The sequence below is a fragment of the Pseudomonas sp. TE12508 genome (assembly GCF_056279485.1).
The window spans coordinates 169,734-218,949 of sequence record NZ_JBWCCN010000013.1 but is presented as its reverse complement, the minus strand read 5'-3'; the positions used below and the strand labels follow the sequence as shown (position 1 = coordinate 218,949).

The 49,216-nt window shown below is 59.6% G+C and carries 45 protein-coding genes (1 of these 45 running past the window's edge); 27 read left to right on the top strand and 18 right to left on the bottom strand.

What is annotated here, in order from left to right; genetic code table 11:
- Window positions 1-112 precede the first annotated feature (112 nt).
- Entirely contained in the window at window positions 113-1,030 is a 918-nt protein-coding gene (locus ACZ9IM_RS19285; protein WP_008007763.1) for a LysR substrate-binding domain-containing protein, read from the bottom strand.
- Window positions 1,031-1,210: 180 nt separating this feature from the next.
- Between ACZ9IM_RS19285 and aspA the strand changes: the two genes are divergently transcribed.
- The 6 genes from aspA (at window position 1,211) to ACZ9IM_RS19255 (ending at window position 9,386) form a co-directional block, all read left to right on the top strand.
- Window positions 1,211-2,635: an aspartate ammonia-lyase gene (aspA, locus tag ACZ9IM_RS19280; RefSeq protein WP_095632848.1), complete on the top strand. Its 1,425-nt coding sequence runs from the start codon at window positions 1,211-1,213 to the stop codon at window positions 2,633-2,635.
- A gap of 538 nt (window positions 2,636-3,173) precedes the next feature.
- On the top strand, window positions 3,174-4,625 hold the full coding sequence (locus tag ACZ9IM_RS19275) for an alanine/glycine:cation symporter family protein (RefSeq protein ID WP_476224711.1): 1,452 nt from the start codon (window positions 3,174-3,176) through the stop codon (window positions 4,623-4,625).
- A 175-nt stretch (window positions 4,626-4,800) separates the two neighbouring features.
- Entirely contained in the window at window positions 4,801-5,805 is a 1,005-nt protein-coding gene (locus tag ACZ9IM_RS19270) for an asparaginase (RefSeq protein ID WP_476224710.1), read from the top strand.
- A gap of 173 nt (window positions 5,806-5,978) precedes the next feature.
- Entirely contained in the window at window positions 5,979-6,977 is a 999-nt protein-coding gene (locus ACZ9IM_RS19265) for an AraC family transcriptional regulator (protein ID WP_427627418.1), read from the top strand.
- A 263-nt stretch (window positions 6,978-7,240) separates the two neighbouring features.
- Entirely contained in the window at window positions 7,241-8,272 is a 1,032-nt protein-coding gene (locus tag ACZ9IM_RS19260; RefSeq protein ID WP_427627416.1) for a histone deacetylase family protein, read from the top strand.
- 13 nt (window positions 8,273-8,285) lie between these two features.
- Entirely contained in the window at window positions 8,286-9,386 is a 1,101-nt protein-coding gene (locus ACZ9IM_RS19255; protein ID WP_427627414.1) for a polyamine ABC transporter substrate-binding protein, read from the top strand.
- 15 nt (window positions 9,387-9,401) lie between these two features.
- Here ACZ9IM_RS19255 and pdxR read toward each other — a convergent pair whose 3' ends face one another.
- A complete protein-coding gene (gene pdxR / locus ACZ9IM_RS19250; RefSeq protein ID WP_476224709.1) occupies window positions 9,402-10,955 on the bottom strand; it encodes a MocR-like pyridoxine biosynthesis transcription factor PdxR in 1,554 nt (517 codons plus the stop codon).
- A gap of 90 nt (window positions 10,956-11,045) precedes the next feature.
- Here pdxR and ACZ9IM_RS19245 point away from each other — a divergent pair, with 90 nt between their 5' ends.
- Genes ACZ9IM_RS19245 through ACZ9IM_RS19235 form a run of 3 tightly spaced genes read left to right on the top strand, consistent with a single transcriptional unit; the run spans window position 11,046 to window position 12,814 of the window.
- Window positions 11,046-11,669, top strand: coding sequence for an FMN-binding negative transcriptional regulator (locus tag ACZ9IM_RS19245; protein ID WP_476224708.1), 624 nt, complete (start codon window positions 11,046-11,048; stop codon window positions 11,667-11,669).
- A gap of 9 nt (window positions 11,670-11,678) precedes the next feature.
- Entirely contained in the window at window positions 11,679-12,125 is a 447-nt protein-coding gene (locus ACZ9IM_RS19240; RefSeq protein WP_427627409.1) for a GNAT family N-acetyltransferase, read from the top strand.
- Window positions 12,126-12,142: 17 nt separating this feature from the next.
- On the top strand, window positions 12,143-12,814 hold the full coding sequence (locus tag ACZ9IM_RS19235) for a GNAT family N-acetyltransferase (protein ID WP_476224707.1): 672 nt from the start codon (window positions 12,143-12,145) through the stop codon (window positions 12,812-12,814).
- Between the two features lie 115 nt (window positions 12,815-12,929).
- On the opposite strand, the gene ACZ9IM_RS19230 is transcribed toward ACZ9IM_RS19235, so the two are convergent.
- Window positions 12,930-13,829: a homocysteine S-methyltransferase family protein gene (locus ACZ9IM_RS19230; protein ID WP_476224706.1), complete on the bottom strand. Its 900-nt coding sequence runs from the start codon at window positions 13,827-13,829 to the stop codon at window positions 12,930-12,932.
- Between the two features lie 111 nt (window positions 13,830-13,940).
- On the opposite strand from ACZ9IM_RS19230, the gene ACZ9IM_RS19225 reads away from it, so the two are divergent.
- The gene (locus tag ACZ9IM_RS19225) at window positions 13,941-14,762 is read left to right on the top strand and encodes an ABC transporter substrate-binding protein (protein ID WP_476224705.1); all 822 of its coding nucleotides are present in this window, start codon (window positions 13,941-13,943) and stop codon (window positions 14,760-14,762) included.
- Window positions 14,759-15,595 carry an amino acid ABC transporter permease gene (locus tag ACZ9IM_RS19220; protein WP_123495700.1) on the top strand — a complete coding sequence of 279 codons (837 nt, stop codon included), beginning with the start codon at window positions 14,759-14,761 and terminating at the stop codon, window positions 15,593-15,595. The genes ACZ9IM_RS19225 and ACZ9IM_RS19220 overlap by 4 nt, the downstream gene beginning before the upstream one ends.
- 271 nt (window positions 15,596-15,866) lie before the next feature.
- Here the strand turns inward: ACZ9IM_RS19220 and oadA are convergent, their stop codons facing one another.
- Window positions 15,867-17,675 carry a sodium-extruding oxaloacetate decarboxylase subunit alpha gene (oadA, locus tag ACZ9IM_RS19215; RefSeq protein ID WP_427627403.1) on the bottom strand — a complete coding sequence of 603 codons (1,809 nt, stop codon included), beginning with the start codon at window positions 17,673-17,675 and terminating at the stop codon, window positions 15,867-15,869.
- A gap of 11 nt (window positions 17,676-17,686) precedes the next feature.
- Window positions 17,687-19,102, bottom strand: a complete 1,416-nt coding sequence (locus tag ACZ9IM_RS19210) for an acetyl-CoA carboxylase biotin carboxylase subunit (RefSeq protein WP_007896523.1) — start codon at window positions 19,100-19,102, stop codon at window positions 17,687-17,689.
- 190 nt (window positions 19,103-19,292) lie between these two features.
- Between ACZ9IM_RS19210 and ACZ9IM_RS19205 the strand changes: the two genes are divergently transcribed.
- A complete protein-coding gene (locus ACZ9IM_RS19205; protein WP_008073561.1) occupies window positions 19,293-20,255 on the top strand; it encodes a LysR family transcriptional regulator in 963 nt (320 codons plus the stop codon).
- Here ACZ9IM_RS19205 and ACZ9IM_RS19200 read toward each other — a convergent pair.
- The 3 genes from ACZ9IM_RS19200 to ACZ9IM_RS19190 all read right to left on the bottom strand — a co-directional run bounded on the left by ACZ9IM_RS19200 (window position 20,197) and on the right by ACZ9IM_RS19190 (window position 24,570).
- The gene (locus ACZ9IM_RS19200; protein ID WP_454188278.1) at window positions 20,197-20,409 is read right to left on the bottom strand and encodes a PA3496 family putative envelope integrity protein; all 213 of its coding nucleotides are present in this window, start codon (window positions 20,407-20,409) and stop codon (window positions 20,197-20,199) included. The genes ACZ9IM_RS19205 and ACZ9IM_RS19200 overlap by 59 nt on opposite strands.
- A 251-nt stretch (window positions 20,410-20,660) precedes the next feature.
- Window positions 20,661-21,527, bottom strand: coding sequence for a transcriptional regulator HexR (hexR, locus tag ACZ9IM_RS19195; protein WP_007896526.1), 867 nt, complete (start codon window positions 21,525-21,527; stop codon window positions 20,661-20,663).
- A gap of 169 nt (window positions 21,528-21,696) precedes the next feature.
- Window positions 21,697-24,570, bottom strand: a complete 2,874-nt coding sequence (locus tag ACZ9IM_RS19190) for an EAL domain-containing protein (protein ID WP_476224704.1) — start codon at window positions 24,568-24,570, stop codon at window positions 21,697-21,699.
- 257 nt (window positions 24,571-24,827) lie between these two features.
- On the opposite strand from ACZ9IM_RS19190, the gene uvrD reads away from it, so the two are divergent.
- From uvrD to ACZ9IM_RS19175, 3 genes are all read left to right on the top strand, one after another.
- Entirely contained in the window at window positions 24,828-27,011 is a 2,184-nt protein-coding gene (gene uvrD / locus ACZ9IM_RS19185) for a DNA helicase II (protein WP_427626271.1), read from the top strand.
- 312 nt (window positions 27,012-27,323) lie between these two features.
- A complete protein-coding gene (locus tag ACZ9IM_RS19180) occupies window positions 27,324-28,199 on the top strand; it encodes a Tim44 domain-containing protein (RefSeq protein WP_427626272.1) in 876 nt (291 codons plus the stop codon).
- Between the two features lie 136 nt (window positions 28,200-28,335).
- Window positions 28,336-28,743, top strand: coding sequence for an SMI1/KNR4 family protein (locus ACZ9IM_RS19175; RefSeq protein WP_008073570.1), 408 nt, complete (start codon window positions 28,336-28,338; stop codon window positions 28,741-28,743).
- A 22-nt stretch (window positions 28,744-28,765) separates the two neighbouring features.
- Here ACZ9IM_RS19175 and ACZ9IM_RS19170 read toward each other — a convergent pair whose 3' ends face one another.
- Window positions 28,766-30,529, bottom strand: a complete 1,764-nt coding sequence (locus tag ACZ9IM_RS19170) for a cation:proton antiporter (RefSeq protein WP_476224702.1) — start codon at window positions 30,527-30,529, stop codon at window positions 28,766-28,768.
- Between the two features lie 196 nt (window positions 30,530-30,725).
- On the opposite strand from ACZ9IM_RS19170, the gene ACZ9IM_RS19165 reads away from it, so the two are divergent.
- Window positions 30,726-31,208 (top strand): acyl-CoA thioesterase, encoded by a 483-nt coding sequence (locus tag ACZ9IM_RS19165; protein WP_007896533.1) that lies wholly within the window; start codon window positions 30,726-30,728, stop codon window positions 31,206-31,208.
- A 112-nt stretch (window positions 31,209-31,320) separates the two neighbouring features.
- Here ACZ9IM_RS19165 and pdxY read toward each other — a convergent pair whose 3' ends face one another.
- The gene (gene pdxY, locus ACZ9IM_RS19160) at window positions 31,321-32,193 is read right to left on the bottom strand and encodes a pyridoxal kinase PdxY (protein WP_476224701.1); all 873 of its coding nucleotides are present in this window, start codon (window positions 32,191-32,193) and stop codon (window positions 31,321-31,323) included.
- Window positions 32,194-32,313: 120 nt separating this feature from the next.
- Between pdxY and ACZ9IM_RS19155 the strand changes: the two genes are divergently transcribed.
- Window positions 32,314-32,727 carry a DUF3301 domain-containing protein gene (locus ACZ9IM_RS19155; RefSeq protein WP_007896535.1) on the top strand — a complete coding sequence of 138 codons (414 nt, stop codon included), beginning with the start codon at window positions 32,314-32,316 and terminating at the stop codon, window positions 32,725-32,727.
- Window positions 32,728-32,874: 147 nt separating this feature from the next.
- Here ACZ9IM_RS19155 and ACZ9IM_RS19150 read toward each other — a convergent pair whose 3' ends face one another.
- Window positions 32,875-33,846, bottom strand: coding sequence for a CobW family GTP-binding protein (locus ACZ9IM_RS19150; RefSeq protein ID WP_476224700.1), 972 nt, complete (start codon window positions 33,844-33,846; stop codon window positions 32,875-32,877).
- A 27-nt stretch (window positions 33,847-33,873) separates the two neighbouring features.
- On the opposite strand from ACZ9IM_RS19150, the gene ACZ9IM_RS19145 reads away from it, so the two are divergent.
- On the top strand, window positions 33,874-34,230 hold the full coding sequence (locus ACZ9IM_RS19145) for a hypothetical protein (RefSeq protein WP_008073576.1): 357 nt from the start codon (window positions 33,874-33,876) through the stop codon (window positions 34,228-34,230).
- A 4-nt stretch (window positions 34,231-34,234) separates the two neighbouring features.
- On the opposite strand, the gene ACZ9IM_RS19140 is transcribed toward ACZ9IM_RS19145, so the two are convergent.
- The 3 genes from ACZ9IM_RS19140 to dksA are packed head-to-tail and all read right to left on the bottom strand — an operon-like array spanning window position 34,235 to window position 36,526.
- The gene (locus tag ACZ9IM_RS19140) at window positions 34,235-34,885 is read right to left on the bottom strand and encodes a DUF1826 domain-containing protein (RefSeq protein WP_476224714.1); all 651 of its coding nucleotides are present in this window, start codon (window positions 34,883-34,885) and stop codon (window positions 34,235-34,237) included.
- On the bottom strand, window positions 34,885-36,093 hold the full coding sequence (gene zigA / locus ACZ9IM_RS19135) for a zinc metallochaperone GTPase ZigA (RefSeq protein WP_476224699.1): 1,209 nt from the start codon (window positions 36,091-36,093) through the stop codon (window positions 34,885-34,887). The genes ACZ9IM_RS19140 and zigA overlap by 1 nt, the downstream gene beginning before the upstream one ends.
- A gap of 28 nt (window positions 36,094-36,121) precedes the next feature.
- Window positions 36,122-36,526 (bottom strand): RNA polymerase-binding protein DksA, encoded by a 405-nt coding sequence (dksA, locus tag ACZ9IM_RS19130; protein WP_427626284.1) that lies wholly within the window; start codon window positions 36,524-36,526, stop codon window positions 36,122-36,124.
- A 127-nt stretch (window positions 36,527-36,653) separates the two neighbouring features.
- Between dksA and ACZ9IM_RS19125 the strand changes: the two genes are divergently transcribed.
- A complete protein-coding gene (locus ACZ9IM_RS19125) occupies window positions 36,654-37,031 on the top strand; it encodes a hypothetical protein (RefSeq protein WP_063342061.1) in 378 nt (125 codons plus the stop codon).
- Here the strand turns inward: ACZ9IM_RS19125 and ACZ9IM_RS19120 are convergent.
- On the bottom strand, window positions 37,028-38,236 hold the full coding sequence (locus ACZ9IM_RS19120) for an N-acetylmuramoyl-L-alanine amidase (RefSeq protein ID WP_476224698.1): 1,209 nt from the start codon (window positions 38,234-38,236) through the stop codon (window positions 37,028-37,030). The genes ACZ9IM_RS19125 and ACZ9IM_RS19120 overlap by 4 nt on opposite strands.
- An 86-nt stretch (window positions 38,237-38,322) precedes the next feature.
- Here ACZ9IM_RS19120 and folE2 point away from each other — a divergent pair, with 86 nt between their 5' ends.
- The 7 genes from folE2 to ACZ9IM_RS19085 are packed head-to-tail and all read left to right on the top strand — an operon-like array spanning window position 38,323 to window position 44,470.
- Window positions 38,323-39,219: a GTP cyclohydrolase FolE2 gene (gene folE2 / locus ACZ9IM_RS19115; RefSeq protein ID WP_008073590.1), complete on the top strand. Its 897-nt coding sequence runs from the start codon at window positions 38,323-38,325 to the stop codon at window positions 39,217-39,219.
- Window positions 39,216-39,884: a metal ABC transporter ATP-binding protein gene (locus ACZ9IM_RS19110; RefSeq protein ID WP_427626288.1), complete on the top strand. Its 669-nt coding sequence runs from the start codon at window positions 39,216-39,218 to the stop codon at window positions 39,882-39,884. The genes folE2 and ACZ9IM_RS19110 overlap by 4 nt, the downstream gene beginning before the upstream one ends.
- Window positions 39,884-40,750 (top strand): metal ABC transporter permease, encoded by an 867-nt coding sequence (locus ACZ9IM_RS19105; RefSeq protein WP_476224697.1) that lies wholly within the window; start codon window positions 39,884-39,886, stop codon window positions 40,748-40,750. The genes ACZ9IM_RS19110 and ACZ9IM_RS19105 overlap by 1 nt, the downstream gene beginning before the upstream one ends.
- 11 nt (window positions 40,751-40,761) lie before the next feature.
- On the top strand, window positions 40,762-41,637 hold the full coding sequence (locus ACZ9IM_RS19100; RefSeq protein WP_476224696.1) for a metal ABC transporter substrate-binding protein: 876 nt from the start codon (window positions 40,762-40,764) through the stop codon (window positions 41,635-41,637).
- Entirely contained in the window at window positions 41,634-42,194 is a 561-nt protein-coding gene (locus tag ACZ9IM_RS19095; RefSeq protein WP_008007834.1) for a gamma carbonic anhydrase family protein, read from the top strand. The genes ACZ9IM_RS19100 and ACZ9IM_RS19095 overlap by 4 nt, the downstream gene beginning before the upstream one ends.
- A 2-nt stretch (window positions 42,195-42,196) precedes the next feature.
- Window positions 42,197-43,534: a dihydroorotase gene (locus tag ACZ9IM_RS19090; RefSeq protein WP_476224695.1), complete on the top strand. Its 1,338-nt coding sequence runs from the start codon at window positions 42,197-42,199 to the stop codon at window positions 43,532-43,534.
- 33 nt (window positions 43,535-43,567) lie between these two features.
- On the top strand, window positions 43,568-44,470 hold the full coding sequence (locus ACZ9IM_RS19085) for a His/Gly/Thr/Pro-type tRNA ligase C-terminal domain-containing protein (protein WP_427626296.1): 903 nt from the start codon (window positions 43,568-43,570) through the stop codon (window positions 44,468-44,470).
- A gap of 78 nt (window positions 44,471-44,548) precedes the next feature.
- Here ACZ9IM_RS19085 and ACZ9IM_RS19080 read toward each other — a convergent pair whose 3' ends face one another.
- Entirely contained in the window at window positions 44,549-45,070 is a 522-nt protein-coding gene (locus ACZ9IM_RS19080) for a DUF3617 domain-containing protein (RefSeq protein WP_008007839.1), read from the bottom strand.
- Between the two features lie 131 nt (window positions 45,071-45,201).
- On the opposite strand from ACZ9IM_RS19080, the gene cls reads away from it, so the two are divergent.
- Window positions 45,202-46,641, top strand: coding sequence for a cardiolipin synthase (gene cls, locus ACZ9IM_RS19075; RefSeq protein WP_476224694.1), 1,440 nt, complete (start codon window positions 45,202-45,204; stop codon window positions 46,639-46,641).
- On the opposite strand, the gene cfaB is transcribed toward cls, so the two are convergent.
- A complete protein-coding gene (gene cfaB / locus ACZ9IM_RS19070) occupies window positions 46,638-47,822 on the bottom strand; it encodes a C17 cyclopropane fatty acid synthase CfaB (RefSeq protein ID WP_427626300.1) in 1,185 nt (394 codons plus the stop codon). The genes cls and cfaB overlap by 4 nt on opposite strands.
- Window positions 47,823-48,021: 199 nt before the next feature.
- Window positions 48,022-49,216 carry the 3' portion of a heavy metal translocating P-type ATPase gene (locus ACZ9IM_RS19065; protein ID WP_476224693.1) on the bottom strand. It continues 716 nt past the right edge of the window, so 1,195 of the gene's 1,911 nt are visible here — the last part of the coding sequence; its start codon lies off the right edge, out of view; the stop codon is at window positions 48,022-48,024.

Here is a 49,216-nt window from a genome sequence, read left to right as displayed (position 1 = left end):
GCTTGCACGGGTCGTATTTGCACTGCTGAAAGGGCAGAGTGAATACCAAGCGAAAACGGGTTGAGGGCTTCCCCTCAACCATAGAATCTCCCACATTGGATCTTCATTGGTCTCAGATACCCGTCGTGCCTTGGGCTGCGCTGCCTTCAAGCTTGCGCCAGAGCAACCGCACATTCGCCTTGCGTACCAGCGCGCAGCGGTACAGACGAATCTCCAGTGGCACATGCCATTGCGGACCGCCGCAGACGACTAACTCACCGCGAGCCAGTTCAGCGCGCACGCTCAGTTGCGGTACCCAGGCGATGCCCAGGCCTTCCAGCGCCATGCTTTTCAGGCTGTCGGCCATGGCGGTTTCGTAAATAGTGGTGAATCGCAGCGCCCGCTGGCGCAACAGCATGTTCACCGAGCGTCCAAGAAACGCACCGGCGCTGTAGGCCAATAGCGGCACACTGGCCTCGCCTTCCAGGTCGAACAACGGTTTGCCATCGGCATCGGCGGCGCACACCGGGAGCATTTCGGTGTCTCCCAGGTGCAGCGACGGAAAAATCTCCGGATCCATTTGCATCGCTGCGTCCGGGTCATAAAACGCCAGCATCAAATCGCAGCCGCCTTCGCGCAATGCATGCACCGCATCGCCAACGTTAGTGGCCACCAGCCGCGTGGCGATGTTCAGCCCTTCGTTGCGCAATTGCGCAATCCAGCGCGGGAAGAAACCTAGCGCCAGGGAGTGAGCGGCGGCAACCTGCATCACCTCGCCCTGCCCGCCTTCCAGGTGATGAAGATGACGCAGCACTTCGCCCAGCTGTTCGACCACGGTTCGCGCGGTGACGAGAAACAACTGCCCCGCCGCCGTCAGCTCGACCGGCGTGCGGGAGCGATTGACCAAGGTTAGCCCCAGCGCAGCTTCGAGGCTGCGGATCCGCCGGCTGAATGCAGGCTGGGTCACGAAGCGGCGCTCGGCCGCCTGGGAGAAGCTGCGGGTAGCGGCCAGAGCACTGAAGTCCTCGAGCCATTTGCTTTCCAGATTCATCACGCCCTCCCGGACACGCACCAATTTAGGTCACACGTTCGCCGCGCACGCGGCGTCACATGGGCATTATGCCGAATGTGCATAGGCTAGTGTTTAACAGCATTGGCCCAAAATTCTTCACAAGCCTAGCATTTGCAGTGTTCCGGCACAGACCGGGTCCATATCGAGATGATTTCTATCATGTCCTCCGCTGCATCTTTCCGCACAGAAAAAGACCTGCTTGGCGTACTCGAAGTACCTGCTCAAGCGTATTACGGCATCCAGACCCTGCGAGCGGTGAACAACTTCCGCCTCTCTGGCGTTCCGATTTCGCATTACCCGAAACTGGTTGTCGGTCTGGCAATGGTCAAGCAGGCCGCCGCTGACGCCAACCGCGAGTTGGGTCACCTGAGCGAAGCCAAGCACGCTGCTATCAGCGAAGCTTGTGCCCGATTGATCCGCGGCGATTTCCACGAAGAATTCGTGGTGGACATGATTCAAGGCGGCGCTGGCACTTCGACCAACATGAATGCCAACGAAGTCATCGCCAACATCGCGCTGGAGGCCATGGGCCACAGCAAGGGCGAATACCAGTACCTGCACCCGAACAACGACGTCAACATGGCGCAGTCGACCAACGACGCCTACCCGACCGCGATCCGTCTGGGCCTGCTGCTGGGTCACGACGCGCTGCTGGCCAGCCTCGACAGCCTGATCCAGTCGTTCGCTGCCAAAGGTGAAGAATTCAGCCACGTTCTGAAGATGGGTCGTACCCAGCTGCAAGACGCCGTGCCGATGACCCTGGGCCAGGAATTCCGCGCCTTCGCCACCACATTGGGCGAAGACCTGGCACGCCTGAAGACTCTGGCGCCAGAGCTGCTGACCGAAGTGAACCTGGGCGGCACCGCGATCGGCACCGGCATCAACGCCGACCCGCGCTACCAGCACCTGGCCGTGCAACGCCTGGCGACCATCAGCGGTCACCCACTGGTGCCAGCCGCCGACCTGATCGAAGCTACCTCCGACATGGGCGCCTTCGTGCTGTTCTCCGGCATGCTCAAGCGCACCGCGGTCAAGCTGTCGAAGATCTGCAACGACCTGCGTCTGCTGTCCAGCGGCCCACGCACCGGCATCAACGAAATCAACCTGCCAGCGCGTCAGCCAGGCAGCTCGATCATGCCAGGCAAGGTCAACCCGGTAATCCCGGAAGCCGTGAACCAGGTGGCGTTCCAGATCATCGGCAACGATCTGGCCCTGACCATCGCGGCCGAAGGCGGCCAGCTGCAACTGAACGTGATGGAGCCGCTGATCGCTTTCAAGATCTTCGACTCGATCCGCCTGCTGCAGCGCGCCATGGACATGCTGCGCGAGCACTGCATCGTCGGCATCACCGCCAACGAAGAGCGCTGCCGTGAACTGGTCGAACACTCGATCGGCCTGGTTACAGCACTGAACCCGTACATCGGCTATGAAAACGCCACTCGCATTGCCCGTATCGCGCTTGAAAGCGGCCGCGGCGTGCTGGAACTGGTGCGCGAAGAAGGCTTGCTCGACGAAGAAATGCTCGCCGACATCCTGCGCCCGGAAAACATGATTGCTCCGCGTCTGGTGCCTCTGAAGGCTTGACCAAACGCCGGCTCTTTTGAAGAGCACGCTCACCAGGTCGAGGGACTAGACACCTCTCACCTTTTGAGGGCTTGGGGATTTACTCCCTCAAGCCCTTTTTTTTAACTCTTTGGCAGCCACAAACAGAATGTCTGGAAGCTGAAAAATGTGGGAGCGAGCTTGCTCGCGAAGGCGGTGCGTCAGTCACCCTGAAGGGTGGATATCAGGCCGCATTCGCGAGCAAGCCCGCTCCCACAAAAGAGCAGCTTCTACATAAGCCCGACGCCGGTAACGTCGGGTGTTTCAAAGCTTCGTTTCGTCGCTCGCACCACAACCGTGCAGACGGATGGCACGCTCCTATGTATAGTGCCGGCCCTCTTCGCGTGAGCGGTCGTCGGTAACGAGGCCCAAACCCATGCGAACCCGAACTAATAACAAACCCGCGAAATGGAACCGGGACGAACCTTCGCCTCACCTGTTGTGCCGAGCACAAGCGGGTGTAACGCGATGTGTCAACCACCCAGCATTCGCACACACAAAAAATAGCGAGGAATAATCCATGCTCGAAGTCATCAACGACTTCCTCTCAGGGAAAGTACTGATCGTGCTCATTGTCGGGCTCGGTAGCTACTTCACGATCCGCTCGCGTTTCGTCCAGTTCCGTCATTTCTTCCACATGTTCGCGGTGTTCCGTGACAGCTTGCGCAGCAGCGCCGGTCAACTCAGCTCGTTCCAGGCCCTGATGCTCAGCCTCGCCGGCCGTGTCGGTGCGGGCAACATCGCCGGTGTCGGTATCGCCGTGACCCTCGGTGGCCCCGGTGCGGTGTTCTGGATGTGGGTGACCGCGCTGGTCGGCATGTCCAGCAGCTTCTTCGAATGCTCCCTCGGCCAGCTCTATAAGCGCTGCGACTCCGAAGGCCAGTTCCGTGGCGGCCCGTCCTTTTACATTCAGCACGGCCTGCAGAAACGCTGGTTGGGCATGATCATGGCGTTCCTGCTGCTGATCACCTTCGGCTTTGCCTTCAACGGCCTGCAAGCCCACGCCGTAACCCACTCGCTGAACAATGCCTTCGGCCTCGACACCACGTACACCGGCCTTGGCCTGGCGGTATTGCTGGGTCTGGTGTTCATCGGTGGTATCAAGCGGATCGCCAAGGTCGCTGACCTGCTGGTACCGGTGAAAACCCTGGTGTACATCGGCGTGACCATCTACGTGATCGTGCTGCAGTTCGATCACGTTCCGGGCATGTTGATGACCATCGTCAAAAGCGCCTTCGGTCTGGACCAGGCGTTCGGCGGCCTGATCGGCAGCGCCATCGTCATGGGCGTGAAGCGCGGCGTGTTCGCCAACGAAGCGGGCCTGGGCAGTGCGCCGAACGTGGCCGCGGTGGCCTCGGTCGAGCACCCGGTCTCGCAAGGCGTGGTTCAAGCGTTCAGCGTGTTCCTCGACACCTTCGTGATCTGCACCTGCACCGCGTTGCTGATCCTGCTGTCGGGCTTCTACACCCCGGGCTTCGAAGGCGACGGCATTGCCCTGACCCAAAACTCCCTGGCTGCCGTGGTCGGTGACTGGGGCCGGATGTTCATCTCCGTGGCCCTGGCATTGTTCGTGTTCACCTCGATCCTCTACAACTACTATCTGGGCGAGAACAACCTGCGCTTCATGATCGGCGAAAACCGCAAGGCGCTGATCGCCTACCGCGCATTGGTACTGGTATTGATCTTCTGGGGCGCCATCGAGAACCTGAGCACGGTGTTCGCCTTCGCTGACATCACCATGACTCTGCTGGCGTTCGTGAACCTGATCGCGCTGTTCCTGCTGTTCAAGGTCGGCATGCGCATCCTGCGTGACTACGATGACCAGCGTGCTGCCGGTATCAAGACCCCGGTGTTCGATTCGAGCAAGTTCCCGGATCTGGACCTGGACCTGAAAGCCTGGCCAGCCAATCCGACAGCCGCCGCTCCTACGGCCGCAGCCGAGCCGCAAGGCGTGACCGCAGCGCAACGCTGATCGGTAAAAAACCGGGCGCACCCTCTGCGCCCGGCGTGACACAGCTTGCGACCGGCGTCATGCTCGGTCGTATGTTGTGGCAGCTTTTTTGATGCTGCCGTTCTGGTTAGAGCTTGAGACCACATCGCTGCCATCGCGAGCAGGCTCGCTCCCACATCGTTTTCGGAGAACCTCCATGAATTCCTCGACTTTTCCTGCTGCCCAGCACGTCATGGTGCTCTACACCGGCGGCACCATCGGCATGCAAGCCAGTGCCCACGGCCTGGCGCCGGCGTCCGGTTTCGAAGCGCGGATGCGCGAGTATCTGCACAGCCAACCCGAACTGGTGGTACCGCAGTGGCGCTTTCGCGAGATGTCGCCGCTGATCGACAGCGCCAACATGACGCCCGCCTACTGGCAGCAACTGCGTGAAGCGGTGGTCGATGCCGTGGATGTCCAGGGCTGCGACAGCGTGTTGATCCTGCACGGTACTGACACCTTGGCCTACAGCGCCGCGGCCATGAGCTTTCAGCTGCTCGGCCTGCATGCCCGAGTGGTGTTCACCGGCTCCATGTTGCCCGCCGGCGTGACCGACAGTGATGCCTGGGAAAACCTCAGCGGTGCATTGGTTGCACTTGGCCAGGGCCTGGCGCCGGGCGTTCATCTGTACTTTCACGGCGAACTGCTCGATCCGACCCGCTGCGCGAAGGTTCGCAGTTTCGGTCGTCATCCGTTCAAACGGCTGGAGCGTCAGGGCGGCGGCGTGAAAGCGACTTCCGTGCCGGCGCAATTGAACTACAACCAGCCTAAACAACTGGCAACGGTCGCAGCGCTACCCCTGTTCCCCGGCATCGGCGCCGAGCAACTGGATGGTTTGCTCAACAGCGGTATTCAGGGTCTGGTGCTGGAATGTTATGGCAGCGGTACCGGGCCAAGCGACAACCCCGCGTTTCTCGCCAGCCTGGAACGGGCGCGGGATAAAGGTGTGGTGGTGGTCGCAGTTACGCAATGTCATGAAGGTGGTGTGCAGCTCGATGTGTACGAGGCGGGTAGCCGTTTGCGTGACGCCGGTGTGTTGTCCGGTGGCGGCATGACTCGCGAGGCGGCATTCGGCAAGTTGCATGGGCTGCTGGGTGCAGGGCTTGAGATCGCTGAAATTCGACGGCTGGTTGAACTAGACCTGTGCGGCGAACTGAGCTGAATTGAGCTGACACAACACAAAACCCTGTGGGAGCGGGCTTGCTCGCGAAGACGGCAGCATATCCTGCATCAATGTGACTGACAGGACGCTTTCGCGAGCAAGCCCGCTCCCACAGGATTGTCGTTGGGCATATAACTTGCTCGCTTCCAGTTACTTAAAGACTGGAACACCCCATGCTCCACTCCCATCTCACCACCCTCAATGCCGTCTCTCTGGTACTCAACACCTTCAAGGCCGAAGGCCTGTCCAGCGAAGCATTGCTGGCCGGCAGCGGTATCAGCGCGGTGGATCTGAGCCGGGCGGACACGCGCATCACCACCAACCAAGAGATGCTGGTTTGCGCCAACGCCGTCGCGTTACGCCGCGATATCGGCCTGGAACTGGGCCGGCGAATGCATGTTTCGTCCTACGGCATGCTCGGGTACGCCTTACTCACCAGCGCCACTTTAGGTGACGCCTTGCGGTTGGCGCTGCACTATCCGGCGCTATTGGGAACACTGTTCGAGTTGAGCCTGGAGGAGGATGGCGAGCGCATCTGGCTCACCGCCGGCGACTATCGGGAGAATCCGGCGCTGGCGCCCTTCAATGTCGAGTTTTGCCTGGTCTCGATGAAAGTCACCTGCGAAGACTTGCTCGGCCATCCTCTGCCTCTGCTCGGCGCCCGCTTCGAACACCCGGCGCCGGACTATCAGGCGCGCTATGCCGAGCGTTTCGACTGCCCCTTGCTGTTCGATGCTGTGTCCAATGCCTTTGCCTTCGATAAGCGCTGGCTCGAACAACCCCTGCCTCTGGCCGACGCCATCACGCACCAGGCCATGGCCGAACGGTGTCGCAAGCAAAACACCGAGTTCACCGGGCGCCAGGCCTGGCTCGGGCGTATCCGCCAACTACTCGCTGCGCAACTCAACGCGGCCCCGGGCCTGGATGGGCTGGCCGAACAGTTGAACTGCTCGGCGCGCACCCTGCGTCGACATCTGAAGGACCTGGGCTGCAGCTATCAAGAACTGCTCGATGAATTGCGCTTCGAGCAGGCCAAGCGAATGCTCTGCGAAGATCAACTGCCGATCTACCGGATTGCCGAGGCGCTGGGGTTCAGCGAGACCGCAAGCTTCCGCCATGCGTTTGTGCGCTGGAGTGGCGTTGCGCCGAGTCAGTTCCGGCCACACCGATAACCCCTGTGGGAGCGGGCTTGCCCGCGAAGAGGCCAGTACATTCGACGCATCTCCATTGGCTGGACCATCGCTTTCGCGGGCAAGCCCGCTCCCCCAGGTTCGGCATTCCAAGCCCAATGTTGAAGCACCGGTGTGCCATTAAGGGGCGAATTTCGGTCAAATCTTTTGGCCATATCGATCCCCTTTTGGCCTTTCCTGCCGTTCTCCCAAACGCCGCCCGCCGCAAGACTGTGTGCAACCGAATCAGCCTGCGGAGAACAAGAATGCTGACGATCTACTCGGACGATCACCACTTGCATCACGGCCGTTGCGAATTGATGGACGGGCAATTGATGCCCTGCTTCGAAATGCCCTCGCGGGCCGACCATGTGTTGGCACGCGTACAGTCCCGCGATCTGGGCCCGGTCGAGGCGCCGCAGGATTTCGGTCTCGGGCCGATCGAGCGTATCCACAGCCGCGACTACCTCGACTTCTTCAAAGGGGCCTGGGCGCGCTGGACCGAATTCAATACCGATGGCGACTTGCTGCCCTACACTTGGCCTGCCCGCACCCTGCGCCGGATCATGCCCACCAGCCTGCACGGTCAGCTCGGCTATTACAGCTTCGACGGCGGCGCACCGATTACCGCCGGTACCTGGCAAGCGGCGTATAGCGCGGCGCAAGTTGCGCTCACGGCCCAAGCGCAAATCCAGCGCGGTGCCCGCAGTGCCTTCGCCTTGTGCCGTCCACCGGGACACCATGCCGCCAGCGATGTGATGGGCGGTTATTGCTACCTCAACAACGCCGCCATCGCCGCTCAGGCATTCCTCGATCAAGGCCACAAAAAGGTCGCGATCCTCGACGTCGATTACCACCATGGCAACGGCACCCAATCGATTTTCTACGAGCGCAGCGACGTGCTGTTCACCTCCATCCATGGTCATCCGGAAGCCGAGTTTCCGTTCTTCCTCGGTTATGAAGAAGAACACGGTGAAGGCCCGGGCGAAGGGTTCAACTTCAACTACCCTTTGCCCGCCGGCTCAGGCTGGGACCGCTGGAGCGCAGCCCTGGAGCAGGCCTGCAAAGAGATTGAAAAGTACGGCGCCGACATCGTCGTCGTATCCCTGGGCGTCGATACGTTCAAGGACGACCCGATCTCCCAGTTCAAACTCGACAGCCCGGATTACCTGGCGATGGGCGCGCGCATCGCGGGCCTCGGCAAGCCGACGCTGTTCGTGATGGAAGGCGGTTACGCGGTGGAAGAAATCGGCATCAATGCCGTGAACGTTCTCGAAGGTTTTGAAAGCGCCCAATGAGGAATTAGAACAAATGAACCGACTCAAGCGTTTTATCGCTCCAGTGCTATACGCCACCGTATTCAGTGGTGCCGTTCACGCCGAAGAACGCACGTTGCGGGTGTACAACTGGTTCGACTACATCACCCCCAAAGCGCTGGAAGATTTCAAGGCCCAGAACACCCAGACCAAACTGGTCTACGACATCTTCGACACCAACGAAGCGCTGGAGGCCAAGTTGCTGACCGGCAACTCCGGTTACGACGTGGTGGTGCCGTCCAACGTGTTCCTCGCCAAGCAAATCGAAGCCGGGGTGTTCCAGCCGCTGGACCGCAGCAAACTGCCGAACTGGAATCATCTCGATCCCAAGCTGATGAAGCTGATCGAAGCCAATGACCCGGGCAACAAATTCGCCGTGCCGTACATGTACGGGACCATCCTGATCGGCTTCAACCCGGACAAGATCAAGGCAGCTTTGGGCGACAACGCACCGGTGGACAGCTGGGACCTGATCTTCAAGGAAGAGAACATCAGCAAACTCAAACAGTGCGGCGTAGCCCTGCTCGACTCGCCGTCAGAGATCCTGCCGCTGGCCCTGCAACACCTCGGCCTGGACCCCAACAGCAAAAAGCCTGCGGACTACGCCAAGGCTGAAGCGCTGCTGATGAAGATCCGTCCGTACATCACCTACTTCCATTCATCCAAGTACATGGCCGACATTGCCAACGGTGACATCTGCGTCGCGGTCGGTTACTCCGGCAGCTTCTCCCAGGCCGCCAACCGTGCCAAGGAAGCCAAGAACGGTGTGATCGTCGACATGCGCCTGCCCAAAGAAGGCGCGCCGATCTGGTTCGACATGCTCTCTATCCCGAAAGGCGCGAAGAACCCGGAAGACGCCTACACCTTCATCAACTACTTGTTGCAGCCGCAGGTGATTGCGCCGGTCAGCGACTTCGTCGGCTACCCGAACCCGAACAAGGACGCCACCGAAATGGTCGACCCGGCGATCCGCAACAACCCGAACCTGTACCCGACCGAAGCGGCGATGAGCACGCTGTACACCCTGCAACCGTTGCCCCGTGACGCCGAGCGGGCGCGGACCCGGGCCTGGACCAAGATCAAGTCCGGCACCTGATCCGGACGGCGCGACTCATACCGGGCGCCAGATCTCTTTGAGCCTCGCCAGTGCCGATTCGATAGCCGTCTCCGGCACTGCGGCGAACCCCAGGACCAGCCCCGCTCGCTGGTCCTCGGGATGCGTCGTGTCTGGCAGCCAATAACTGCTCAAACCATTGATCTCCACCCCGACGCTGGTGGCTTGTTCAATCAATTCGCGCTCACGAGTCACGCTGTCGACACGTACCGTCAGATGCAAACCGGCCGCCACACTGGGCAGCTTACCGACGCCCGGGATATCCACAGGCCAGCCATTGAGCAACACGTTACGCCGACTCAACGCAGCGCGGCGCATACGTCGGATATGCCGCTGGAAATGCCCGGCGGCCATGAACTCGGCCATTACCGCCTGGGTGCTGACCTCCGAGTGCCGTACGTCCACCGCACGACGCTGGGAGAACGCCTCAACCAGTCCGGGCGGCAACACCAGATAACCCAGTCTTAATGCCGGGAATGCGACCTTGCCGAAGGTTCCGACATACAGCACCCGCCCCTGTCGATCCAGTGCAGCCAACGGCGCCAGTGGTGCGCCGCTGTAACGGTATTCGCCATCGTAGTCATCCTCGACGATCCACCCTTGGGTGCGTTCGGCCCAAGCCAACAATTCAAGACGTCGCGCCAGACTCATGACCACCCCGGTCGGGTACTGATGCGACGGCGTGACGTAAGCCAATCGACAATCGCTGAGCGCCGCCAATTCGGTGCAATCAATACCCTCACTGTCCACCGCTATCCCGTGCAATCGCGCGCCGGCTACAGCGAACGCATGACCCGCCGCTCGATACCCCGGATTTTCAATCCCCACCCCATCGCCAGGCTCCACCAGCAACTGTGCACAAAGGCTAATCCCCTGTTGTGCGCCACTGGTGATCACTATTTGCTCAGCCGAGCACTGCATGCCCCTGGAGCTTCGCAAGTAGGCCGCAATCAATCCGCGCAAGCGTTCATCACCCGCCGGATCGCCATAACACAGTTGCTCTAAATCCGGCTTACGCCAGAAAGCCGCGTTCAGCTTGGTCCAGACCTCGAAAGGAAATAGATCGAAGGCTGGAACGCCGACACGAAATGCCCGAGGCGGACCACTGGGAGGCAAGGTCAAGTGGTTCTTTTCAACCCGGCCCAAAGCACCGCTGTGGATAACTTTACTGGATGAAACCACAGGTAAGTCCAGCCAATTTGTGGATAAGGCTGTGGGTAACCCTGTTGAAAACCCTGTGGATACTTTTGTGGATAATTTTTCCACCGACACCGCGGCTTGAGGCAATTGCGCGACATATGTCCCGTCGCCAACACGCCCCTCGATGAAGCCTTCAGCGTAAAGCTGATCGTAGGCACGGACCACGCTGTTACGGGAAATCGATAACGCCGCCGCCAGATCGCGACTGGCTGGCAGTCGTGTGCCGCTGGCCAGTCGTCCGTCGAGCACTCGCACCCGCAGCGCTTGATAGAGCTGACGACTCAGGCCCTGGCGGCGGTCGAGTTCGATACCCGCCGGATTGAACGACGAGGGAAGCGGCGTGTTCGACATGGTAATGGACCTATGAAATTGGCCATTAATGGCTCTTACAACAGACCAATAGCCTGCCTAGGATGCAGGCATTCGCCAAGGAATATTTCCATGTATACGCCCAGCAATTTCGCCATCAATGATTTGAATGAGCTGCATCAGCACATCCTCGGCGCCCGTCTTGGCGTTTTGGTCACCCACGGTGTGCAAGGCCTGCAAGCCAGTCATTTGCCTCTGCTGCTGAATGCTGACCACGGCCCGAATGGAACCCTCTACGGCCACTTCGCCAAAGCCAATGCGCAATGGAAGGAACTGCAGAACGGCGCTGAAGCGCTGGTGATATTTGCCGCCGCCGACGCTTATGTGAGCCCAGGGTTTTATCCGGCCAAAGCCGAACACGGCAAAGTGGTGCCAACCTGGAACTACGTGGCCGTACACGCTTATGGCACTGGCGAAGTGTTCACCGATACCGATCGCCTGCGCGATCTGGTCAGCGCATTGACCGAGCGCCATGAAGCCGGTCGCACCCAGCCGTGGAAGGTTGCCGATGCCCCCGCCGACTATATCGACGGCATGCTCAAGGCCATCGTCGGTTTTGCCTTGCCGATCCAGCGGCTGGAGGGCAAACGCAAACTCAGCCAGAACCGTAGTGCCGCAGACATCGCCGGTGTGCGCGAGGGGCTGGCCGCCAGCCCTGATGTTCACGACCAGGCCCTCGCCCACTTGATGCGATAAGGAACGAACATGAGTCAGATCGACATCCGCCAGGTTACCGCCGACGATCACGCCGCCTGGCTGCCGCTGTGGCAAGCCTACTTGCGCTTCTACAACACCGAATTGCCCGACGCAGTCACCCAGAGCACCTGGCAGCGCCTGCTCGACCCGAGCGAACCGACTCACGGGGCGCTGGCCTGGGCCAATGGCAAAGCGGTGGGCATGGTGCATTTCATCTATCACCGCTCGAACTGGAGCATCGAAAACTCCTGCTATCTGCAAGACTTGCTGGTGACGCCAGAAACCCGCGGCACCGGCGTCGGTCGGCAACTGATCGAATTCGTCTACACCACGGCCAAGGCCGATGGGTGCTGCAAAGTTCATTGGCTGACCCACGAAACCAACGCCACCGCGATCCAGCTCTATGAGCGCATCGCCGAACGCCCCGGTTTCATCCAGTTTCGCCACGCCCTATAAGGTTCAAGGAGAGCAGCATGTCGACTTCACTCGCGGACTGGCAAGGTGTTCCGCCACCCTCGGTTCAACTGATCGAAGGGCGTTTCATCCGCCTGGAAAAACTTGACCCGGCCCGTCACGCAGACGGTTTGTGGGAAGCCCTGGAAGGCCCGGGCGCGGATCCGAAGCTCTGGGATTATTTGCCTTACGGTCCTTTCCCGGAGCGCAGCGCTTTCAACGATTGGCTGAACAATCATGCGGCCAACAGCGACCCGTATTTCTTCACCGTGATCGACCGCGCCAGCGGCGACGTACAAGGTATCCTCAGCCTGATGTCGATTGTCCCTGCTCAGGGCCGCATCGAGATCGGCCATGTGACCTTCGGCGCAGCGATGCAGCGTTCCCCGAAAAGTACCGAGGCGGTTTACCTGCTGGCCAGGGAATCCTTTGCCTTGGGTTATCGGCGTCTGGAATGGAAATGCAACAACGGCAATGCCCGTTCCAAATATGCAGCGGAGCGGTTGGGGTTCAGTTTTGAAGGGGTGTTCCGTCAGCACATGGTGGTCAAGGGTCAGAACCGTGACACGGCGTGGTATTCGATTCTGGATTCGGAATGGCCGGCGATTGGCGCGGGGTTCGAGCGGTGGCTGTCTGATGAAAACCAGACGGGGTCGGGGCAGGTGAAAACGTTGGTGGAGTGCCGCACCTGATGATCATTCCCACGCTCCTGCGTGGGAATGCCACCACGGACGCTCTGCGTTCGATCCGGAAGGCGACGCAGAGCGTCGCGGGATGCATTCCCACGCGGAGCGTGGGAACGATCTTTCAAACCAGTTTCTGGGCGAGCACCGCAATGTGCTCCGGCCCGATCCCGCAGCAACCGCCCAAATGGCTGGCCCCACGCTTCTGCCAATCAGCTGCCCACTGCAAATAACCCGGCGGGTCGAGATCGTCGCGCAACGGGTCCAGACCGTCGTTGGCCGTGGCCTCTTTCGGCTGCGGCGGGAAGGCATTGGCGTACGCGCCAATGTGAATCTTCACCCCCAAGCGTTCGAAGGTTTCCCGTGCCGCATCAATCGCAGCGCCGATCACTTCTGGCTGGCTGCAATTGAACAGCAAAGTCTCGACGCCCAACTCCGCCGCCACCGCAGCGGCCTCAGCCACGGGCTCACCGGAGCGCAAACGCGGCACTTCGTCGGTGTCTTCATCCTTCAAGGTAAACGACAGCCAGAACGGCTTGCCATCCTTCGGCAGACCGGCATGGATCGCTCGTGCCTCGACGATCGAGCTCTGGGTTTCAGCCAGCCACAAGTCGACATGCGGCGCCAGGCCATTGACCAGAGGGGTCAGCAGTTCAGTCACCCGCGCGGCATCGAACAGGTCCGGGCGATAGGAGCCGAACAACGGCGGCAATGAGCCGGCCACGCGCACCGGTTTGCCCGCCGCATCGACTGCACGCCGAGCCAGCTCACCGGCCAACGCCGCAAGGGCCTGACCTTCAGCCGCGAAACGCTCTTCACCAATATGGAACGGCACCACCGCGTAACTGTTGCTGGTGATCACGTTGGCACCGCTTTCGATATAAGCCGCATGCACCGCCTCCACCGCTTGCGGTGCTTCGCTCAAAGCCAGCGCCGACCACTCGGGCTGCCTGAACGGCGCCCCTCGGCGTTGCAGCTCACGACCCATGCCGCCATCTAGAATTACCGTGCTGCCTGCGCCCATATTCTTTTCACTCATAAGCTTATGAAAATAACTCACTATCAGAGTCTTTCTTATAACTATTTAATACGCACCACCCGGTTAATAACAACCTCTTTTTTTCAGGGATCAACTGTGAAATTTCAACCACTGCTGGCCCTGGGCCTGACGATTTTGGCTGCCTCTACCCAAGCCTTTGCGGGCGCTACTCTGGATCGCATCGAGCAAAAGAAAGAACTGGTGGGCGTGTTGATGGAAAGCTATCCGCCCTTCTCATTCCTCAACGATCAAAACCAGCTCGACGGTTTCGACGTCGATGTGGCCAAGGCCGTGGCAAACAAACTGGGCGTCAAGCTGCGCCTCGAAACGCCGTCCTGGGACGTGATCGCCGCCGGTCGCTGGAGCGGGCGTTACGACATCTGCATCTGCTCCATGACCCCGAGCAAAGCCCGCGCCGAAGTCTTCGACTTCCCGGTGGAGTACTACGCCTCCCCTGCCGTGATTGTGGTCAACGCCAAGGACGACAGCATTCACAGCGCCAAGGACCTGAGCGGCAAAAAAGTCGGCCTTACCAGCGCCTCCAGCTATGAAAGCTACCTGAACAAAAACCTGGTGATCGAAGGCGCCGAAGACATCCAATTGCAGTACCCGTTCGAGAATGTGCAGATCGCTCCGTATGACACCGACAACGTCGCGTTCCAGGATTTGGGCCTGGGCGCTGGCGTTCGTCTGGACGCGATTCTTACCAACCTGGTGACCGCACAACCACGCCTGAACGAAGACAAGCGCTTCAAGCTCGCTGGTGAGCCGCTGTACTCGGAGCCGAACTCGGTGGCCATCGAAAAAGGCGACGCCCAGTGGGACGCCAAAGTACGTGATGTGTTTGCCCAGTTGAAACAGGACGGCACCTTGAGCAAGCTGTCGCAAAAATGGATCGGCGCCGACATCAGTAAATGACTTCTTTCCCCAAACCTCCTCAACCACCGCAACCGGTGGCTGAGTCGTTGCTGCAACGGATCTTCGGATTCCGCACGCGGCTGTACCTGACCTGGGCAGCAATGTTCGGCTTGTTCGCGAGTTTCTTCCTGAGCTTCGACCTGAAGTTCTCGATCATCCTCGACAAACTGCCGAACCTGATCGGCCTGCACCTGGCGCCCAACGGCTTTCTGCAAGGCGCAGCGCTGACGCTGTTTTTGTGCCTGTGCTCGATCGTGGCGTCATCACTGCTGGGCTTCATCACGGCTTTGGCTCGGTTGTCGAAAAGCGCGGTGGCGTTCGGTATCGCGAGCTTCTATGCCTCGTTCTTTCGCGGTACACCGCTGCTGATTCAAATTCTGCTGATCTATCTCGGCTTGCCGCAATTGGGCATCGTGCCTGGCGCCATCGCCGCCGGCATCATTGCCCTGTCGCTGAACTACGGCGCGTACCTGAGCGAAATCTTCCGCGCCGGCATCCTCGGCGTCCCCCATGGCCAACGCGAAGCGTCGCTGGCGCTGGGCATGCGCGAAACCGTGATCTTCTGGCGCGTCACCCTGCCCCAAGCCATGCGCACCATCATCCCGCCCACCACCAACCAGTTCATTTCCATGCTCAAAGATTCGTCACTGATTTCGGTGATGGGGGTTTGGGAAGTGATGTTCCTGGCGCAATCGTATGGGCGCTCGAGTTATCGCTATATCGAGATGCTCACGACAGCGGCGATTATTTATTGGCTGATGTCGATTGGATTGGAGCTGATTCAGGCGCGGATGGAGCGGCATTATGGGAAGGCGTATTTGAAGCGGGGTTAACGAAAAGATCGCAGCCTTCGGCAGCTCCTACTCGGGGTTCACTCGCCTTGTCCTCACTGATTCAGCACAGTAAGCCTTGTGGGTGCGGCGGTGCGGCGATCCTAGTTGCTCGCGAATGCGGCGTGACATTCAGCATTCATATTGGCTGATACTCCGCATTCGCGAGCAAGCCCGCTCCCACACAAGGATTGTGGCACTCCCAAATACCGGGCGAAAAAAAGGGGAGCACATGCCCCCCCGAGGTTTAAAGCGGTATATCGAGGCTGTTAACTCAGCCTTCGATCTCGATCAGTATTTCGCCCGGGTTCACCCGGTCGCCCTTGGCCACGTGGATGGCGGTGACTTTGCCGGCAATGGCCGATTGGACTTCGGTTTCCATCTTCATCGCTTCGGTGATCAGCACGGCCTGGCCGGCTTTCACGGTGTCGCCTTCCTTGACCAGGACATCGACGATATTGCCCGGCATGGTGGTGCTGACGTGGCCCGGTGCAGTGGCTTGCTTGCGCTTGCTGCTACCGCCGCTGACGAATTCGTTGAGCGGTTCGAACACCACTTCTTCCGGCATGCCGTCGATGGACAGATAGAAGTGGCGCTTGCCTTCCGACTTGACGCCGACACCGGTGATGTCGACGCGGTAGGTTTCGCCGTGAACGTCGATGACGAACTCGGTCGGCACGCCTTCGCCGCCGGCCGACGTCACGCCGCCCGCTTCCGGAATCGGCAACAGCACTTCTGGCGTGAGGGTGCCGGCTGCGCGCTCTTCGAGGAATTTGCGGCCGATGTCCGGGAACATGGCGTAGGTCAGCACGTCTTCTTCAGACTTGGCCACGGCACCGATTTCGGCACGCAGTTTGGTCATTTCCGGCTTGAGCAGATCGGCCGGACGCACGTCGATCACTTCTTCGCTGCCGATCGCCTGACGACGCAGTTTTTCGTTCACGGTGCCCGGCGCTTTGCCGTAGCCGCCTTGCAGGTACAGCTTCACTTCGTTGGTGATGGTCTTGTAGCGCTCGCCGGCCAGCACGTTGAAGAACGCCTGGGTGCCGACGATTTGCGAGGTCGGGGTCACCAGCGGCGGGAAGCCGAGGTCTTCGCGAACGCGAGGGATTTCCGCCAGCACTTCGCTCATGCGGTTCAACGCGCCCTGCTCTTTCAACTGGTTGGCCAGGTTGGAAATCATCCCGCCCGGTACCTGGTTGACTTGAACGCGGGTGTCGACGGCGGTGAATTCGCTTTCGAACTGGTGGTACTTCTTGCGCACGGCGTAGAAGTACAGGCCGATCTCTTGCAGCAGTTCCAGGTTCAAGCCGGTATCGAACTCGCTGCCTTTAAGGGCGGCGACCATCGACTCGGTACCCGGGTGGCTGGTGCCCCAAGCGAAGCTGGAGATTGCGGTGTCGATGTGGTCGGCGCCGTTTTCGATGGCCTTGAGTTGGCACATCGCGGCCAGACCGGCGGTGTCGTGGGAGTGAATGAACACGGGCAGCGATTGCTCGCTTTTCAGAGCCTTGACCAACTCGCCAGTGGCGTACGGGGTCAACAGGCCAGCCATGTCCTTGATCGCCACGGAGTCGCAACCCATGGCTTCCATTTGTTTGGCTTGGGCCACGAACGCCTCGATGGTGTGCACCGGGCTGGTGGTGTAGGCGATGGTGCCCTGAGCGTGTTTGCCAGCGGCTTTCACGGCTTCGATGGCGACTCGCAGGTTACGCACGTCGTTCATTGCATCGAAAATGCGGAACACGTCGATGCCGTTGACTGCTGCCTTGGCAACGAAGGCTTTGACCACGTCGTCGCTGTAATGGCGGTAGCCCAGCAGGTTCTGGCCACGCAGGAGCATTTGCAGACGCGTGTTAGGCAATGCCGCGCGCAGTTGGCGCAGACGCTCCCATGGGTCTTCTTTGAGGAAGCGTACGCAGGCGTCGAAGGTCGCGCCGCCCCAGCATTCCAGCGACCAGTAGCCGACTTTGTCGAGCTTGTCGCAGATTGGCAGCATGTCTTCGGTGCGCATGCGGGTGGCGAGCAGCGATTGGTGGGCGTCGCGCAGGATTGTGTCGGTAACGTGGATTTGCTTGCTCATTGTTCTATTCCTCACAGGCCTGCGTGGGCGGCGATGGCGGCGGCGATGGCCAGGGCCAGCTCTTCGGGTTTGCGCTTGATCGAGTAATTGGTCAGTTCAGGGTGGCTTTCAACGAAGCTGGTGTTGAACTGGCCGCTACGGAATTCCGGGTTACGCAGGATTTCCTGGTAATACGCGGCGGTGGTCTTGACCCCTTGCAGACGCATGTCGTCCAAAGCTCGCAAGCCACGGTCCATCGCTTCTTCCCAGGTCAGCGCCCAGACCACCAGTTTCAGGCACATCGAATCGTAGAACGGCGGAATGGTGTAGCCGGTATAGATCGCCGTGTCGGTGCGCACGCCGGGACCGCCGGGCGCGTAGTAACGGGTGATCTTGCCGAAGCTCGGCAGGAAGTTGTTTTTAGGGTCTTCGGCGTTGATCCGGAACTGCAACGCGAAACCGCGATGCTGGATGTCTTCCTGTTTCACTGAAAGCGGCAGGCCGGACGCGATGCGGATCTGCTCGCGCACAATGTCGATGCCGGTGATTTCTTCGGTGATGGTGTGTTCCACCTGCACCCGGGTGTTCATCTCCATGAAGTACACCTCGCCCTCGGCGAGCAGGAACTCCACGGTGCCGGCGTTCTCGTAACCCACAGCCTTGGCCGCACGCACCGACAGGTCGCCGATGTAGGCGCGCTGTTCCGGAGTCAGTTGCGGACTCGGAGCGATCTCGATCAGCTTCTGGTTGCGACGCTGGATCGAGCAATCACGCTCGAACAGGTGCACCACGTTGCCAAAGCTGTCGCCGAGAATCTGTGCTTCGATGTGTTTCGGATTGACGATGCATTTTTCCAGGAACACTTCCGCCGAACCGAAAGCCTTGGTGGCTTCGGAAATGACCCGCGGAAAGGCTTGTTCGAGTTCTTCGCGACTGTTGCAGCGACGAATGCCGCGTCCGCCACCACCGGAGGTGGCCTTGAGCATCACTGGGTAACCGATGCGGTCGCCTTCGGTCAGGGCTTCTTCGATGCCCGACACGTTGCCTTCGGTGCCCGGGGTGACCGGTACGCCAGCCTTGATCATGCTGCGGCGCGCTTCGGTCTTGTCGCCCATGCGGCGAATCACTTCAGCCGATGGACCAATGAATTTGATACCGCGTTCGGCACAGATGTCTGCCAGCTCGGCATTTTCCGAAAGGAAGCCGTAGCCGGGGTGCAACGCATCGCAACCGGTTTCCACCGCCAGATTCACCAGCTTGCGCGGGTTGAGGTAGCCGGCCAGTGGCTCGGCACCGATGCTGTGGGCCTCATCCGCACGCTTCACATGCAAGGCATGGCGGTCGGCGTCGGAATAGATCGCGACGGAGCGAATGCCCATCTCGGCGCAGGCACGCACGATTCGTACGGCAATCTCACCACGGTTGGCGATCAGGATCTTTTTTATCACTTGGAGGTTCCCTTGAGCCGGTGGTACCCACGACCTGTCATACCAGGTCGACGCGTGACCAAATGTTTCAATTCAGTCGCAGCTCCACACTAGCCTTCGCAAGGGATTAACAAAAATGAATAATAATTGGGTTACACATAAGCAAAGACTTATAGTTGAGGCGTCAGCCTCCGCTCAGGGTTTCTAGAAAATGCGTAAGTCATTGATGCGTATGACGTTGCGTCAATTACAGATCTTCAATGAGGTGTGCGACTTAAGGTCCTACAGCCGCGCTGCCGACGAAATGTCTCTCACACAACCTGCCGTGAGCCTACAGATTCGTCAACTCGAAGAGCTGATCGGCCAACCCTTGTTCGATTATGTCGGCAAAAAACTCTACATGACCGAGGCGGCCGAAGCACTGCAGCGCGCCAGCCGGGACATTTTCGGGCGCCTGGAAAACCTCGATATGCAGCTGTCAGACATGCAAGGCTCACTGCAGGGTCAGCTGAAACTGGCGGTGGAATCCAGCGCCAAGTATTTCGTGCCGCACCTGTTTGCCGCCTTCAAGCGCCAGCACCCGGAGGTGAACCTGCACCTGACGGTGGTCAACCGTGGCCAGGTCATCCGGCGCCTGTCGGATAACCGTGATGATCTGGTGATCATGTCGATGGTCCCACAGGACATGGGGCTGGAGTTTCTACCGTTCCTCAACAACCCGATTGTCGCCGTGGCGCCGCCGGATCATCCACTGTGTCACATGGGCCCGCTGCGCTTGCAGGATCTTGAGCCCTACACGCTGCTGTTGCGCGAACACGGTTCCGGCACGCGATTGGCTTGCGAAGAGTATTTCAAAGAGAAACGTGTGCACTTCACCCAAACCCAGGAAGTGGCCTCGGCCGAAGCGCAGCGTGAATGCGTATTGGCGGGTCTGGGCGTGGCGCTGTTGACGCGCCACGCCCTGAACCTTGAATTGGCAACCGGCGGATTGATCGAGTTGCCAGTCGAAGAGCTGCCGCTGTACCGCAGTTGGTGCCTGGTGCAGGCCAAGGCCAAACGGCTGTCACCGGTGGCCCATGCATTCCTTGCGTTTATCCGCAGCGAACGGGCGCAGATCAGCGCGCTGGTTGAGCGTTTCGACGGGAAGTTGCGGGAGCCGCCTGCCAGTAATTGAGTTCCAGATCGTCAGGAAAATCGCCAATTTCGGCCAGTAGCTGGCGGCGTTCGCAGCGATCTTCGATGGCGCGGCGAAATTCCATGCGGCGCTGATCTTCTTGCTGACGACGGGTTTTGACGGCGCTGTTGCGTTCTTCGTAGGGCTGAGCCATTTCGAGTCTCCCAAGGCGAGTACGGGAGTTACAAGATAGGTGCCTGGGATGACGGTTTGGCGGCGGGAGGGTTACAGGGAGATGAAAATAATCGATTGATGTGGTGAATTTGATGACGCCTTCGCGGGCAAGCCCGCTCCCACAGGGTTCGGTGGTGTTCACGCCTTTTGCGCAACACCGCCGTTCCTTGTGGGAGCGGGCTTGCCCGCGAATGAAGGTCGGTACGACCTTCCAGCAATCTCAGATCAGAATCAATCGTCCAGCGCTTTCACCGATTTGGGCGACAGCCGCAAGCTGCGAAGGCTGCGTTTGACGCTCTTCAGGTGATTGACCAGGCTCGGACCGCGGGCCATGGCCACACCCATCGCCAGCACATCGATCACTACCAGGTGCGCAATGCGCGACGTCAGCGGCGTATAGATTTCGGTGTCTTCATGCACATCGATCGCCAGATTGACGGTCGACAACTCGGCCAACGGTGTCTGGCTCGGGCACAACGTGATCAACGAAGCGCCGCTCTCGCGCACCAGATTGGCCGTGATCAACAGGTCCTTGGAGCGCCCGGATTGGGAAATACAAATCGCCACGTCGCTCGGCTTCAAAGTGACCGCCGACATCGCCTGCATGTGCGGGTCGGAATACGCCGCTGCAGTCAGCAGTAAACGGAAGAACTTGTGCTGGGCATCCGCCGCCACTGCGCCCGACGCACCGAAGCCATAGAACTCGACACGCTGGGCCTGAGACATGAGCGACACAGCCCTCTGCAACTCCACCGGATCGAGTTTCTCGCGAACCTCCATCAGCGTATGCAGGGTGGTGTCGAAGATTTTCAGGCTGTAATCGGCGACTGAATCGTCTTCATGGATCGCGAACTGCCCGAAGCTCGCGCCGGCCGCCAGGCTCTGCGCCAGTTTCAATTTCAAATCCTGGAACCCGGAGCAACCAATGGCGCGGCAAAACCGCACGATGGTCGGCTCGCTGATGCCCACGCTGTGGGCCAGGTCGGCCATGGAGCTGTGCATCACCGCCGCAGGGTCAAGCAGCACGTGGTCGGCGACTTTGAGCTCCGACTTGCGTAACAGGTGGCGGGACTGGGCGATGTGTTGCAGCAGATTCAAGGGGATGGACTCTTTGTTATTGGCAGGTGCCGGGGATGTAGCACGCTTGTAGTTATACTACATGAATCGGCTTTTTGCCTGCTCAATGCGTAACTCAATGTCCCCATTTCATGCGCCATGCGCTCCATGTAGCCCTCTCGGTCCTTGTAGCAGCTGGCGAAGCCAGCGGCTACAAAGGGTTGGCGTCGCGACGTAAAAGCTCGGCCAGGTTGGCGGCCTCGACCGGACGACTGATCAAATACCCCTGCACTTCATCGCAGCGCTCGACTTTCAGAAACTCCAGCTGCTCCGGCCGCTCCACCCCTTCAGCCACCACCTTCAACGACAACCCGTGAGCCATGGCAATGATCGCCCGGGTGATCGCCGCGTCCTCGCTGCCCTCCCCCAAACCGCGGATAAACGCCTGATCGATTTTCACGTAGTCCACAGGGATGCGCTTGAGATAGCTCAGCGACGAATAGCCAGTGCCAAAATCGTCGATGGCCAGTTTCACCCCAAGGTCGCGCAACTGCTGGAAGGTCGCAATGATGTGCTCGACGCTGTCCAGCAACTGGCTTTCGGTGAGCTCCAGTTCCAGGTAGTGCGGCGCCAGACCGGTTTCCTCCAGCACCTGGCGCACCAGGCTCACCAGTTTCCCCTGACGCAACTGATGCACCGACAGATTGACCGACACCCGAATCGGCTCCAGTCCCTGACGCTGCCACTCGCAGGCTTGCCAACAGGCCTGGCGTAAAACGAACTCGCCAATAGCGCCGATCAACCCGGTTTCCTCGGCCAAGCCGATGAAATCCCCCGGCGGCACTTGGCCCAGGGTCGGGTGATGCCAGCGTACCAATGCCTCGGCGGCATTCAGCCGGCCGGTGGCGAGGCAGAGTTTCGGTTGATAAAACACTTTCAACTGCTTTTCTTCGATGGCTTTGCGCAGCTGGTTCTCGAGTTGCAAACGCTCGAGCGTGCTGGCTTGCAGGCTGTCGGTATAAAACTGGAAATTGTTGCCGCCCAAGTGTTTGGCATGCTGCATGGCCATGTTCGACTGGCTGACCAACACGGAAATCTCCCGCGCGGTGTCCGGCAACAGGCTGATGCCCATGGACGCGCTCACCACCAATTCATGACCCTCGACGGTGATTGGCAAACGCAGCTTGGCCGACAATCGGGTCGCTACGCGCGCCAGGCTCGACAAGTTGCCATAGGCATCGAACAGCACCGCAAATTCATCACCGGACAACCGGGCGATGGTGTCCGCTTCCGGCAGCGCATTGACCAGGCGCCGGGACATTTTCTGCAACAGCTGATCAGCGATTTCGTGGCCGAGGCTGTCGTTGAGCAGCTTGAATCGATCCAGATTGATGTGCAGCAACGCCAGGCTGCGCCGACCGCCCTGACGCCCCCGCTGATGAGCCTTGTGCAGCCGTTCGCGAAACAACGATCGGTTGGCCAATCCCGTAAGTTCGTCGTAATGGGCGAGGTAACGCATGCGCTCTTCGGACTCACGCCGAGCAGACAAATCGGCGAAGAAGCCGACAATATGACTAACTTTTCCCCGTGAATCGCGCACCGCATTCAGTTGCAGCCATTGCGGATACAACTCGCCATTCTTGCGCGTTTCGACCAGCTCGCCCTGCCAGCTACCGTGCTGCTCCAGCGCCTGACGAATCGCTGCGTAGTGCCGGCGCGCGTCGCGACTGCAGGGTAACTCGACCACATTGCGCCCGAGCATGTCGTCGATGTCATAGCCAGTCACCCGACTGAAGGCCTGATTGGCAGCAATCAGCGCGTAATTAGGGTCAAGAATGACGATGCCCTCGCTGGCGGCCTCGAACACCGTCGCCGCCAGTTGACGCTGTTCTTCCAGGTGCTTGCTGGCACTGATATCGCGGCGGGTGCCGACCATTCGGATCACCCGGCCGTTTTCGCTGCGCTCAACTGCTCGCCCACGGTCCTCGATCCAGACCCAATGGCCATCACCATGCCGAACCCGGTACTCGATCTGATAATCCTCGGTACGGCCCTTCAAATGCTCGACCAGCGCCCTCTTCAGCGCTGGCAAGTCGTCGGGGTGCAGCCTCGGCTTGAGGTGGCGGAGCATCGCCGTCACGTATTCCGGCTCCAGCCCGAACAACTCCTGGAGCTGAGTGTGATGGACTTCGTCCGTCTGCAGGTTCCAGTCCCACAAACCGAGTTCGCTCGCCTTCAACGCCAGCGCCAGCCGCGCTTCGCTCTTGCTCAAGGCCTGGTTGGCCGCGTCCAGCTCCAGACTGCGTTGGACGACCCGGTTTTCGAGATCGACCTGGGTTTCACGTAATTCGTCTTCGGCGCGGCGGCGCTGGTCGATTTCCTTGGCCAGTTCGTGGTTGAGCTGATCGCTGCGACGTTGCGCCTGCTGCAAGTGCTCGATCAGGGCCTGGTTTTGAAAGCGCCGCAACAACCCCTGGTTGATCAGCCGATTGACCTGCCAGGCGACCACGCTCAACGAGCCCAGCAAAATCAGCCCGAACCAGCCCCAGCCCTGTTCCTGTTCATCCCCGCCCCAGAGCAGATAGCCGATGGCCGGTAACAGACAGGGCAAGGTAAAGGACAGAAAAGCCGGCAGGCTGACGGCATAGGCGACGCTGGCCGAGAGCGCCGCGGCGCCGATCAGGCCGAACACCCAGGCTTGCTGCATGAAATTATCAGCGGGCACCAACGCGATGCCGGCACCGGCCAGGGTCAGGCCAGTCATCGCAGAGCCGAGCATGAACATGCGACGCCAGACCGGATGGGCCTGACGGTCGGGAATCGCCGAATCGAAAGCCGCGACTTGAATCACCCGCAATGCCACCAGCGACAATAACCAGATCAGCCAGACGCTCACCACGAAGTAACGCTGCGGGCTCCAGAGCAGGCCGGCGCACACGAGACCGTTGATCAGCATGAACAGCGTAGGCAACAGTGAGCCTTGGTACAGCAGGCGCGTGCGTTCGACCGCCATTTCCATGGCGTACTGTTTGCGGATAACCCGGGGCTCCACAGAGGGGCCCGACAGGTCGGAGCTGAGGGTCATAGGCAATGTTCTTGTTCTTATAGTGAGCATGCGAGCCCGAATTGTGGACGGAGCATACACAAGCAAATGCCCGTACCAAACAGCCCAAGCTCATAAAATAGACGAAAGTTCGAGCCGCTCGCCCTGGTCCAAAAGCAGCCAGACGAGCCCCGCCAACGCTTGCAGCCGGTGACCGACCGGTCGTCATCGGTGCTTCTTTCATCGGCTAATGCAAAGCTCGGTTTGCCCGGTGTGACGGCGCACCCTAGAATGCCCCGATGCGCGATGATCTCTCCCTTCTGCTGAACTCCCTCAACGATGCCCAACGTCAGGCCGTAGCCGCCTCCGTGGGTCGTCAGTTGGTCCTGGCCGGTGCTGGCTCCGGTAAAACCCGAGTGCTGGTGCACCGTATCGCCTGGTTGATCCAGGTCGAAAACGCCTCGCCCCACTCCATTCTGTCGGTGACCTTCACCAACAAGGCCGCTGCCGAGATGCGTCATCGCATCGAGCAGCTGATGGGTATCAACCCGGCCGGCATGTGGGTCGGCACCTTCCACGGCCTGGCGCACCGCCTGCTGCGGGCGCACTGGCAGGAAGCCGGCCTGAGCCAGACTTTCCAGATTCTCGACAGCGACGACCAGCAACGGCTGGTCAAGCGGGTGATCCGCGAGCTGGGCCTGGACGAGCAACGCTGGCCGGTCCGACAGGCCCAGTGGTTCATCAACGGGCAGAAAGACGAAGGTCTGCGCCCACAACATATTCAAGCCAGCGGCGATCTGTTCCTGGCGACCATGCGCAGCATTTATGAAGCCTATGAGGCCGCGTGCCTGCGCGCCGGTGTCATCGATTTCTCTGAACTGCTGTTGCGCGCCCTCGATCTGTGGCGCGATAACCCGGGCCTGCTCGCCCATTATCAGAAGCGCTTCCGGCACATTCTGGTGGACGAATTCCAGGACACCAACGCCGTGCAGTACGCCTGGTTGCGTCTGCTGGCCAAGGGTGGCGACAGTCTGATGGTGGTCGGCGACGACGATCAGTCGATCTATGGCTGGCGCGGCGCGAAAATCGAGAACATTTATCAGTATTCCGACGATTTCCCCGATGCCCAGATCATTCGTCTGGAGCAAAACTACCGCTCCACCGCCGGGATCCTCAAAGCCGCCAACGCCCTGATCGCCAACAATACCGGGCGCATGGGCAAAGAGTTGTGGACTGATGGCGGCGAAGGCGAAGCAATCAATCTGTACGCGGCGTTCAACGAACACGATGAAGCACGCTACGTGGTTGAAACCATCGAAAGCGCGCTGAAAACCGGCTTGGCTCGTAGCGATATCGCGATTTTGTACCGCTCCAACGCCCAATCGCGCGTTTTGGAAGAAGCCTTGCTGCGTGAGCGCATTCCGTATCGCATTTATGGCGGTCAGCGCTTCTTCGAACGGGCAGAAATCAAGAATGCCATGGCGTACCTGCGTTTGCTGGAAGGCCGTGGCAACGATGCGGCCCTGGAGCGGGTAATCAACGTTCCGGCCCGTGGCATTGGCGAAAAAACCGTCGAAGCGATCCGCGATCATGCACGCCACAGCCATGTGTCAATGTGGGAAGCCATGCGTCAGCTGGTGGCGAACAAAGGCCTGACCGGTCGCGCGGCCGGTGCCCTTGGGGCATTTATGGAGCTGATCGAGAACCTCGCCGCCAAGTGCCTGGAAATGCCGCTGCACTTGATGACTCAGACCGTCATTGAGCAATCGGGGCTGATTGCCTACCACCAGGCGGAGAAAGGCGAGAAAGGCCAGGCCCGGGTAGAAAACCTTGAGGAACTGGTCAGCGCCGCACGTAACTTCGAAAACCCGGAAGAGGATGAAGAGCAGTCGCCACTGTCAGCGTTCCTCGGTCACGCCTCGCTGGAGGCCGGAGACACCCAGGCCGACGAACACGAAGACAGCATTCAGTTGATGACCCTGCACAGCGCCAAGGGCCTGGAATTCCCTTACGTGTTCCTGGTGGGCATGGAAGAAGGCCTGTTTCCGCACAAGATGAGCCTGGAAGAACCCGGCCGTCTTGAAGAGGAACGCCGCCTGGCCTACGTCGGTATCACCCGGGCGATGCAGAATCTGGTGCTGACCTATGCTGAAACCCGCCGCCTGTACGGCAGCGAGACCTACAACAAGGTGTCGCGTTTCGTACGTGAAGTGCCGAAAGGCCTGATTCAGGAAGTGCGGCTGTCCAACAGCGTCAGCCGTCCGTTCGGCGGTGGCCAGCAGCAGAGCTCCAGCAGTCTGTTCGGCGGCAGCGAGATCCCGGACACCGGGTTCAGCCTCGGTCAGACCGTGCGGCATTCGGTGTTCGGCGATGGTGTGATCCTGAATTTCGAAGGCGCCGGCGCTCAGGCGCGGGTACAGGTGAACTTCAGCGAAGGCAGCAAGTGGTTGATGCTGGGTTACGCCAAGCTGGAAGCGATCTAATCAGGCCTGATCGTTCCCACGCTCTGCGTGGGAATGCATCCCGTGACGCTCCGCGTCACAGTGGACGCAGAGCGTCCATGGCGGCGTTACCACGCAGAGCGTGGGAACGATCTATCTGCGCTCAGCCCGCTGCGGTCATTCCTACAGAACTAATCCACTCGTCCTACAGACCAAAACTAACAGGCCTTATTGCGCTGACTGAAGCTGAACACAACCTGTCAAGCAAAAGCCCGAAACACTCTGCCGCTAGCCAGCAACACTTCAGCTGTGCAACATGGCGCGCGTGCCTTCCACAAATTGGGAATTCCCTTTATGAAACGTTTTCTTAGCATCGCCATGGCGTTGTGCATTGGCCTGACGATGAGCCTCGACGCCAATGCCGCCAAGCGCTTTGGTGGTGGCAAGAGCTCCGGCGCTGCGCCGACTCACCAGACCAGCCAAATGGCTCCTTCTTCTGCTGCAGGCGGCGCTGCTGCCACTGCGGGTGCGGCCGGTGCTGCTGGCGCCGCCACCAAGGCCAGCGGTGCTTCGCGCTGGCTCGGCCCTCTGGCCGGTATCGCCGCCGGTGGCCTGCTGGCCTCCATGTTCATGGGCGACGGCTTCCAGGGCATGCAGATCTTCGACATCCTGATCATGGCGGTCATCGCCTTCCTGGTCTTCCGTTTCATCGCCGCCCGTCGTCGCAAGCAGCAGGAGCACATGGCTCCAGCCGGCGCGCCGATGCAGCGTGAAGTGTTCGAACAGAAACCAACAGCCATGGGTTCGATCTTCGGCGGTTCGGCTGCACCTGCTGCTGCTCGTCCGGTGATCAACGCGCCAGCCTGGTTCAATGAAAACAACTTCGTTGAAGCGGCCCGCAACCACTTCCAGTCCCTGCAGCAACACTGGGATGCCAACGAAATGGACAAGATCGCCGAGTTCGTGACTCCGCAACTGCTGGAGTTCCTCAAGCGCGAACGTGCCGATCTGGGCGACGGCTTCCAGTCGACCTACATCGATAACCTCCAGGTACAACTGGATGGCGTTGATGACCGTGCGGACAAGACTATCGCCACCCTGACCTTCAGCGGTGTATCGAAGTCCTCGCGCTTTGATCAGGGCGAAGTGTTCAGCGAAAGCTGGAACATGGAACGTCCACAGGGCGAAAACCAGCCTTGGCTGGTGGCCGGTATCCGCCAGAACGGCTGATCAATTCCCGCGTTTCACCTGTTGTAATAAAACCCCGGCCTCGGCCGGGGTTTTCTATTTCGCGGTTGCATCTATAGCGAGCTACTGTATAAACCGCCCCAACTAAACCGCGCCATCAAGCAAGAGGATCCCGGACGTGGAAGAAATCATCGAACAACTGCGTGAAGCCAACGAACCGGTACCGGTCCCCTTGGAATTGCCTGACGAAGATCAGATTGTGGAAATCGAAGAGCAACTGTTCATCGATATCCCATTCGTCTTCAGAGAATTTTTGCTGACCGTCAGCGACGTGGTCTACGGCAGCCTGGAGCCAGTGACTGTCACCGATCCGCAGTCCCACACCTACCTGCCGGACGTTGCCGCCAACGCCTGGGACGCAGGCGTCGATCGCAGCATGATTCCGATCTGCCAGGACGGTGACAATTACTACCTGGTCGAAGAAGACGGCACCGTGGTGCTGTGGCTGGCTGAAGAAGAGTTGCTCGCCGAAGAAACCTGGGAATCGGTATGGCACTGGGCGCGGGACGTCTGGCTGGAAAGCTGATTTACCCTGATGCATCGCGTGTTCAATGCCCGGACGATTCCTTGTGATTGTCCAGCGTTTCCAGCAAGGCCACCTGCATTCGCGTATGCACACGGATGAACCAGCGCCAGAGCAGCGCCGCCACCGCGGCCGCGACTATGACGATCAGCACCAGCAACTTGTTGGTCGGCAGAATACTGGCCGACAAGGCTGCCAGCAGCAGGAAAATCACTAACAGCGAGAGGATCGGAATCACTTCGGCGATTACCCGACGCACTCGCTGTGTGTGGCGGCCGGCCATTTCCGGCTTCACACCCATCTCTGCCAGCAGCATCGACAGCGCCTTGAGCTTGCGATAGGCGGCGATCAGGAACGGCAGTGACAACAGCAACGCCCCACCCCAGATCAACGCTTTCTGCCAGCTCGGGTCGCTGATCCAGCCTTGCAGGTAAACGGACATGCGCTCGGCGAAGAACGCGCCCGAGAAAAAGATCGCAATCACCAACGCCAGATTGACCCCTACCTGCAACAGAATCCGCCGGATCATCGACGCCAACAGTGCACCCTCGCCCTGAGGCTGAATGCTGCGCAGCCATTCGCCATACATCCCGAGCACACGGCCCAGACGCTGTGGCATCACCGCAGCAAGCTTGATCGACAGCGGATCGGCCGCGCGAATCAGATACGGCGTCAACAGCGTGGTGATCACCGAGACGGCCACCGCCACCGGGTAGAGAAAGTTGCTGGTGACCTGCAGCGTCATGCCCAACGCCGCAATGATGAAAGAGAATTCGCCAATCTGTGAGAGCCCCATCCCCACGCGCAGTGAGGTGCGTCCGTCATTACCAGCGATAAAGGCACCGAGGCCGCAGGACAACATCTTTCCCAACACCACAGCCACGGTGATCACCGCGATCGGCCAGGCGTATTGCAGCAGGATCATCGGGTCGAGCATCAGGCCGATGGCGACGAAGAAGATGGCACTGAACAGGTCGCGAACCGGCTCGATCAACTGCTCGATCTTTAGCAGTTGTCGCGATTCAGCCATGATCGCGCCGATCAGGAACGCGCCGAGGACCATGCTGTATTCAAGTTTGACCACCAACAGGCAGAAGCCGAAACACAGGCCCAGTACGGTGATCAGCAGCATCTCGTTGCTGTCGAATTTGGCCACATAGGCCAGCAGTCGGGGCACCAGCAGAATGCCAATAACCAGTGCGACAATCATGAACAGTGAAAGCTTGCCGACCGTGGAAAAGACCTCGCCGGAACTGACTGTTCCACTGACCGCGATGCTCGACAGCAACGCGATGATGCCAATGCCGAGGATGTCTTCGACGATCAGCACGCCGAAGATCAATTGGGCAAAACGTTCGTTCTTCATCTTCAGGTCGTTGAGCGCCTTGACGATGATGGTGGTCGAGGAAATCGCCAGGATCGCACCGAGGAACAGCGAGTCCATGGTATTCCAGTCGAACCAGCGGCCGATTTCATAGCCGATCCAGATCATCAGGACGATTTCCAGGAAAGCCGCTATAAACGCCGTGGCGCCAACCTTGAACAGCTTGCGCAAGCTGAACTCCAGGCCCAGGCAGAACATCAGGAAAATCACCCCGAGCTCGGCGAGGGTCTTGATGGTTGCTTCATCGTGGATCAGGCTGAACGGCGGCGTGTGCGGGCCGATGATGAAGCCGGCGACGATATAGCCGAGCACCACCGGTTGTTTGAGACGATGAAAGAGCACGGTCACCACACCCGCGATCAACATGATCACTGCCAGATCCTGAATGAAACTGATGGCATGCATGGCGTAGGCTCCTTGGAGTGGCCTTTCGAAGGGTAACACTGCGACTTCTGGCAGAAAGGCGGTGCAATATATGGAAACAGATCGATCCGGGCGTGACGGCGACCATCCGCCCGGCGTCCCGATAACTGTTGGTTTGAAAAACCAAGCACCCGCAGAGGTGTAACCCCGAATCCTGCCTTGAACCCGTGAGTACGTTATGGAACCCGGAAACGCCCAGCTGTCGATGACGGTATTGATGACCCCCGACATGGCCAATTTCTCTGGCAATGTCCACGGTGGCACCCTGCTCAAATACCTCGATGAAGTGGCCTACGCCTGCGCCAGCCGCTATGCCGGCCGCTATGTGGTAACCCTGTCGGTGGATCAGGTGATCTTCCGCGAGCCGATTCACGTCGGCGAACTGGTGACCTTTCTGGCGTCGGTCAACTACACCGGCAACACCTCGATGGAGGTGGGCATCAAGGTCGTGACCGAGAACATCCGCGAGCGCTCGGTGCGCCACACCAACAGCTGCTTCTTCACCATGGTCGCGGTGGATGACCAGCGCAAACCGGCCGCGGTCCCGCCGCTGCAACCGCAGAACAGTGAAGACAAGCGTCGGTACATGCAGGCCCAGCAGCGTCGGCAGATTCGTCAGGAACTGGAAAAGCGTTATCAGGACATCAAGGGCGACGCCTGAGCAGACAGTTATCCAGCGCTCTTCAGATCGCTATCGCGAGCAGGCTCGCTCCCACAGGTACAGCGATAACCTTGTGGGAGCGAGCCTGCTCGCGATTGGGACAACCACCCGATTACAGGCTGATTGAGGTCGCTTCGAACCGCACCCGCGGATGGGCGATCCGGTCCTGCGCCCGCACCAGTTCCAGCTCATAGCTGGCGCAAGCCTGGGTTTCCAGCATCACTTCATGCACCGCGGCCGCGGTGAATTCGAAGGCGCTCACCAGATTGTCACCCTGCAGCACACGCGCCAGGAACAGCCCGGCGGTCAGATCGCCAACGCCCACCGGCTGACGTGGAAACGCCAGCAGCGGCCGACGCAGGTGCCAGCTGCCTTCAGCGGTCACCAGCAACATCTCGAAACCCTCTGCCGGTTTGCCGGGATAGTCGAGATGCTTGACCAGCACCGCCTTCGGACCGCGCGCCAGCAGCGCTCGCGCCATGGCCAGGCAATCGAACAATGACTGCGCCTTGCGTCCCGAGAAGCTGTTCAGCTCCAACTGGTTCGGGCACATGAAGTCGGCCACCGCTGCCGCCTCTTCCAGCAGAAAATCGCTGACCTCGGCTGGAACGGTGCAGCCCTTCTCCGGATGGCCCATCACCGGGTCGCAGAGGTATACCACTTTGGGATTGATCGATTTGATTCGTTCCACGCCCGCGAGAATCGCCCGGCCCTGGGCCGCGCTGCCGAGGTAGCCGGACAACACGGCATCGCAATTGCCCAGCTCACCGATCGCCGCGATTCCTTCTACCAATTCCGGAATCTGATGCGGAGCCAGCACTTCCCCGGCCCACTGGCCATATTGCGTATGGTTGGAGAACTGCACGGTATTGAGCGGCCACACGTTCACCCCGACCCGCTGCATCGGGAAAACCGCGGCGCTGTTGCCAGCGTGGCCGAACACCACGTGGGACTGGATGGCGAGCACATGGGGCGTACGTTTCATGCGGTGAGTTTTCCGTCAAACGATTGAAATTCGAGCCGCGCAGTATGCGACTAAACGCAGCCTGTACGACAGACCGGCGACGCAGTTAAGCTGGCACTATCTTGTTGGAGCACCCTGTTGATGCTGACCCTCGGAAACATCTTCGTGCTGATGCTGCTCGCCACCGGTGGCGCGTGGTTGTGGCACAACCACGGCTTGCGCGAACGTGCGCTGGAGCGGGTCATGCAGCATTGCGCCAAGCTTCGGATCGAGCTGCTGGACGGCAACGTAGCCTTGAAGAAGATCGCTTTCATTAAAGACGCCAACGGCCGTCGGCGCCTGGCCCGTGTGTATAACTTCGAATTCACCGTGACCGGCGAAACCCGCCACACCGGCACCATCACCCAGTTCGGCGCCCACAGCGCACAGATCGAGCTCGCGCCCTACCCGATGCCGTTCGACGACACTCCGCCGGTGGTCGATATCGCGAAGCCCAGAGCCGAGGTGATTGAACTGAGCCAGTGGCGGCAAGAACACACCAAGTGGCGGCCTTGAAGGTAGTTGTTGTCAGTTAAATCCATTCGCGAGCAAGCCCGCTCCCACATTTGATCTGTTGTGCTGCACAACTTGTGTGCACATCACAGCCCCCTGTGGGAGCGGGCTTGCTCGCGAAGAGGCCTTCACAGACTGCGCAAAAATCAGCTAATTCGCTTGAGCCCTGCATCCCGCCAGACCTTCCTGCAACACCTCAACATCCTGCTGCTCACTGAAAATCAACTCCATGCGCGAATCCCGACGCCATTCACTGATCTGCCAATCCAGTAACGAGTTATCCACCGCATTCGCCGACACCCACCCCTCGGCGCTGTGGATAACCAGCTTCGCCCGCCGCCATTCAAGGCGCTCAAGCCATTTCCCGATCAATACGGCATCGAATACCTGACTCGGATGCCACCGCCATCCAACACTCCAGCCACCTTCCTGCGCCTGACTCAAGCAAATCGGCAGCGTGGGGTCGGTCCAGATGGCCGGCATCTTCGCCAATCCCTTGGGCACGACAAAGTTATCCACACCCCCGACAGCCTGAGCCCCGAGCCCCGGTAACTCACTCAATGGCAAGACGGCTTGCTGCGTCCAGTACAAGGGACGTTTCGGCAACCGCGCGGCGATTCGCTGGCGATCACTATCGTCGAGGCCTTCCGCCTTGTTCAGCAACAGCAACCCGGCACTGTCCATGGCTTGCTGTTGCGCCGCAGGCAACGGTTTCCCGGCCGCGAGCGCCTGAGCATCCAGCACCAGCACGCACGGCTGCACCGCCAGGACGCCTTGCCACGGAACCTCACTCAATTGCCGGAGTAACTGCGCCGGATGCCCTAGCCCGGAGGGTTCGATGAACAGTCGATCCGGTCGTGCCTTGCGCAGCAACCGCCCGAGGCCGATCTGAAACGGCGCACCATTGACGCAACACAAACAGCCCCCGGCCACTTCCCCCAGTGCGATACCATCGGCGTCCTGGGTCAACAGCGCGGCATCAAGGCCGATCTGGCCGAACTCGTTGATCAACACTGCCCAGCGCTCACCCGCGGGCCGCTGTGCCAGCAGGTGCTTGATCAGGCTGGTCTTGCCGGCCCCCAACGGGCCGGCAATGACGTGGGTGGGAATGTTCTGCAACATGGTCGAGGTTTTCTGAGGAGGTAAAGAATGCGGTTGATGGGATGGTCGTTGCTTCTGGCGCTCACGTCGGGCGAAGCGCTGGCTCAGGCCTGCGTGGTGCACAGCACGGCTGAGCGGCTCGACGTGAAGGTCTGCCAGCAAAACCGCAACATCCCGGAAAAACTGTTCGCCGACGGATTCTGCCAGCCGAATTTGCCCGGGCAGAAAGTCGAGGTGCAGTACGTCGACCAATGCCCTACCGGCGCGTTCGGGGTGTGCAGCAACGCTCAAGTTGCCAATATGCCTTACCGGCAGGATATTCACTATTACGGCGTGGCCACCGATGCGGCATATTTGAAGCCGTTTTGCGAAGCGCAGAGCCAGGGAACCTGGCTCAAACCTTGAGCAGTTAACTCAGCCAGTCGAGGGTCAGAATCAAACGACGCTCGCCCGGCGCTGGTTGCGGCGAACGGTGGATCAAACCGAAGCCTTCGTTGCCGTGCCACTTCTCCCCTTTAAGCAGCGCCACTTCGCCACTGGTGATCTGCTGTATCAGCGACTCATCCGGCGGTTCGGCCTCAGGTTTGCCTAATTGCTGGCGATCCATCGCCCCTTCTTTCAGCCATTGGCTGCCGATACCTGCGTAGGTGGTGATCAACCGCACCGGCACATGATCGACGTGGAAACGCGGGCACATGGCTGTGTCCAGAACCCGCAGGCGCAGGCCGATACGCTCGGCGCCCAACAGGCAGGCGAAGGCGCTGACCAGCCAGGAAACATCAGCGATAAAGCCTTCGTAACCTTCCAGATCGCTGAAGCCTGAGGCTAAACCGTGGAGATTGGGTTCGGCGTCATCGCCGGGCATTTCCAGGGACAGCGACTCGGCCAGCGGCTCGTTCAGGGACAACAACAAACGACCGAAATCGGCAATGTGCGCTGGGAGTTGGCGTTGCCAGAGGGCCAGGTTTATGCCGTCGTCCAGAATTCCGGTCAGCGCTTTTGGCGTATCACCTTGAACCTGACGAATGACCGGTCGCAGCTTAAGACTGGGCGCCAACATCATGCGGCCGCCTCTTCGTGCCAAGGACCGAACGGATCGGGCAGTAACTGCCACCCCTCGACACCCAAGGCCATTTCAGCATCCGTCAGCAGGCAGTTATCGAGTTCGGCGGCGAGTTGCGCAAAGTCGATGTTCTGGCCGATAAACACCAGTTCCTGACGGCAATCACCGGTGGCGGCCGTCCAGTTTTCCATGATCCCTGCGGTGCTTTCTTCGTCTTGCGGCCACTGGTTTTTCGGCACGAAACGCCACCAGCGCCCGGCAAAACCGTGGCGCATCAAACCGCCGGCCTGGGACCAGCTACCAGCATCCCTGTGTTTGCTGGCCAGCCAGAAATAGCCCTTGGAGCGCAGCAATTTGCCGTTCACCCACGGACGGTCGATGAAGCTGAAGAAGCGTTGTGGATGAAACGGTCGCCGCGCCCGATAGGCCGTGGAGGCGATACCGTATTCCTCGGTTTCCGGCACGTGTTCACCGCGCAATTCCTGCAACCATCCCGGCGCCTGAGCGGCTTTTTCGAAGTCGAAGCGCCCGGTGTTGAGGATTTTCTTGAGCGGCACTTCGCCCATGACCATCGGAATGATTTCCGCCTGGGAATTGAGCCGTTCGAGGATCGCGATCAACTCCTGGCGTTCGCGGCTGCTGATCAAATCGATCTTGCTGATCAGGATCACGTCGGCGAATTCGATCTGCTCGATCAACAGGTCAGTGATCGAGCGTTCGTCCTCCTCGCCCAGGGTTTCGCCACGGGAAGCGAGGCTTTCGGCGGCCTGATAGTCGAGCAGGAAGTTCATGCCGTCGACCACGGTAACCATGGTGTCTAGCCGCGCGATGTCGGCCAGGCTCTGCCCTTCTTCATCGCGAAACGTGAAGGTTTCCGCTACGGGCAAAGGCTCGGAAATCCCCGTGGACTCGATCAGCAGGTAATCGAAACGACCGTCTCTGGCGAGTTTGCTGACTTCTTCGAGCAAATCTTCCCTCAAGGTGCAGCAGATGCAGCCGTTACTCATTTCCACGAGTTTTTCTTCGGCACGGTTCAGGCTGACATCGCGCTGAACTTCGCTGCCATCAATGTTGATCTCACTCATGTCATTGACGATCACCGCGACACGCAAATTTTCGCGATTACGTAGTACGTAATTAAGAAGTGTACTTTTTCCAGCACCGAGAAAGCCCGACAGGACGGTCACGGGGAGACGATTGGGCATCAGGTATTCCTCATCAGGATGTGGCCGGTCAAATCGCCCGTTGATGGCGTTCGCGCAGCTCTTCACGTTCTTTGGCTTCAATACACAAAGTGGCGGTGGGTCGCAGCAGCAGGCGCTTGAGACCGATCGGCTCACCGGTTTCGCGGCACCAGCCGTACTCACCGCGAGCCAGGTGTTCGAGGGCTTCGGCAATCTTGTCCAGGAGCTTCTTTTCCCGCTCCAGCAGGCGCAGTTGCCACTGGCGCTGTTCTTCGGCGCTGCCGATATCGGCGGGATCGCTGTGGGGTTCCTGCTCGCGTAACGCGTCGAACTCGCCGGCAATGCGCTCCTGCAGCTCGCTGCGCTGAGCCAGCAACAGCTCGCGAAAGAAGCCTTGCTGGGCGTCGTTCATGTAATCGGCGGCGGGTTGAGCGAGGAGTTCTTGTTCAGTCATGGCGGTGGATCATCAGAACGGGTGTATTTTTATGTTATAGTATAACAATACAAATAAGCCACTCCCCTCTTGTTACTCACGACAAAGGGCACGATGCTTTAAACCGTCCGCCCTTTTGAGAAATGCCATGGGAAACGCCCTGAAACTCTCGCTATTGAGCCTTTCGCTGCTGATTGCGGTCGATGCCTGGGGACAAATCCCGAGCCTGGCCAACTGCACCCGTAGCGCCAATCTGCTGGCCTGCGTAGATGCCGATGGCAATGCTTACAGCGTTAACACCGTCGGTAGCACGATCTATCTGCGCGGCTTCGAAGTAGCCGGCAAACGCCAATGGGCGCAAACCAACAGCCGCTACGGGCAACTGACATTCTTCACGGGCATCGCGTCCGATGGCGAAGCCTGGGTCGGCTACAACCGCCGGGTTGGCTGGACAACCATTAATCGGTTTTCCAGCTCCGGCGGCAGCAGCGGCAAGTTCACGTGCAGCCGGATGACCGGCTGCTAGGCCTGCATCTTTTTCTGTTCCTGTTGCCAGGCGATGTAGCTGTTCATCGGTGGGTTCTTCTGAAAATAGCGCTGCAAACCTTCGAACAAACCATCCGCCACGGCTTGTTGATGACGGGCAGTCACCAGTCGCTGGCTGTCGCGGGGGTTTGAGATGAAGCCGGTTTCCACCAGAATCGACGGCACATCCGGCGACTTCAATACAGCGAATCCCGCTTGTTCCACGCGCTTCTGATGCAGCGTGGTGATGCCTGCCAGGCTGCCAAGCACCGTACTGCCCAGTTGCAAACTGGCGGCGATGATGGCGTTCATCGACATGTCGAGAATCACCCCGGCGAGCATCGGATCCTTGTCCTTGAGATTGAGCAGGCTGGTGGCACCCAGCAGGTCTGCACCGTTCTCCCGTTGCGCCATGAAACGCGCCGTGGCCGAGGTCGCGCCGCCTTCGGACAGGCAGTACACCGACGCACCTGAAGCGGTGAGACGCGGCGCCGCGTCCGCATGAACCGAGATGAACATGTCGGCATTGTGCTTGCGGGCGATCTCCACGCGTTTACGCAGCGGGACGAAGAAGTCGTCGTTGCGCACCAGTTTCACGTCGAAGCCCTTCTCGCGCTTCAGCCGCTTGGCCAGCAATTGGGCGATCGACAGCACCACGTCTTTTTCCCGCTCACCTTTGGCACCGACCGCGCCCGGGTCTTTGCCGCCGTGACCCGGGTCGACCACCACGATGATGTCGCGCTTGGGGTGAGCCTTGTCGGGGACGGGTTCAGGTTTTTCCGACGGCACCGCCGCAATCTGTAGCGGCGCGGCGGTCTTCAGATCGAGCACCAATCGGTGCCCCTGCCCGTCCTGGGGCGGCAGCAGGAAACTGTTGAGCTGCACCGGGCCGCTGAGGTCGAGGACGATCCGCGTATCGCCTTGACCGAAATGTCCGGAGCGGATTGAGCGAATCACCGTATTGCCGAGTGCTAACTGACTGAAATCGCCACTGAGATTGGCGCCACTCAGATCAATGATCAGCCGCTGCGGAGCGCTCAGGGAAAACGTCTTGTATTGCACCGGCCCGCTCAGATCGAACACCAGTCGTAACTTGTCATCGGAACGCCACAGTCGTGCATTGCGAATTTGCGTGGCCGACACACCAAAGGGTAAAGCGAAGGCCGCGCTGGCCAGAATCAGGTTGAGCAAGTGACGTCTGTGCATGGTGAAAGCCTGCTCACGAAAAAGGCATCGTCGATTTGATTGTTATAATATAACATGCCAAATCAACTCCCACGATGGACCTGCTCATGAATGCGCTGACTCTGCCGGATATCGCCGCGCAGGCCTCACGCCAAGCCCTGCCACTCGATTGGGTGGGCATGTGCGGCATTGCTCTTCCTGTTTTATTCGATGGCCAGCGACTGAGCGCAAAGGCCGACGCTGGCGTTAGCCTCGACGATGGAGAGGCGCGCGGCATCCATATGTCGCGGCTGTATCTGGCGTTGGAAATGCTTGAGCAGGAGAACCTTTCGCCCGCGTTATTGCGGCGAGTCTTGCAAAATTTTCTCGAAACCCATGAAGGACTTTCCCGCAACGCTTACCTAAAAATTCACACCGATCTATTGCTCAAAAGACCCGCGCTCATCAGTCCGCTAGCCGGTTGGAAAACTTATCCGGTGAGCATCGAAGCCAGTTTGAAAAACGCGATGTTCCACGTGGAACTAAAAATCGATGTTCCTTATTCCTCAACCTGCCCGTGCTCAGCGGCACTTTCGCGGCAGTTGATTCAACAACAATTCGTGGATGACTTTGCCAACAAGTCGCTGCAACACGCCGACGTTCTGGCTTGGCTCGGTTCCACGAAAGGCATCGTCGCCACGCCGCATAGCCAACGCAGCAATGCGCGATTGCAGTTGCGTCTGGACGATTATCTGGATGACCTGCCGCTGATCGCCGCGATCAACGATGCGGAAGCAGCCCTCGGCACCGCAGTGCAAACCGCCGTGAAACGCGCCGATGAACAAGCCTTCGCCCTCGCCAATGGACAGAACCTGATGTTCTGCGAAGACGCCGCTCGACGCTTGAACCTGGCCCTGAAACGCTCCGCCGGAATCAACGCCTTTCACGTGCGAGTCGTTCACGCCGAAAGTCTTCATGCCCACGATGCTGTCGCCGAAAGTCGCTGGAATTGGGAGGCCGCATGATCCAATGCCAAGCCTTGCGCTGGGGCGCTCCCGGTCAACCGCTCACTCCGTCGGTGGATTTCCAATTGCCCAAAGGAAGTCTGACCGCCGTCATCGGTGCCAACGGTTCGGGTAAAAGCAGCCTGCTAAAAGTCATTGCCGGTCTGCAAAAGCCACTGACCGGAAAAGTCATCATTGATGTTCCACGCAAAGGCGGCCTTTCGTTCCTGCCTCAGCAACAACACCTGGACCGGCAATTCCCCATCAGCCTGCAAGAGTTGGTGGCAGCAGGTTTCTGGGGCAGCAAGCAAACTCCGGAAATTCGCAGCCAACGCCTCAAGTCTGCGCTGGAAGACTGGTGCCTGAGTGGCCTGGAACATCGCCCATTGATGGCTCTCTCCGGGGGCGAATTGCAGCGTGCCCTGCTCGCCCGGTTGAGTCTTGCAGAAGCCCCCTTGTTGTTGCTCGACGAACCCCATGCCGCGCTCGACGAACTCGGCCAGGCGCTGCTCTGGAAACACATCCATGCCTGGCATGCCGAAGGTCGAACGCTGGTGGTGGTGTGTCATGACCTGGCCGCCGTGCGCCAACACATCCCCCAAGCCCTATTGATCAAAAGCAGCGGCTGCGTCCTCGGCCCCAGTACCGACCTGATTCGCCAACAACCTCAGACGCAGGTGGCTTGATGATCGCTGCCGCTCAGCTTTGGCAACCGTTCCACGAATTCGTATTCATGCGCCGGGCGTTGCTTGGTGGTCTCGTTCTGGCGTGCAGCACGGCACCGCTTGGGGTGTTTTTGATTCTGCGACGCATGAGCCTGATCGGTGACGCGGTGGCTCACGGCATCTTGCCCGGCGCCGCATTGGGCTTCTGGTTCGCCGGGTTGAGTCTGCCCGCGTTGACCATTGGTGGCCTCGGCGCTGGCCTGAGTATGGCCGGACTGGCCGCCTGGATCACCCGCCGCACCGGCCTGCGGGAAGACGCGAGCCTGGCCGCGATCTACCCGATATCGCTGGCCAGCGGCGTGCTGATCCTCGGCATTGCCGGTAAGCGACTGGACCTGTTGCACCTACTGTTTGGCTCGGCGCTCGCGGTAGATGGGCCGACTTTGACCGGCATGATTTGGGTCTCGGGCTTCAGCCTGATCGCCATGGCCCTCATCTACAAACCCCTGTTGCTGGACACCCTCGACCCGCTATTTCTGCAAACCGTCAGCCGCCTCGGGCCACTGGCTCATGGGGTATTTCTGACGCTGGTGGTGCTGAACCTGGTGATCGGTTTCCAGGCTATCGGCGCCCTGATGGTGGTCGGTTTGATGATGTTGCCGGCCGCCGCTTCTCGCTTCTGGAGTCGTCGCTTGCCGGTACTGATGGTCATCGCCGCGTTGCTCGGCTGCCTCTCGGTCTGGTTCGGCTTGTTGCTGTCGTTCTACTACTCGCTACCCAGCGGCCCGGCGATCGTGATGGTGGCTGGCGCTTTGTATCTGCTGTCCGTGGTGTTCGGTCCGGTGCACGGTTTGCTGCGCCGCCCGCCTTTGCTCACATCCCAATGAGGTGTAACCCGATGCGCGCTTTACTCGTGCTGTTCAGTTTGATGCTGTCGATGTCGCTGTCTGCAGCAGAAAAACTCCAGGTAGTCACCAGCTTCAGCATCCTCGCCGACATGACCCATCAGGTCGGCGGCGACCATATTCAGATCACCAACATGGTCGGGCCGGACGCCGATGCCCACACCTACGAACCGACCCCGGACGATGCCAAGGCATTGCTCAAGGCCAGATTGATCATCAAGAACGGGCTAGGTTTCGAGCCATGGCTGGACCGTCTGGTGACCAGCACCGAGACCAAAGCCCCGGTCATCAGCGCCAGCCACGGTGTCATTCCACGCTCGCTGAATGAAGACGGCGAAACCATTCCCGACCCACACGCCTGGCACAACCTGGCGAACACCGAGTTGTACATCAGCAACATCACCAAAGCGCTGATCGCCGCCGACCCTGCCAACAAAACCGACTACGAACACAACAGCCAGGCCTACCTGAAAAAGATCTATGCCTTGCTCGCCGAGGCCAAAACCAAGCTCGGTTCGCTGCCGCCGGGTAATCGCAAAATCGTGACCTCCCATGACGCCTTCGGCTATCTCGGTCAGGCTTACGGCATCGACTTCATGGCGCCACAAGGACTGTCTACCGAACGTGAACCGTCGGCCGCCGAAGTCGCTGCGCTGATCACGCAGATCCGTCAGGCCAAGGTCAAAGCGGTGTTCATGGAAAACATCAAGGACGCACGCCTGCTCAAGCAAATCGCCGATGAAAGCGGCGCGCATATCGGCGGCACGCTGTACTCCGATGCCCTCGCGACGACTGGCCCGGCCAGCACGTTCGCCGGGTTGTTCGAATACAACCTCAACACCTTGTATGAGGCGTTGAACAAGCCATGATCCGCAAAAATCCTTCGGGTGATCTTCCGTTGATTGCGGAGTCGGCGTACGTGGATAAAACCGCCATCATCTGCGGCAAAGTGGTGATTGGCGAGAACGTGTTCGTCGGTCCCTATGCGGTGATTCGCGCCGACGAAGTGGACGACTCGGGCGAGATGGAAGCGATCACCATCGGCGCCAATTCGAACATCCAGGACGGCGTGGTGATCCACTCCAAGTCGGGGGCGGCGGTGACCATCGGCGAGTTCAGCTCTATCGCCCACCGCTCCATCGTGCATGGCCCCTGCACCGTTGGTAATCGCGTATTCATCGGGTTCAACAGCGTACTGTTCAACTGCGCGGTGGGCGACGGTTGCGTGGTGCGGCACAACTCGGTGGTCGATGGTCGTGACTTGCCTGAAGACTTCTACGTGCCCTCCACCACGCGCATCGGCCCCAACACTGACCTGTCGCAGTTCCCACCGGTGAGCGTCAGTGCCTCGGAGTTTTCCGAGGACGTGGCGCGTACCAATGTTGATTTGGTGCGGGGCTACAAAGCCCTGCAAAACGAGTTCTGACCATGAGCAGCGTGTTGATTCGCAACGCCCGGCTGGTGAATGAAGGTCGTGAATTCGACGGCGATTTGCTGGTAAGCCATGGTCGCATCGTCAAGATCGCCAGCAGCATAGAAGGTGAAACGGCCGCCGTGGAAATCGACGCCAACGGCCAATGGTTGCTGCCGGGCATGATCGATGACCAAGTGCATTTCCGCGATCCCGGAGCGCCGGACAAGGGCAGCTTCCATACCGAATCCAGAGCGGCGGTGGCCGGCGGCATCACCAGCTTCATGGACATGCCCAACACCTCCCCTGCCACCCTGACCCTCGCTGCGCTGGCCGACAAGAAGCGTCGAGCGGCGACCAGCTCAGTGGCCAATTACGGTTTTCATTTCGGCGTGAGCAACGACAATCTCGATACCGTCGCCGCGCTCAATCCTTGTGAGGTGGCCGGAGTCAAAGTGTTCATGGGCGCCTCCACCGGCAACATGCTGGTGGACGATCCACGGATTCTCGAGCGGCTCTTCGCCGAGGTGCCGACCATTTTGTTGGCTCACTGCGAACACACACCCAGCATCGAAGCCAATGCCGCAAACCTGCGAGAGCTGTTCGGCGAGCACCTTCCACCCGCCGCTCACCCGCTGATCCGCAACGCCGAAGCGTGCTTTCGCTCCTCCTCAATGGCCGTTGATCTGGCCAGGCAACACGGCACCCGACTGCACGTTTTACACTTGAGCACCGCCCGTGAGCTGGCGCTGTTTGAAGACCAGCCGCTGGCACAGAAACGCATCACCGCCGAAGTCTGCCTGCATCACTTGCTGTTCGATGATCACGACTACCCGAGCCTTGGCAACCTGATCAAGTGCAACCCGGCGATCAAGACTCAGGCCGACCGCGATGCTTTGCGCAAAGCATTGTTGAGCAATCGACTGGATGTGATCGGCAGCGATCACGCGCCTCATACCTGGGCCGAGAAACAGCGACCCTACAGCCAGGCGCCGTCCGGTTTGCCGTTGGTGCAACACGCCCTGCCCGCGTTGCTGGAGCTGGTGTCCGATGAGATATTGCCGATCACCACCCTCGTGGCCAAGACCAGTCATCGGGTCGCCGATTTGTTTGCCATCCCCGACCGCGGCTACCTGCGCGAAGGCTATTGGGCAGATCTGGTATTGATTAAACCCGAGCCCGATGGCGTTGCGGTTTCCCGGCAGCCGATCCTTTCGCAATGTGGCTGGACGCCCTTCACCCACCATTGTTTTCGCCACAGCGTCACCACTACGGTCGTGTCGGGGCAAATTGCCTGGCACGACCAACGTCTTAATGACAGCTGCCAGGGTTTAGCCCTACGGTTTATGCGCTAGCGCGCGTTATCGAAAACATTCGAGAACACGATCATGGTCCACATCACCCTGCCCGATGGTTCATTGCGTGAGTACGATCAGCCGCTGACTGTGTATGAAGTCGCTGCGAGTATCAGTCTCGGGTTGGCCAACGTGGCGGTGGCCGGTCGGGTCGACGGCGTGTTGGTGGACTGTGGGTTCCTGATCGAGGGCGATGCCCGGGTCAGTATCGTCACGCCCCAGGAGCCCGATGGCCTGGAGATCCTTCGCCGTTCCTGCGCGCTGATGTTGGCCATGGCCGTCAAACAGCTTTTTCCGCACGCGCAATTGCGGACCGGATCGTCGCTAGGTGACGGTTTCTTTTATGAGTTTGCTTTCCAGCGCTCTTTAACTCTGGCCGAGCTGCCTGTTATTGAAGCGCGCATGCATGCACTGGCGGCGACCAACCATTCGATCCGCCGGGAACCAGCTCCCCAGGCGACGTCAACCGAACAGTTATCGCTGTATCGCTTGGGGGATTTTGAAAGTTTCGCAGCAGGCCCGCATGTTCCCACCACCAAGGTATTGCAAGCGTTCACTCTGAACCATATCAGCGGCACGTCGCAGCAACGGATCTACGGCACGTGCTGGTCCAGCCAACAGGAGCTGGACACCTGGCGAGCGCCGCCGCAGGTGATGGTCGTGAACATCGATGAACGTCAGACCGCTTATGCGCACTCAGTGACCCAGGCACTGCGCCGCCGCGAACTGAGGGCCAACTCGGATCTGCGTAACGAGAAAATCAGCCACAAGATTCGCCAGCACAGCCAGAAAGTGCCGTATCTGTTGGTAGTGGGAGAGAAGGAAAAGGAAGGCGGGTTTGTCAGTATGCGCAGCGGCAGCGGAGAGAACTTCGGGGAGAAAGGGATTGAGGCGGTGTGTGAATTGTTGAATCCGCCCAAGATTCAAGGTGACTAAACGGACGTCATCGCGGGCAAGCCCGCTCCCACAGGGATCGCGTATGACCTTGTGGGAGCGGGCTTGCCCGCGATGCTTTTAGGCTCTTGGCTTCACTGTGCCGCAATCCTGGCCCAACCACACAGCGCGAGTATCGAGGCTACCCTTCTGCTGAATGCCGGTGGCGTTGAAGGTGCCGTTGACCTTGGTGGTGAACTCACGATCGCTGAGGAATGTCGCGACACCCGCACCTTGCGCTTTCGGGCAGCTGAAACGGAATTTCCACTGGTTGCCGGTACGTTCGGTGATTTGCTGCTTGCAGCCCGATTGTGGGTCCGTCAGTGGAATGTTGTCGGTCTTCACCTGCTCGGGCGTCAGGCACGCCCGAATCCCCTTACCGCCCATGGTGATGCCCTGCTTCTCCAGCTGCGCGCGCTGTTCAGGAGTCATCTGACTCTGTATCTGGCCGAGGATCAGTTGCAGATCGGGCAGGTTCTGGTCATCGACCTTCATGTTGCTTGAAGTCATTTCCCACAAGCCCGGCTGCAACATCTGCGCCTGAGCAGCCACAGGCAGTGTCAAACCAAACGCAATGGCCAAACCCAGCAGACGAACGTTCATCGAGTAACTCCTGATCATTAGTGGCCGTTAGACGTCAGCCACGGGCTTCGGTTCATGGGCCAATTAAATAGCGACATTCTGCCCGGAACATGGTCTGTTAAGCATTGAATCTTCAGGAGCAAGGCTGCCCCATGGATTACTTTGGACCGCATGTTTTCGGTTATCTGATCGCTCTGCTGCACGCGCTGGGCTCGATTGCCGCCATCCATGCCGTATTGACCGTTCGGACCGCTCAGGGCTCGATAGCCTGGGCTCTGTCACTGCTGTTCATTCCCTACCTCACGCTTATCCCTTATCTGGTCTTCGGCCGCAGCACCTTCGATGGCTATATCAAGGCCCGGCGGCAAGCCAACGAGGAAATGCGCAAGGCAATCTCCGAGCTGAACTGGCGCCCCTGGGTAGAAGAGGCGCTGACTGCTCGTGCCTCCAGCGCCTACGCGTCGTTGAGGGCCATGCCGAAACTGGGGCGCATGCCGTGCCTGGCGAATAACGAAGTACACCTATTGATTGATGGCCAAGCCACCTTCGATGCGATTTTCGACGCCATCAGTAACGCCCGGCAAGCGGTATTGCTCCAGTTCTTCATCATCCACGACGATCGCCTCGGCCAACGCTTGCACACCTTGCTGACCAAGAAAGCTGCCGAAGGCGTGGCGATTTACTTGCTCTACGACCGCATCGGCAGCCACTCCCTGCCCCATGGTTATGTGCAACCATTGCGCGATGCCGGGATCGAGGTCAAAGCCTTCGCCACCCGCAGCGGCTGGCTCAACCGCTTTCAGGTAAATTTCCGCAACCACCGCAAGATCGTCGTGGTCGACGGGATTGTCGGTTTTGTCGGCGGCCTCAACGTCGGCGACGAATACATGGGCGAGAAACCACCCCTGGCGCCATGGCGCGACACCCACGTGCAAGTGCGCGGGCCGGTGGTGGCCTGCATGCAGGAGTCCTTTGCCGAAGACTGGTTCTGGGCAGCCCGTTCGCTTCCACCATTGATCCTGCCGGAGGTTTATCCGGATGACGGCGTGCTCTGCCAATTGCTGGCCACCGGCCCGGCGGATTCCTACGAAACCTGTTCGCTATTCTTTGTCGAAGCCATCCATGCGGCGATGGAACGGGTGTGGATCACCACCCCTTACTTCATCCCCGACGAAGCGGTGTTCGCCGCGTTACGACTGGCAGTATTGCGTGGTGTGGATGTACGGATTTTGTTGCCGTCGCGGGCGGATCACCGGATCGTCTACGCCGCGTCCAGCCTTTACGCCTTCGAAGCCGTACGTGCTGGCGTACGCCTGTTCCGTTACCAGCCGGGGTTCATGCATCAGAAAGTGGTGCTGATCGACAGCGAAATCAGCGCCATTGGCAGCGCCAACATGGACAACCGTTCGTTCCGGCTGAATTTCGAAGTGATGTTGCTGACGGTCGACAGTGCGTTTGCTGCCGAAGTGGAACAGATGCTCAACGATGACTTCGCCCAGGCTCACGAAATCGCCAAAGAAGAAAGCCGGGAGACCCACCGCCTGCAACAGGTCGGCATGCGGATCGCCCGGCTTATTTCACCGATTCTCTAATTGTAAATGTCGTCGCGGGTCCACGGCAGTTCATGGCTGCCATCGGGATGGGCTTTCACCGCGAGGATTTGATGTAGGTTGATCCAGCCTCTGGCGAAGGCATAGGCGCATCCCGCCAGGTACAACCGCCAGATCCGTAAAGCCTGTTCTGGCACCAGTTTGCCGGCAGCTTCCAGATTGTCTTCCAGGCGTTCGCTCCAGTGGTCCAGGGTCCGCGCGTAATGCAGGCGCAGACTCTCGACGTCGACGATCTCCAACCCCGCGTCGCTGATCTCGGCCGAGATCATCGACAGGTGCGGCAGCTCGCCGTTGGGGAACACGTACTTCTCGATGAACTCACCGGCACCGCGCCCGACCGGACGACCGTCGATGTGTTTGGCGGTGATCCCGTGGTTCATCACCAAGCCACCCTCTTTCACCGCGCCGAACAAGGTTTTGCAGTACTCGGCAAGATTCGCATGGCCAACGTGTTCGAACATGCCGACGCTGACCACCTTGTCGAAGCGCCCGTCCTGAGGCAAATCGCGGTAGTCGAGCAGTTGCAATTCGATCTGATCCTCCAGGCCTTCGGCTTTCACCCGTTCACGGGCCAGCTCCAATTGCTCCTTACTCAGTGTGATCCCGAACACCTTCGCGCCGAACTCACGAGCCGCATAACGCGCCAACCCGCCCCAGCCGCAACCGACATCCAGCAGATACTCGCCTGGTTGCAACCGCAGCTTGCGGCACAGGTGACGAAACTTGGCTTGTTGAGCTTGTTCGAGAGTTTCACTGCCGGTTTCGAAATAGGCGCAGGAATACGCCATGTCGCTGTCGAGCCACAGTTGGTAAAACGCGTTGGAGAGGTCGTAGTGGTAGGAGATGGCTTTGGCATCGGTTTCCTTGTCGTGAACCGAGCGCACCGGTTGCTCATCTTCGTCCTCGTTGATCAGCGCCTGACTCCATTCATCGCAGACACGAATCACATCGCTGATAGAGCCTTCCAGCTCCAGCTTGCCTTCGACAAACGCCGCCCCCAACGCGTCGAGGCTGGGATGGGTGAACTGGGTAACCATGTGTGGGTCCTTGACCACAATGGTGACGCTGGGCGTCGGCCCCAGATTGAACTCATGGCCGTCCCAGAGTCGCAAGCGTAGCGGTAATTGCAGATTCTGTAAGGCCGGTGGAAGTTGCGCGAGCATGAAAAGTCCCCCTTGTTTCAGACGTCAAATCTGAGGGTAGACCATCCTTGAAAAATAGCAGGCTATCGAATTAATAGCCTTTTTCTATTCCCGGTGTTGCCTGCAACACTGAAACCATCCCACGGGCGATCGTTGAAAATGACCGCCTTACCCTAGATGACTACAAATCCGGCACACAGTTCTGAAAAGTTGTAGACGCTCACACCTCATCCTTAAGCTTGAGTAGGGGTTCCTGAAAGCGTAGCAAACGCCCGGCATTCCCGAGCACTAATAACGTGCTCAAATTGTGCAACAGCGCGGCAATCATCGCCCCTGCCGCGCCGAGCCAGCCGAATGCGGCGAACGCGACGATGGCCAGGGTCCAGCCCAACCCGATAATCACATTGACCTGCAAGGTCTGGCGGCATTGGCGACTCAAGCGCACACAGGTTCCGAGCCGGCGCAGGTCGCTGCCGATCAGTACGATATCGGCCGAAGCCAACGCGATGTCCGCACCGCCTGCGCCCATGGCCACACCGACCACACCGGCCTTGAGCGCCAGGGAATCGTTGATGCCGTCTCCCACCACCATCGGCCGGAATCCGCTGCCGATTTCTTTCAGCACACGATTGAGTTTGTCCTCGGGCAAGGCCTGGGCTTCGACATCGCTGATGCCCACATCCCGGGCCAGCGTGTGCGCAACACTCTGCCGATCCCCGGTGAGCAACAACTGACGACCCAAACCCAATTCACGCAATTCGCTCAGGGCAAACCGCGCCTCGGGTTTGACACTGTCAGCGAGCAACAGCCAGGCGAGAAATTCACCGTTGAGTGCCAGCCCGGCAATCGGGCCGTCGTGTTCGGGCACCGCTGATGTGGCGATGCCCAGTTGCGCGAACAGCTCCGGACGACCGAGGGCCGCTTCGCCCTGCTCGGTCATCGCCACGACACCCAGCCCCTGACGCTCATGAATGTCAGAGAGCAGCAGAAAGTGTTCCTGAGTGACCAACCCGGCCAAGGCGCGGCTGACCGGGTGACTGCTGGCGGAACCAAGGCTGGCGGCGAGCTTCAGTACGTGACTGCGATCCTCCAGTGGACTGTCGATGGACTGCAGGCGCAAGGTGCCGAACGTCAGGGTTCCGGTCTTGTCGACCACCAACGACGTCAGGTCAGCCAACTCTTCGAGGAACGCCGAGCTGCGAATCAGAATCCCGTGCCGAGCCGCCACCGCCACCCCGGCAATGGCCGTGGCCGGTGCCGACAACACCAGCGCGCAAGGGCAAGCCGCGACCAACACTGCGAGCATCGCTTGCGCATCGTTGGTAACAAACCAGGTCACGGCGGCCAGCAGCAACACCAGCTCCATGTAGCTTCCGGCGTAGCGTTCGAGCAAACGGGTGATTGGAGGCTTGGAA

Coding starts and splice junctions, on each gene's coding strand:
- ACZ9IM_RS19255 (WP_427627414.1), top strand. CDS start 8,286: ATGAACCGACTCAAGCGTTTTATCGCTCCAGTGCTATACGCCACCGTA.
- ACZ9IM_RS19110 (WP_427626288.1), top strand. CDS start 39,216: ATGATCCAATGCCAAGCCTTGCGCTGGGGCGCTCCCGGTCAACCGCTC.
- cfaB (WP_427626300.1), bottom strand. CDS start 47,822: ATGCTCGCGCAACTTCCACCGGCCTTACAGAATCTGCAATTACCGCTA.
- ACZ9IM_RS19265 (WP_427627418.1), top strand. CDS start 5,979: ATGCTCCACTCCCATCTCACCACCCTCAATGCCGTCTCTCTGGTACTC.
- dksA (WP_427626284.1), bottom strand. CDS start 36,526: ATGACTGAACAAGAACTCCTCGCTCAACCCGCCGCCGATTACATGAAC.
- ACZ9IM_RS19145 (WP_008073576.1), top strand. CDS start 33,874: ATGCGGTTGATGGGATGGTCGTTGCTTCTGGCGCTCACGTCGGGCGAA.
- ACZ9IM_RS19240 (WP_427627409.1), top strand. CDS start 11,679: ATGAGTCAGATCGACATCCGCCAGGTTACCGCCGACGATCACGCCGCC.
- ACZ9IM_RS19095 (WP_008007834.1), top strand. CDS start 41,634: ATGATCCGCAAAAATCCTTCGGGTGATCTTCCGTTGATTGCGGAGTCG.
- aspA (WP_095632848.1), top strand. CDS start 1,211: ATGTCCTCCGCTGCATCTTTCCGCACAGAAAAAGACCTGCTTGGCGTA.
- pdxY (WP_476224701.1), bottom strand. CDS start 32,193: ATGAAACGTACGCCCCATGTGCTCGCCATCCAGTCCCACGTGGTGTTC.
- ACZ9IM_RS19220 (WP_123495700.1), top strand. CDS start 14,759: ATGACTTCTTTCCCCAAACCTCCTCAACCACCGCAACCGGTGGCTGAG.
- ACZ9IM_RS19120 (WP_476224698.1), bottom strand. CDS start 38,236: ATGCACAGACGTCACTTGCTCAACCTGATTCTGGCCAGCGCGGCCTTC.
- ACZ9IM_RS19125 (WP_063342061.1), top strand. CDS start 36,654: ATGGGAAACGCCCTGAAACTCTCGCTATTGAGCCTTTCGCTGCTGATT.
- ACZ9IM_RS19140 (WP_476224714.1), bottom strand. CDS start 34,885: ATGTTGGCGCCCAGTCTTAAGCTGCGACCGGTCATTCGTCAGGTTCAA.
- ACZ9IM_RS19100 (WP_476224696.1), top strand. CDS start 40,762: ATGCGCGCTTTACTCGTGCTGTTCAGTTTGATGCTGTCGATGTCGCTG.
- ACZ9IM_RS19165 (WP_007896533.1), top strand. CDS start 30,726: ATGGAACCCGGAAACGCCCAGCTGTCGATGACGGTATTGATGACCCCC.
- ACZ9IM_RS19245 (WP_476224708.1), top strand. CDS start 11,046: ATGTATACGCCCAGCAATTTCGCCATCAATGATTTGAATGAGCTGCAT.
- ACZ9IM_RS19150 (WP_476224700.1), bottom strand. CDS start 33,846: ATGTTGCAGAACATTCCCACCCACGTCATTGCCGGCCCGTTGGGGGCC.
- ACZ9IM_RS19275 (WP_476224711.1), top strand. CDS start 3,174: ATGCTCGAAGTCATCAACGACTTCCTCTCAGGGAAAGTACTGATCGTG.
- cls (WP_476224694.1), top strand. CDS start 45,202: ATGGATTACTTTGGACCGCATGTTTTCGGTTATCTGATCGCTCTGCTG.
- pdxR (WP_476224709.1), bottom strand. CDS start 10,955: ATGTCGAACACGCCGCTTCCCTCGTCGTTCAATCCGGCGGGTATCGAA.
- ACZ9IM_RS19270 (WP_476224710.1), top strand. CDS start 4,801: ATGAATTCCTCGACTTTTCCTGCTGCCCAGCACGTCATGGTGCTCTAC.
- ACZ9IM_RS19205 (WP_008073561.1), top strand. CDS start 19,293: ATGCGTAAGTCATTGATGCGTATGACGTTGCGTCAATTACAGATCTTC.
- ACZ9IM_RS19285 (WP_008007763.1), bottom strand. CDS start 1,030: ATGAATCTGGAAAGCAAATGGCTCGAGGACTTCAGTGCTCTGGCCGCT.
- ACZ9IM_RS19230 (WP_476224706.1), bottom strand. CDS start 13,829: ATGGGCGCAGGCAGCACGGTAATTCTAGATGGCGGCATGGGTCGTGAG.
- oadA (WP_427627403.1), bottom strand. CDS start 17,675: ATGAGCAAGCAAATCCACGTTACCGACACAATCCTGCGCGACGCCCAC.
- ACZ9IM_RS19080 (WP_008007839.1), bottom strand. CDS start 45,070: ATGAACGTTCGTCTGCTGGGTTTGGCCATTGCGTTTGGTTTGACACTG.
- ACZ9IM_RS19200 (WP_454188278.1), bottom strand. CDS start 20,409: ATGGCTCAGCCCTACGAAGAACGCAACAGCGCCGTCAAAACCCGTCGT.
- ACZ9IM_RS19155 (WP_007896535.1), top strand. CDS start 32,314: ATGCTGACCCTCGGAAACATCTTCGTGCTGATGCTGCTCGCCACCGGT.
- uvrD (WP_427626271.1), top strand. CDS start 24,828: ATGCGCGATGATCTCTCCCTTCTGCTGAACTCCCTCAACGATGCCCAA.
- ACZ9IM_RS19260 (WP_427627416.1), top strand. CDS start 7,241: ATGCTGACGATCTACTCGGACGATCACCACTTGCATCACGGCCGTTGC.
- zigA (WP_476224699.1), bottom strand. CDS start 36,093: ATGCCCAATCGTCTCCCCGTGACCGTCCTGTCGGGCTTTCTCGGTGCT.
- ACZ9IM_RS19105 (WP_476224697.1), top strand. CDS start 39,884: ATGATCGCTGCCGCTCAGCTTTGGCAACCGTTCCACGAATTCGTATTC.
- ACZ9IM_RS19235 (WP_476224707.1), top strand. CDS start 12,143: ATGTCGACTTCACTCGCGGACTGGCAAGGTGTTCCGCCACCCTCGGTT.
- ACZ9IM_RS19085 (WP_427626296.1), top strand. CDS start 43,568: ATGGTCCACATCACCCTGCCCGATGGTTCATTGCGTGAGTACGATCAG.
- ACZ9IM_RS19180 (WP_427626272.1), top strand. CDS start 27,324: ATGAAACGTTTTCTTAGCATCGCCATGGCGTTGTGCATTGGCCTGACG.
- ACZ9IM_RS19090 (WP_476224695.1), top strand. CDS start 42,197: ATGAGCAGCGTGTTGATTCGCAACGCCCGGCTGGTGAATGAAGGTCGT.
- ACZ9IM_RS19190 (WP_476224704.1), bottom strand. CDS start 24,570: ATGACCCTCAGCTCCGACCTGTCGGGCCCCTCTGTGGAGCCCCGGGTT.
- folE2 (WP_008073590.1), top strand. CDS start 38,323: ATGAATGCGCTGACTCTGCCGGATATCGCCGCGCAGGCCTCACGCCAA.
- ACZ9IM_RS19170 (WP_476224702.1), bottom strand. CDS start 30,529: ATGCATGCCATCAGTTTCATTCAGGATCTGGCAGTGATCATGTTGATC.